The sequence below is a fragment of the Halalkalibacter kiskunsagensis genome (assembly GCF_037027555.1).
GTDB lineage: Bacteria > Bacillota > Bacilli > Bacillales > Bacillaceae_D > Halalkalibacter > Halalkalibacter kiskunsagensis.
This window is the reverse complement of the sequence record NZ_JAXBLX010000001.1, coordinates 57,672-114,525: the sequence shown is the minus strand read 5'-3', so window position 1 is coordinate 114,525 and position 56,854 is coordinate 57,672. Positions and strand designations below refer to the sequence as shown.

61 protein-coding genes (2 of these 61 only partly in view) are annotated in these 56,854 nt (G+C 39.0%); 38 read left to right on the top strand and 23 right to left on the bottom strand.

The annotated features are described in order from the left end of the window. The 4 genes in view from SLH51_RS00475 to SLH51_RS00460 are tightly spaced (at most 22 nt apart) and all read left to right on the top strand, a layout consistent with a single transcriptional unit that may run on beyond the window. Window positions 1–665, top strand: partial view of an ABC transporter ATP-binding protein gene (locus tag SLH51_RS00475; RefSeq protein ID WP_335958273.1) — the 3' portion only. It extends 328 nt beyond the left edge of the window; only the last 665 of its 993 coding nucleotides appear in the window; the start codon falls outside the window, past its left edge; the stop codon is at window positions 663–665. A 12-nt stretch (window positions 666–677) separates the two neighbouring features. Continuing rightward, complete coding sequence (locus SLH51_RS00470; RefSeq protein WP_335958272.1) at window positions 678–1,724, top strand: ABC transporter ATP-binding protein; 1,047 nt, start codon at window positions 678–680, stop codon at window positions 1,722–1,724. After that, on the top strand, window positions 1,724–2,401 hold the full coding sequence (locus SLH51_RS00465) for a hypothetical protein (RefSeq protein WP_335958270.1): 678 nt from the start codon (window positions 1,724–1,726) through the stop codon (window positions 2,399–2,401). The genes SLH51_RS00470 and SLH51_RS00465 overlap by 1 nt, the downstream gene beginning before the upstream one ends. Before the next feature lie 22 nt (window positions 2,402–2,423). Continuing rightward, window positions 2,424–3,920, top strand: coding sequence for a gamma-glutamyltransferase family protein (locus tag SLH51_RS00460; protein WP_335958268.1), 1,497 nt, complete (start codon window positions 2,424–2,426; stop codon window positions 3,918–3,920). A 186-nt stretch (window positions 3,921–4,106) separates the two neighbouring features. On the opposite strand, the gene SLH51_RS00455 is transcribed toward SLH51_RS00460, so the two are convergent. The 4 genes from SLH51_RS00455 to SLH51_RS00440 form a co-directional block, all read right to left on the bottom strand. Then, the gene (locus SLH51_RS00455; RefSeq protein ID WP_335958266.1) at window positions 4,107–4,904 is read right to left on the bottom strand and encodes a DUF817 domain-containing protein; all 798 of its coding nucleotides are present in this window, start codon (window positions 4,902–4,904) and stop codon (window positions 4,107–4,109) included. A 33-nt stretch (window positions 4,905–4,937) separates the two neighbouring features. Then, the gene (locus SLH51_RS00450; RefSeq protein ID WP_335958264.1) at window positions 4,938–5,159 is read right to left on the bottom strand and encodes a helix-turn-helix domain-containing protein; all 222 of its coding nucleotides are present in this window, start codon (window positions 5,157–5,159) and stop codon (window positions 4,938–4,940) included. A gap of 10 nt (window positions 5,160–5,169) precedes the next feature. Continuing rightward, window positions 5,170–5,661: a DUF2975 domain-containing protein gene (locus SLH51_RS00445; RefSeq protein WP_335958263.1), complete on the bottom strand. Its 492-nt coding sequence runs from the start codon at window positions 5,659–5,661 to the stop codon at window positions 5,170–5,172. 145 nt (window positions 5,662–5,806) lie between these two features. Next, window positions 5,807–6,712, bottom strand: a complete 906-nt coding sequence (locus SLH51_RS00440) for a DMT family transporter (RefSeq protein ID WP_335958262.1) — start codon at window positions 6,710–6,712, stop codon at window positions 5,807–5,809. A 149-nt stretch (window positions 6,713–6,861) separates the two neighbouring features. Between SLH51_RS00440 and SLH51_RS00435 the strand changes: the two genes are divergently transcribed. The 3 genes from SLH51_RS00435 (at window position 6,862) to SLH51_RS00425 (ending at window position 9,840) form a co-directional block, all read left to right on the top strand. Next, window positions 6,862–8,238 (top strand): aminotransferase-like domain-containing protein, encoded by a 1,377-nt coding sequence (locus SLH51_RS00435; protein WP_335958260.1) that lies wholly within the window; start codon window positions 6,862–6,864, stop codon window positions 8,236–8,238. A 295-nt stretch (window positions 8,239–8,533) separates the two neighbouring features. Further along, window positions 8,534–9,076: a sugar O-acetyltransferase gene (locus SLH51_RS00430; protein WP_335958259.1), complete on the top strand. Its 543-nt coding sequence runs from the start codon at window positions 8,534–8,536 to the stop codon at window positions 9,074–9,076. Between the two features lie 116 nt (window positions 9,077–9,192). Beyond that, window positions 9,193–9,840: a pentapeptide repeat-containing protein gene (locus SLH51_RS00425; RefSeq protein ID WP_335958257.1), complete on the top strand. Its 648-nt coding sequence runs from the start codon at window positions 9,193–9,195 to the stop codon at window positions 9,838–9,840. 210 nt (window positions 9,841–10,050) lie between these two features. On the opposite strand, the gene SLH51_RS00420 is transcribed toward SLH51_RS00425, so the two are convergent. Then, a complete protein-coding gene (locus tag SLH51_RS00420; RefSeq protein WP_335958256.1) occupies window positions 10,051–10,266 on the bottom strand; it encodes a hypothetical protein in 216 nt (71 codons plus the stop codon). An 80-nt stretch (window positions 10,267–10,346) separates the two neighbouring features. Further along, complete coding sequence (locus SLH51_RS00415; RefSeq protein WP_335958255.1) at window positions 10,347–10,541, bottom strand: hypothetical protein; 195 nt, start codon at window positions 10,539–10,541, stop codon at window positions 10,347–10,349. A gap of 299 nt (window positions 10,542–10,840) precedes the next feature. Between SLH51_RS00415 and SLH51_RS00410 the strand changes: the two genes are divergently transcribed. Genes SLH51_RS00410 through SLH51_RS00400 form a run of 3 tightly spaced genes read left to right on the top strand, consistent with a single transcriptional unit; the run spans window position 10,841 to window position 12,500 of the window. Further along, window positions 10,841–11,269 carry a VOC family protein gene (locus SLH51_RS00410; RefSeq protein WP_335958253.1) on the top strand — a complete coding sequence of 143 codons (429 nt, stop codon included), beginning with the start codon at window positions 10,841–10,843 and terminating at the stop codon, window positions 11,267–11,269. Then, complete coding sequence (locus tag SLH51_RS00405; protein WP_335958251.1) at window positions 11,250–11,843, top strand: DUF4256 domain-containing protein; 594 nt, start codon at window positions 11,250–11,252, stop codon at window positions 11,841–11,843. The genes SLH51_RS00410 and SLH51_RS00405 overlap by 20 nt, the downstream gene beginning before the upstream one ends. A 60-nt stretch (window positions 11,844–11,903) precedes the next feature. Next, window positions 11,904–12,500, top strand: coding sequence for a class I SAM-dependent methyltransferase (locus SLH51_RS00400; protein ID WP_335958250.1), 597 nt, complete (start codon window positions 11,904–11,906; stop codon window positions 12,498–12,500). Window positions 12,501–12,763: 263 nt separating this feature from the next. Here the strand turns inward: SLH51_RS00400 and chrA are convergent, their stop codons facing one another. From chrA to SLH51_RS00385, 3 genes are read right to left on the bottom strand one after another with little or no spacing between them, the layout of a single operon-like run. Next, the gene (gene chrA, locus SLH51_RS00395) at window positions 12,764–13,891 is read right to left on the bottom strand and encodes a chromate efflux transporter (RefSeq protein WP_335958248.1); all 1,128 of its coding nucleotides are present in this window, start codon (window positions 13,889–13,891) and stop codon (window positions 12,764–12,766) included. An 18-nt stretch (window positions 13,892–13,909) separates the two neighbouring features. Further along, window positions 13,910–14,329, bottom strand: a complete 420-nt coding sequence (locus SLH51_RS00390; RefSeq protein ID WP_335958247.1) for a chromate resistance protein ChrB domain-containing protein — start codon at window positions 14,327–14,329, stop codon at window positions 13,910–13,912. Continuing rightward, complete coding sequence (locus tag SLH51_RS00385) at window positions 14,326–14,757, bottom strand: Chromate resistance protein ChrB (RefSeq protein ID WP_335958245.1); 432 nt, start codon at window positions 14,755–14,757, stop codon at window positions 14,326–14,328. The genes SLH51_RS00390 and SLH51_RS00385 overlap by 4 nt, the downstream gene beginning before the upstream one ends. A gap of 267 nt (window positions 14,758–15,024) precedes the next feature. On the opposite strand from SLH51_RS00385, the gene SLH51_RS00380 reads away from it, so the two are divergent. The 3 genes from SLH51_RS00380 to SLH51_RS00370 all read left to right on the top strand — a co-directional run bounded on the left by SLH51_RS00380 (window position 15,025) and on the right by SLH51_RS00370 (window position 17,271). Further along, complete coding sequence (locus SLH51_RS00380; RefSeq protein WP_335958244.1) at window positions 15,025–15,219, top strand: DUF2933 domain-containing protein; 195 nt, start codon at window positions 15,025–15,027, stop codon at window positions 15,217–15,219. Next, window positions 15,216–15,746 carry a DUF2269 domain-containing protein gene (locus tag SLH51_RS00375; RefSeq protein WP_335958242.1) on the top strand — a complete coding sequence of 177 codons (531 nt, stop codon included), beginning with the start codon at window positions 15,216–15,218 and terminating at the stop codon, window positions 15,744–15,746. The genes SLH51_RS00380 and SLH51_RS00375 overlap by 4 nt, the downstream gene beginning before the upstream one ends. 307 nt (window positions 15,747–16,053) lie before the next feature. Beyond that, on the top strand, window positions 16,054–17,271 hold the full coding sequence (locus SLH51_RS00370; protein WP_335958241.1) for an IS256 family transposase: 1,218 nt from the start codon (window positions 16,054–16,056) through the stop codon (window positions 17,269–17,271). A 139-nt stretch (window positions 17,272–17,410) separates the two neighbouring features. Here SLH51_RS00370 and SLH51_RS00365 read toward each other — a convergent pair whose 3' ends face one another. Beyond that, complete coding sequence (locus SLH51_RS00365) at window positions 17,411–17,863, bottom strand: hypothetical protein (RefSeq protein WP_335958239.1); 453 nt, start codon at window positions 17,861–17,863, stop codon at window positions 17,411–17,413. A 376-nt stretch (window positions 17,864–18,239) separates the two neighbouring features. Here SLH51_RS00365 and SLH51_RS00360 point away from each other — a divergent pair, with 376 nt between their 5' ends. Continuing rightward, window positions 18,240–18,395: a YwzD family small protein gene (locus SLH51_RS00360; RefSeq protein ID WP_335958238.1), complete on the top strand. Its 156-nt coding sequence runs from the start codon at window positions 18,240–18,242 to the stop codon at window positions 18,393–18,395. A gap of 96 nt (window positions 18,396–18,491) precedes the next feature. Beyond that, window positions 18,492–19,454: a polysaccharide deacetylase family protein gene (locus SLH51_RS00355; RefSeq protein WP_335958237.1), complete on the top strand. Its 963-nt coding sequence runs from the start codon at window positions 18,492–18,494 to the stop codon at window positions 19,452–19,454. A 175-nt stretch (window positions 19,455–19,629) separates the two neighbouring features. On the opposite strand, the gene SLH51_RS00350 is transcribed toward SLH51_RS00355, so the two are convergent. From SLH51_RS00350 to SLH51_RS00335, 4 genes are all read right to left on the bottom strand, one after another. Beyond that, window positions 19,630–19,962, bottom strand: coding sequence for a hypothetical protein (locus SLH51_RS00350; RefSeq protein WP_335958235.1), 333 nt, complete (start codon window positions 19,960–19,962; stop codon window positions 19,630–19,632). A 154-nt stretch (window positions 19,963–20,116) separates the two neighbouring features. Then, a complete protein-coding gene (locus SLH51_RS00345; protein ID WP_335958233.1) occupies window positions 20,117–20,320 on the bottom strand; it encodes a hypothetical protein in 204 nt (67 codons plus the stop codon). A 419-nt stretch (window positions 20,321–20,739) separates the two neighbouring features. Continuing rightward, entirely contained in the window at window positions 20,740–21,684 is a 945-nt protein-coding gene (locus SLH51_RS00340; protein WP_335958231.1) for an LCP family glycopolymer transferase, read from the bottom strand. Window positions 21,685–21,692: 8 nt separating this feature from the next. Next, window positions 21,693–23,072, bottom strand: coding sequence for a glycosyltransferase family 2 protein (locus tag SLH51_RS00335; RefSeq protein ID WP_335958230.1), 1,380 nt, complete (start codon window positions 23,070–23,072; stop codon window positions 21,693–21,695). Window positions 23,073–23,857: 785 nt separating this feature from the next. On the opposite strand from SLH51_RS00335, the gene SLH51_RS00330 reads away from it, so the two are divergent. Next, window positions 23,858–24,091, top strand: a complete 234-nt coding sequence (locus SLH51_RS00330) for a hypothetical protein (protein WP_335958228.1) — start codon at window positions 23,858–23,860, stop codon at window positions 24,089–24,091. Window positions 24,092–24,295: 204 nt separating this feature from the next. On the opposite strand, the gene SLH51_RS00325 is transcribed toward SLH51_RS00330, so the two are convergent. After that, window positions 24,296–24,685 (bottom strand): SIS domain-containing protein, encoded by a 390-nt coding sequence (locus SLH51_RS00325; protein WP_335958226.1) that lies wholly within the window; start codon window positions 24,683–24,685, stop codon window positions 24,296–24,298. Between the two features lie 280 nt (window positions 24,686–24,965). Between SLH51_RS00325 and SLH51_RS00320 the strand changes: the two genes are divergently transcribed. The 9 genes from SLH51_RS00320 (at window position 24,966) to SLH51_RS00280 (ending at window position 32,453) form a co-directional block, all read left to right on the top strand. Continuing rightward, window positions 24,966–25,970 carry a LacI family DNA-binding transcriptional regulator gene (locus SLH51_RS00320; protein WP_335958224.1) on the top strand — a complete coding sequence of 335 codons (1,005 nt, stop codon included), beginning with the start codon at window positions 24,966–24,968 and terminating at the stop codon, window positions 25,968–25,970. An 18-nt stretch (window positions 25,971–25,988) separates the two neighbouring features. After that, window positions 25,989–26,939 carry a sugar kinase gene (locus tag SLH51_RS00315; RefSeq protein WP_390183746.1) on the top strand — a complete coding sequence of 317 codons (951 nt, stop codon included), beginning with the start codon at window positions 25,989–25,991 and terminating at the stop codon, window positions 26,937–26,939. 11 nt (window positions 26,940–26,950) lie between these two features. Then, on the top strand, window positions 26,951–27,577 hold the full coding sequence (gene hxlA, locus SLH51_RS00310) for a 3-hexulose-6-phosphate synthase (protein ID WP_335958221.1): 627 nt from the start codon (window positions 26,951–26,953) through the stop codon (window positions 27,575–27,577). Continuing rightward, a complete protein-coding gene (hxlB, locus tag SLH51_RS00305; RefSeq protein WP_335958219.1) occupies window positions 27,574–28,131 on the top strand; it encodes a 6-phospho-3-hexuloisomerase in 558 nt (185 codons plus the stop codon). Before hxlA ends, hxlB begins: the two co-directional genes overlap by 4 nt. A gap of 38 nt (window positions 28,132–28,169) precedes the next feature. Beyond that, window positions 28,170–29,192 (top strand): TRAP transporter substrate-binding protein, encoded by a 1,023-nt coding sequence (locus tag SLH51_RS00300; protein ID WP_335958217.1) that lies wholly within the window; start codon window positions 28,170–28,172, stop codon window positions 29,190–29,192. A gap of 81 nt (window positions 29,193–29,273) precedes the next feature. Beyond that, window positions 29,274–29,753 carry a TRAP transporter small permease gene (locus tag SLH51_RS00295; RefSeq protein ID WP_335958216.1) on the top strand — a complete coding sequence of 160 codons (480 nt, stop codon included), beginning with the start codon at window positions 29,274–29,276 and terminating at the stop codon, window positions 29,751–29,753. After that, window positions 29,753–31,039, top strand: a complete 1,287-nt coding sequence (locus SLH51_RS00290) for a TRAP transporter large permease (RefSeq protein ID WP_335958214.1) — start codon at window positions 29,753–29,755, stop codon at window positions 31,037–31,039. Before SLH51_RS00295 ends, SLH51_RS00290 begins: the two co-directional genes overlap by 1 nt. A gap of 46 nt (window positions 31,040–31,085) precedes the next feature. Continuing rightward, window positions 31,086–31,364: a cupin domain-containing protein gene (locus SLH51_RS00285; protein ID WP_335958213.1), complete on the top strand. Its 279-nt coding sequence runs from the start codon at window positions 31,086–31,088 to the stop codon at window positions 31,362–31,364. 330 nt (window positions 31,365–31,694) lie between these two features. Continuing rightward, complete coding sequence (locus SLH51_RS00280; RefSeq protein ID WP_335958211.1) at window positions 31,695–32,453, top strand: SDR family oxidoreductase; 759 nt, start codon at window positions 31,695–31,697, stop codon at window positions 32,451–32,453. A gap of 96 nt (window positions 32,454–32,549) precedes the next feature. Here the strand turns inward: SLH51_RS00280 and SLH51_RS00275 are convergent, their stop codons facing one another. From SLH51_RS00275 to SLH51_RS00265, 3 genes are all read right to left on the bottom strand, one after another. Then, a complete protein-coding gene (locus SLH51_RS00275) occupies window positions 32,550–34,559 on the bottom strand; it encodes a glycoside hydrolase (protein WP_335958210.1) in 2,010 nt (669 codons plus the stop codon). Between the two features lie 1,124 nt (window positions 34,560–35,683). Then, window positions 35,684–36,538 carry a S8 family peptidase gene (locus SLH51_RS00270; protein ID WP_335958209.1) on the bottom strand — a complete coding sequence of 285 codons (855 nt, stop codon included), beginning with the start codon at window positions 36,536–36,538 and terminating at the stop codon, window positions 35,684–35,686. A gap of 29 nt (window positions 36,539–36,567) precedes the next feature. Continuing rightward, on the bottom strand, window positions 36,568–37,254 hold the full coding sequence (locus SLH51_RS00265; protein ID WP_335958208.1) for a hypothetical protein: 687 nt from the start codon (window positions 37,252–37,254) through the stop codon (window positions 36,568–36,570). An 897-nt stretch (window positions 37,255–38,151) separates the two neighbouring features. Here SLH51_RS00265 and SLH51_RS00260 point away from each other — a divergent pair. The 11 genes from SLH51_RS00260 to SLH51_RS00210 all read left to right on the top strand — a co-directional run bounded on the left by SLH51_RS00260 (window position 38,152) and on the right by SLH51_RS00210 (window position 51,262). Next, the gene (locus tag SLH51_RS00260) at window positions 38,152–39,171 is read left to right on the top strand and encodes a Gfo/Idh/MocA family oxidoreductase (protein ID WP_335958207.1); all 1,020 of its coding nucleotides are present in this window, start codon (window positions 38,152–38,154) and stop codon (window positions 39,169–39,171) included. A 60-nt stretch (window positions 39,172–39,231) separates the two neighbouring features. Beyond that, on the top strand, window positions 39,232–40,236 hold the full coding sequence (locus SLH51_RS00255; RefSeq protein ID WP_335958206.1) for a LacI family DNA-binding transcriptional regulator: 1,005 nt from the start codon (window positions 39,232–39,234) through the stop codon (window positions 40,234–40,236). A 191-nt stretch (window positions 40,237–40,427) separates the two neighbouring features. Then, on the top strand, window positions 40,428–41,453 hold the full coding sequence (iolG, locus tag SLH51_RS00250; protein WP_335958205.1) for an inositol 2-dehydrogenase: 1,026 nt from the start codon (window positions 40,428–40,430) through the stop codon (window positions 41,451–41,453). 21 nt (window positions 41,454–41,474) lie between these two features. Next, the gene (gene iolC, locus SLH51_RS00245; protein ID WP_335958204.1) at window positions 41,475–42,479 is read left to right on the top strand and encodes a 5-dehydro-2-deoxygluconokinase; all 1,005 of its coding nucleotides are present in this window, start codon (window positions 41,475–41,477) and stop codon (window positions 42,477–42,479) included. A gap of 45 nt (window positions 42,480–42,524) precedes the next feature. Beyond that, on the top strand, window positions 42,525–43,988 hold the full coding sequence (locus SLH51_RS00240; RefSeq protein WP_335958203.1) for a CoA-acylating methylmalonate-semialdehyde dehydrogenase: 1,464 nt from the start codon (window positions 42,525–42,527) through the stop codon (window positions 43,986–43,988). A gap of 102 nt (window positions 43,989–44,090) precedes the next feature. Further along, on the top strand, window positions 44,091–46,010 hold the full coding sequence (gene iolD / locus SLH51_RS00235; protein WP_335958202.1) for a 3D-(3,5/4)-trihydroxycyclohexane-1,2-dione acylhydrolase (decyclizing): 1,920 nt from the start codon (window positions 44,091–44,093) through the stop codon (window positions 46,008–46,010). 14 nt (window positions 46,011–46,024) lie between these two features. Continuing rightward, window positions 46,025–46,921, top strand: a complete 897-nt coding sequence (gene iolE, locus SLH51_RS00230) for a myo-inosose-2 dehydratase (RefSeq protein ID WP_335958201.1) — start codon at window positions 46,025–46,027, stop codon at window positions 46,919–46,921. A gap of 300 nt (window positions 46,922–47,221) precedes the next feature. Further along, the gene (gene iolB / locus SLH51_RS00225) at window positions 47,222–48,037 is read left to right on the top strand and encodes a 5-deoxy-glucuronate isomerase (RefSeq protein WP_335958200.1); all 816 of its coding nucleotides are present in this window, start codon (window positions 47,222–47,224) and stop codon (window positions 48,035–48,037) included. Window positions 48,038–48,166: 129 nt separating this feature from the next. Further along, window positions 48,167–49,048 (top strand): class II fructose-1,6-bisphosphate aldolase, encoded by an 882-nt coding sequence (fba, locus tag SLH51_RS00220; RefSeq protein ID WP_335958199.1) that lies wholly within the window; start codon window positions 48,167–48,169, stop codon window positions 49,046–49,048. Window positions 49,049–49,076: 28 nt separating this feature from the next. Continuing rightward, window positions 49,077–50,810 carry a solute:sodium symporter family transporter gene (locus tag SLH51_RS00215; RefSeq protein WP_335958197.1) on the top strand — a complete coding sequence of 578 codons (1,734 nt, stop codon included), beginning with the start codon at window positions 49,077–49,079 and terminating at the stop codon, window positions 50,808–50,810. A 62-nt stretch (window positions 50,811–50,872) separates the two neighbouring features. After that, window positions 50,873–51,262 (top strand): tautomerase family protein, encoded by a 390-nt coding sequence (locus tag SLH51_RS00210; RefSeq protein WP_335958195.1) that lies wholly within the window; start codon window positions 50,873–50,875, stop codon window positions 51,260–51,262. An 82-nt stretch (window positions 51,263–51,344) separates the two neighbouring features. On the opposite strand, the gene SLH51_RS00205 is transcribed toward SLH51_RS00210, so the two are convergent. Then, a complete protein-coding gene (locus SLH51_RS00205; protein ID WP_335958193.1) occupies window positions 51,345–52,094 on the bottom strand; it encodes a DeoR/GlpR family DNA-binding transcription regulator in 750 nt (249 codons plus the stop codon). 220 nt (window positions 52,095–52,314) lie between these two features. Between SLH51_RS00205 and SLH51_RS00200 the strand changes: the two genes are divergently transcribed. Further along, the gene (locus SLH51_RS00200) at window positions 52,315–53,061 is read left to right on the top strand and encodes a sulfite exporter TauE/SafE family protein (RefSeq protein WP_335958192.1); all 747 of its coding nucleotides are present in this window, start codon (window positions 52,315–52,317) and stop codon (window positions 53,059–53,061) included. Between the two features lie 257 nt (window positions 53,062–53,318). On the opposite strand, the gene SLH51_RS00195 is transcribed toward SLH51_RS00200, so the two are convergent. The 4 genes from SLH51_RS00195 to SLH51_RS00180 are packed head-to-tail and all read right to left on the bottom strand — an operon-like array spanning window position 53,319 to window position 55,654. Beyond that, window positions 53,319–53,558: a DUF6429 family protein gene (locus SLH51_RS00195; protein WP_335958190.1), complete on the bottom strand. Its 240-nt coding sequence runs from the start codon at window positions 53,556–53,558 to the stop codon at window positions 53,319–53,321. A 26-nt stretch (window positions 53,559–53,584) separates the two neighbouring features. Next, window positions 53,585–53,755, bottom strand: coding sequence for a hypothetical protein (locus SLH51_RS00190; RefSeq protein ID WP_335958189.1), 171 nt, complete (start codon window positions 53,753–53,755; stop codon window positions 53,585–53,587). A gap of 34 nt (window positions 53,756–53,789) precedes the next feature. Then, entirely contained in the window at window positions 53,790–54,548 is a 759-nt protein-coding gene (locus SLH51_RS00185) for a YibE/F family protein (protein ID WP_335958188.1), read from the bottom strand. Beyond that, the gene (locus SLH51_RS00180) at window positions 54,545–55,654 is read right to left on the bottom strand and encodes a YibE/F family protein (protein WP_335958471.1); all 1,110 of its coding nucleotides are present in this window, start codon (window positions 55,652–55,654) and stop codon (window positions 54,545–54,547) included. Before SLH51_RS00180 ends, SLH51_RS00185 begins: the two co-directional genes overlap by 4 nt. A 942-nt stretch (window positions 55,655–56,596) precedes the next feature. Here SLH51_RS00180 and SLH51_RS24380 point away from each other — a divergent pair. Continuing rightward, window positions 56,597–56,854 carry the beginning of a CBO0543 family protein gene (locus SLH51_RS24380; protein ID WP_390183745.1) on the top strand. Its footprint extends 264 nt past the window's final position, so the window shows 258 of its 522 coding nt (coding positions 1–258); it begins with the start codon at window positions 56,597–56,599; its stop codon lies beyond the right edge, outside the window.

Below are 56,854 nucleotides of genomic sequence, written 5' to 3'. Positions count from 1 at the left end.
CGATTGGAAAGCAAATTACGGAAAGTATATTGATGCATCAAAAGATTGGGAAAGCGAAGGCGAAACAACAGACGATCGAATTATTAACCAAAGTGGGAATACCAAGGGCGGAAAATGTATTTTCTTCTTATCCACATCTATTAAGTGGTGGGATGCGTCAAAGAGTCATGATTGCGATGGCTCTTAGTTGTCAACCGAAGCTCCTTATTGCAGATGAACCTACGACAGCCCTCGATGTTACGATCCAAAAACAGATTTTAAATATAGTAAGAGAGTTATCCGAACGTGATGGGGTTGCTATTTTATTCATCACACATGATTTAGGTGTTGTAGCAGAAATAGCAGATCGAGTCATTGTGATGTATGCAGGTCAGGTAGTCGAACAGGGCGATGTATTTACCCTTTTTGACCGTGCGTTACACCCTTATACCAAAGCCTTATTAAACAGCACGCCGAAATTAGATTTTACCCAAGAGGAATTAATGCCAATTGAAGGGACTGTTCCCCCTCCAACAGCGATGCCAACGGGATGCAGATTTTTTGATCGATGCAAGTATGCAGCCGAAGATTGTAAGGAAGAACCAGAATTAGTAGAGGTATCACAAGGCCATCAGGTGAGGTGTTGGTTGATAAATAAAGAAAACGCTAAGACCGTTCACGTTTAGGAGGTTTATACTATGGAATTCAATCAAGATGTTTTGCTACAAGTGAAAGGATTAAAAAAGCATTTTGATGTTTCTGAGGGGAAGCTCCCCTTTAAAAAAAAATATTTGAAAGCTGTTGATGGTGTTGATTTTGATCTTCATAAAGGAGAAATCCTCGGGATTGTTGGGGAATCAGGGTGCGGAAAGTCAACGCTAGGACAATTAATTATACAATTGCTAAATCCGACAGAAGGTGAAATTTCTTTTGAGGGAATGGACCTATCACGGTTATCTGCAAAAAGATTACGTGAAAAACGTAAGGATATTCAGATGATTTTCCAGGATCCCTATTCTTCTTTGAATCCGAGGATGAACGTGTTTGATATTGTTGCTGAGCCACTGAGAACACACAAAATAGCATCAGGTGCAGAACTAAAGAAGCAAGTGTTTGACATGCTCGAAGTTGTCGGTCTAAACGCAGAAAGCGCGAGTAGATATCCACATGAATTTAGTGGAGGACAAAGGCAAAGAATTGGGATTGCTAGAGCTTTGGCATTAAGACCGAAGTTAATTGTATGTGATGAGCCTGTTTCCGCATTGGATGTCTCGATTCAGGCTCAAATTCTTAATCTTTTATTAAAGCTACAAAAGGAATTTGATTTGACTTTGCTATTTATAGCTCATGGAATACCGGCTGTTAAATATATCAGCAATCGAGTGGCGGTGATGTATTTAGGGAAAATAGTAGAAATAGCAGATAAAGAACAACTTCTTACGAATCCACAACACCCCTATACAGAAGCATTGTTAGCGTCTGTTCCCGTCAGCCATCCTAGTCTACGTGCGAATCAAGAACAACAGACAATGTATGGTGAAATGCCAAGTCCAGTAGATTTGCCTACGGGCTGTAGGTTCCATACTCGCTGTCCTTATGCAGATGAAGTGTGTAAAGAACAGGCGCCAGAGTTAACGGATGCAAATCAAAATGGGCATTCGGTCGCCTGTCATTATCCAGTTGGTTCTCAAATGACATCGGATGATTGCAAGAACATGGAGCCAACGAAAAGAAAGGAGGCTTAATGGTGATTTCAGAAGAGGAAATGTATTCGTGCTCTCGTTTTTTTGAGGAGCAATTTGCTTTGAATGACTATATAGGTCAAACAGGGGCCAGAATTCCTTTTGATGTTAAATGGGGATCTGTACCGATCTTACTCTCAGCTCCTCATGCGACGAAACTAGTTAGGAACAATCAAATAAAAGAACAAGATGATTATACTGGCACAATCGGACTCCTCCTACAACGTTATACAAATTGTCATTTAATCTATACAACCCGTTGCACGTCAGAAGATCCTAATTTTGTCATCGGCGGTGCGTATAAAGAACAGATAAAAAAGATAGCTACCCTTTTTGATATTCAGTATGTGATAGACCTCCATGGTGCCTCAAAGGGGAGAGCGTTCGATGTAGACCTTGGGACGCAGTACGGGGTAACGATCAATCAAAACGTAGTAGACCAATTAAGAGAAACGTTTAAAAAATATAATATCATGAATGCGTGTGAAAACTCCGCTTTCCCTGCAACACATCCGGGAACGGTTACATCCTATTGTTATCATGAACTCGGTTTGCAAAGTTTACAAATGGAATTCAATAAAAAATTTAGGGATCCTAAAGAAAATGTCGAGTTGTTCATTTCCATGGTGCAAGCTCTACAAGAATTTATTTGTATCTTACAAGAATATGAACTTTTGTGAGGAATAAGAAAGGAGGGCAGTTATGGGCCATGTTCAAAAGAAAAGAGCGGGAGTAAGCGCAGCGCATCCCCAGGCTGTGGACGTTGGATTAGATATTATGAAAAAAGGGGGGAATGCTGTTGACGCATCGATTGCAATTTCTTTTGCTCTAAGTGTTCTAGAGCCATATGGTTCAGGAATTGGTGGTGGTGGCGTAATGATGATTCATTCCACTGAGGAGAAAAAGCCGAGTTTTTATGATTATAGAGAGTGTGCACCATGGGAAGGGACGATTTCCAATCTGAAAATCGGCGTACCTGGATTTATAAAAGGGATGGAAAGAATTCATACCGATTTAGGTACATTAAAATGGAACAATTTGATAGAGCCGGCCATTCACCTAGCGGAAGATGGATACCCTGCTCATTCTGTTCTCATAAAGCAGCTCGATATTTCTGGGCATCTTAATCGAAGTGGCTTGTCGCAATTTTACGATGATGGAGTACCTAAAGCGCTTAAAACGAGCATCAAGCAACCTCAGCTAGCAGCTACATTAACAGAAATTGCGAAGCATGGTTCCGACGTTTTTTACAGCGGTGAAATTGGAAAGGCCATTTGTGAAACAATACCAGACCTACATCTTAATGATCTGCAACGCTACACAGTGAGGAAAAGCGAGGTGCTCCAAGGTTCATATGATGATTACATTATTTATAGCGCTCCAGCCCCTTTAGCCGGAAGTATGCTTATCCAACTACTTCAAATGTCTGAAATGATAAAACTTGAACAGTTCGACAGATATAGTGCTGATTTTATTGATCTACTGGCTCAAGTATTACGTACTTGCTATGCAGAACGCACTTTATTTAATGAGGATCCTGAATTCTCCGATATGGACCAACGTGACTTTATAAGTCAACAACACTGTGAAAGACTGTTAAATAAAACCTTTGTAAAAAATGAACTTTATAAAGAGCAATATTTCACTCAAACCTTTGATTACAACAATACGACAGCTTTTGTCGTAGTTGATGATAATGGAATGATGGTTTCTACTACGAATACATTAAGTGATTTATTTGGATCAGGAGTTTGTGTGAATGGATTTTTCTTAAATAATCAAATGCGTAATTTTAGTGAGCCGCCACTAGCTCGGAATAAAGTAGAACCTGGAAAGAAACCTCAAAGCTTTATCGCTCCATCCATCCTCATCAGCGAAAAAGAAACCATTGTTATTGGTTCTTCTGGTGGGAAGAGAATACCAAATATGCTGACAAAGATATTAATTCAATATATAAAGCAAGGATTACCATTACAAAAAGCGACAGATGCGTTTCGATATTTTATTGATGAGGACCACATTTTTATGGAAGAAAGATTACCAGAATCAGAAGAATGGATTCTTCTTAAAAAAGGTTATTCCTTGAAGTATTCTCCTAATTCCATTTTTTATGGAGGAGTGCATGCCCTCTCTTTGCTTTCTGACAACATAAAGGGAAGTGCAGACCCACGTCGTGGAGGGAACTGGAGGTGTGTTTAGAAGGGGACTTTGTAGGACAGTAGGGAACAGGAATTTTATTGTTATCGGTTATACAGAACTTGTGACCATATTGGCGGAAGACGATTGATGTCAGGGTTTTGTCTAGCAAAAGTTTCATCTCCTGCTAACTCAGCAACAAAGTAGCCATCTCCCGAAAGGAAATGGCTACTATACGTAAGACCCGACTTATCTATAAAAATGTCGAGTATCTTCTATCCTAGTGGGACTTTTCCCCTTAACTTGCTTCAATGTCGCGACGATAAGAAAGCTCACAATTACTAATAAGAGCCATGAACTCACTTTTCCTAGATGAACGAGACTCCATGCATCGGTTTGGTTTGGGTATTCCCAAGCGCCAAAAAACGTTGCGATATTTTCGGCTATCCATATAAAAAATCCAATGAGCACAAAAGAAAGGGCGATCGGCATACGGTAACGAGTTCCGCCAACCTCGTATGTGACCCAGGATTGCCAAAAGACGATCAGGACAAGGGCTGATAACCAAAAGCGGATGTCAATCCAAAAATGGTGGGTGAAAAAGTTTAAATAAATCGCAGCTGAAAGAGGCACAACGACCAAAAACGGTGGCCAGTTAACCAATTCAACCTTAAGCCTCCTCCACGCCTGGCAAAGATAACTCGCTACACTTGCGTACATGAATCCGCTATACAAAGGCACTCCCGATAGTTTGAAATACCCTTCCTCAGGATATGACCACGAGCCCATATGGACCTTGAAAAGTTCAAGAGCAAGACCAATCAGGTGAAACAATGTGATCACTTTTAGCTCATCCCGTGTTTCAAGACCAGAACGCACCATCCACCACTGCATGAGAAGACAGATGATAAGCAGCCAGTCATACCGCGGGAGGGAGGGAAGTGGGATGATTTGGGTAATTGCCAAAGAAGCAAAAATAACGACAGGAAACAAACAGGCGATGGCCTGCTGATAGCCAAAACGAATGAGTTGTTTGAGTGCTCTCATGATTTGTGCCTCCCAAGGTTTTTTCTTGCCATGCTACTCTTTTGCGTCTTCCTCACTGCGGTATTCTAAAAGATCTCCTGGCTGACAGTCTAACGCCTTACAAATTGCTTCTAACGTGGATAATCGAATTGCCTTTGCCTTTCCATTTTTCAAGATAGACAGATTAGCCATCGTGATTCCAACCCGCTCCGAAAGTTCTGTTACGCTCATTTTCCGTTTCGCTAGCATCACATCAATATTAATTATAATCGCCATTGTTTTCACCTCAGACCGTTAACTCATTTTCTGATTTTATATTTATCGCTTCTTGCAAAAGTCTTTGAAGAACAGCAGCAAAGACAGCAATCACCACGGGAGCAAAAATCAGGACCATTCCGATGAGGATCAGACCCGGTGCGTCATCTACCTCTGCTAAGATATAGACGAATGGCAAGGCGACCACATACAATCCACTGATGGTGAGGGCACAATATTTGATTTTCTTTAGAGCTTTTACAGAAATGTGAGAGAACGCTTGGTTCTTGTCAATATAGGTTAAAAGGGCAAAAGACTGGTACAAAGCAAAGTAAAATGGGACTGCCGACACATACATAACCAGTAAAATTCCATATACGACATAAGCCAAATCTGAACCTCTCTCTACTGCTTCACTGGCTTCATTCGCTATTTGTGGCAACAAAAATAGACACATAGCAAGAACCGGAATGCCAATAAATATAACCGCTACCTTTAAAAAAAGGGTTGAACTTCGTTTCATAAAAAGCACCTCATTTAATTATTATAAAATTGATTGTAGCATAAAATTTATTGTTTTACGATAAAACATTTTCGTATTGTAATATATTATTGTTGTTAATAGGAAAAAGAGAAAAGCACGGGAAGAACCGTCCCGTTGCTTCCAGCTATTCAGTTGTTCTCTGAGCGGGATTTTTTTTCGAGACGGGGGCATTTTTGCCAACGATTACAGAACAAACAACAATGACGGCAATGACAAGCGTAAAAAAGGTGATCGATTCATTAAGGAACACTGTGGCAAATAGGATCATTAAAAAAGGTTGTAAGTATTGAATCTGGCTAATTCTGGCGATTCCTCCTAGAGCCATTCCACGATACCAAGCAACATAGGCGAGAAATTGACTAACAACTGAAAGATACAACAAACTGACCCAAGCATGTATGGGGGCATCGAGCATGTCAGTTGTAAGATGTAACCCAACGGGAACAATGAAAAATGGGGCACCGATCACAATCGCCCAAGCAATGACTTGCCAGCTACCTAATTCTTTTGCTAATTTTCCACCTTCTGCGTAACTAAGTCCAAGGATAATCGCTGCTGCTAATAAAGCCAAATCGGCCATTTGCAATTGACCGAATCCTAGATGAAGGGCATACACAATTACAGCCAAAGAGGCGATGATACTTGAAATCCAGTATTTGAGAGAGGGGACTTCACCGGCCCTAACTAGGGCGAATCCAGCTGTCGCTAATGGCAACAGAGCTAACTCCACCGCTCCGTGAGAAACAGGCAGCGATTCCATTGCCCAAGAAGTAAGAAGAGGAAACCCTAAGACCGCACCGAGAGCAACAACAAGTAGACGTTTGAATTGGCTAGGCGAAGGGAGTGTTTCTTTACGAACAATCAATACAATCGCTACTAAAATAGCGGCAACAATCGTTCTTCCTAACCCTGCAATCGTTGTCCCGAAATATGTGACGGCAACGCTTGTAGCTGGGAGCGTTAAGCTAAAACAAATAACACCAACAAATCCGAACAGTAACCCCAATTTCTCTCTCGTTTCTCTTTGCATCGTATCCTACCCCTTTTTCTTCGAATGAGATCTGTACCATTTTCTTGTGAAACTTCTCTGCTATAATTACCATAATAATAGGTACACCTCATCAAAATAAATCATTATTAAACCAATCTGTACCTGTACAGGTGAAAGGGGATCGTTGGATGAGCTCAAAATATGTTGAGATTATGGAAGAAATGAAGCATCGGCTAGCAAGTGGAGCGCTTACGGCAGGCAGCAAACTTCCTTCTGTTCGTCAGTTAGCTGCAGAGTTTTCATGTAGCAAAAATACCGTCATTAAAGCATACGAAGAATTAGAAAAAGAGCATGTTATTTATGCTGTTCCTAAAAGTGGGTACTTTGTTGTCAATGAAGTGCAACATGCGCCAAGTGAAAATGACGTGATTGATTTCTTGTCAGCTGGTCCAGATAAAAAAGAGATGCCTTATGTTGATTTTCAACATTGTATGAATCAAGCCATTGAACAATACAAAGAAGAACTTTTTACCTACTCTGATCAGCAAGGGCTTTCCTCTTTACGGGCACAGGTAGCGAAATATTTGCAGAATCTACAAGTGTTCACTCGACCGGAAAGGATAGTTGTTGTTTCAGGCTCACAGCAAGCCCTTCATTTACTCGTTTCGATGCCGTTTCCAAATGGAAAAAGCAATATTCTCATAGAACAGCCTACGTATTTTGGCATCATTGAGTCGATCCATTTACAACAAGCTACGGCATTTGGAATTGAGCTATCGATGGAAGGCATTGATCTTGATCGTCTGGAATACATTTTTCGAAACAATGATATTAAATTTTTCTATATGATCCCGAGATTTCACAACCCGCTTGGCCATAGTTACTCAAATAGCGAAAAGAAAAAAATTGTTGAGTTAGCTGAAACATATGATGTCTATATAGTCGAAGATGATTTTTTAGGGGACCTTGATCCAAATGCCAAGGCAGATCCTTTGTTTTCGTTTGATCCTTCGGGGAGAGTGATTTATTTGAAAAGCTTTTCGAAAATTTTCCTCCCAGGGTTACGGGTGGCGACCGTTGTTTTGCCTACATTAATGATTGATCCATTTTTACGGTACAAATTTAGTGCAGATTTTACGAGTTCCGCCCTGTCGCAAGGGGCACTCGAAATCTATTTAAAAAGTGGTATGTTTCCTAGTCATCTCAAAAAAATAAAAGAAGTCTACCAAACCAAAATGCACATCCTCCAAGAAGCCTGTGACTTATTGCTACCGGCTCATATTCATTTTTCAAAACCGACATCTGGCTTCTATCTAACGATCCGATTGCCCGAGAATGTAATGGCAAAACAAGTCGTTCATAAGCTAAACGAGGAGCATATATTGGTGGATGACGCCTCACGGATGTTTTTGCCAGAATACAAAAAGGACAATCTTATCCGATTAAGCATCTCGCAAGTAAACGAGAATCAAATTAAACGAGGAATCGAGCGACTGGCTCACTGTATTGATTTTTTTAACAGGAGAAAAAATCATTTTCCTCCAAATTATAAGTTCCTCGGATAATAGGGGGAGTGTCAGTAGAGGAGAACAGGGGGGATTTGCAGAATCAATGAGTTGCTACTTAAGTAAATGAACACCGAAGACAATGAAAAAATAATTCAATCTAAGTAGGGAAATATACTTTCGCTTCATAAAATACATAGAATTGAATGAATTGGATTAGTTGGAACGCCGTATGCGGTGAAATTCGCACGTGCGGTGTGAACAGGGGGAAAGGAGGCGATAACTTCAAATCCTTACCTATCTGTACGAAGAAGAGGTATCATTGTATTAACTAAGAAGTAGGTGGTTTTATGATATGAACGGTAAAAGTAAAGAGGAAATCTATTATGAACGAGGCACAGAGGAATTAAAAAATAAGAACATTTACGCACACAAACTTATTCAAGAATTTAATAATGCTAATGTTGAAGATGATTTGAAAAAAGAAGAAATTATTAATAAATTGTTTGGTAGTGTGGGTGACAATCCTAGTATTGAACATAACTTTCATTGTGACTTGGGATATAACATCCATATAGGTAATAGCTTTTATGCTGGATATAATTGTACTATTTTAGATATGGCTGAAGTTAGAATTGGTAACAACTGTATGATAGGTCCGAATGTTGGAATTTATACTGCTGGTCATTCAATAGAACCTAAAGGTAGAAATAAAAGTGGATATGCGATACCAATAATAATTGGTAACGATGTATGGATTGGTGGAAGCTGTGTAATTTTGGCTGGTGTTACTATCGGTGATAATTCAGTTGTTGCTGCTGGTTCTGTTGTTACCAAAGATGTTCCTTCTAATGTGATAGTAGCTGGAAATCCGGCAAAGGTATTGAAAAATATTTAAACGTAAAGGTGGGAGCTGTCAACGATAGCTCCTTTGCTTATTACGCTAACTTTCATTAATTACCTTGTGAATTTGATTAAACGAAGAGCGTAAAAAAAAGATATAGAGGTGTTATAATGCCAAAAAAAAGAATGATTGAAAATCCAAAAATTTTAACAGATTTACAAAGTGCAAATTTTCATGATGCTTTTTATGAAGAAGAACTTGAAATAGTGAACTGCTCAGTTGAAAATTCTCAAGTTGAAAATGAGTCAATAGAAAGACTTATCTTATCAAAAGTTATTTTTAAAAATGTCAGCTTTGTTAATAGTAGTTTTATGAATATAGATATAACTGATGTAATTTTTGATAATTGTAATTTATCCAATGTACGTTTATGTGAAGGTATTATACATAGAGCGGAGTTTAAAAACTGTAAACTTTTGGGCTTAGATGTATCAGATGCTAATCTGGGGAACGTTCTTTTTAACAACTGTGATTTGAAATTAAGCAACTTTGCAGAAGCTCGTTTAAAACAGGTGAATTTAGAGCAATCGACTTTGAGAAGTGCAAATTTTTTTGACACCAAATTAAATAAAGTAAGTTTCAATAGATGCGATCTCAATGATATTGATTTTTCACATACAATACTTAAAGGAATTGATATAAGTACATGTACATTTGAGCAAATCAATGTGTCTCTTGAAAGTTTGGTTGGGTGCGAAGTTTCTTCGGAGCAAGCAATAGGGTTTTCAAAATTATTAGGTCTGAAAATTAAAGATTAAATACTATTAAGCAAAATATAATGTACTTGTTCGTACAACATTGTGAAGAATTCTACTTAGACTATTGGGCGTGCTTTCCTTTAATAAGCAACATGTTCAAACATTGGCGGTAGTTTAGAGGGGATTCTGTAATCGAACTTTCATCGAGACGGTATAAAAAACAGCCATCTCCAGTAGAGAAATGGCTGAATACCTTCTATATATAGATCATCATTGTTCCGCTGCCTTGTTTTCTTGAAGTGTTTGTATGAGCTCTTCAAAATTCTCATTAAATCTGCTTAATTCATATTCGTACATTCCATTGTGTGGATGATTCCTTGACGCCTCTCTTATAGCGTCAGAAATAATAGAAGCAGAAAATAAAAGACTAATACTTAAAATCACTAATGCCCCTGTTAACGATAATTTCCACTTTTTCTCCCCCAAACAGACTCCTCCTTATGTAGCGGTTGCTATAAAATGAATGTTCTAACTTTACACAACTTAAAACGTTGCTGCTTTGCTCGTTATTTTTTAGGATTGTTATTTATTTTGTTTAACAATGTGATTATTTCTTCGTTTTGTTTTAATTGTTCATTTGAGTTTCTTTTGATAACAAACAGCCACCTTAGTAAAACAATTGCTAAAATGAACGGTCCAAGCGTCGTTACGATTCCAATCACACTGAAAAATGGATACCAAAGAGAACCTGTTACCTCCATAATCATCACCCCTTTTTATGCGAACGTCTTTCCTTAGCTGTTCCATCTTACCATTCATCGTCTATATTTTGGTTAATAAATGGAAATTTCGTTTTCATAAAGGGATCATTAGAGTAAGGAGCCATCTCATACAGCACCATACAAAATCAAACAATTAAAAAAACATGTGCGAACACATACTTTCTAAGGGAAGCACGAGAACCGTCCCCGCGCTTCGGAAATATATGTTACTTTTTGATTATTATGGTTAAAATGAAAGAGGTACATTTATTAGAACTAATTTATAGGGAGTGAACGAAATGGCTGTTGATGCTTATTTAACGTTTAATGGAAATTGTCGTGAAGTTGTAGAGTTTTATGCTGAGGTTTTTGGGACGGAACAACCGCATATTATGACGTTTGGGGAGAATCCTCCAAATCCGGAATATCCACTCCCGGAAGAAGCCAAAAATTTGGTTATGCATACTCGTTTGAATATTGAAGGAAGCACTGTGATGTTTTCAGATACGTTTCCTGGCTCACCATTTACGGTTGGAAACAACATAAGCCTTGCTTATCATAGCTTTGACACTGACAAGCTTCAATCTGTTTATAACCGGCTGAAAGAAGGCGGAACTGTTGGTATGGAACTTCAAGAAACCTTTTGGGCAAAGCTTTATGGGCAAGTGACCGACAAATTCGGTATTATATGGCAGTTGAATTTGAATAATGAAGAAACAGCTTATTAAGAGGGGGACAGGTTCATTGGAAAAGAAGTTGCCACTAGAAAAACGTGAAGAATTATTCAAAGCATTGAAAGCGCGTTTTGAGAAAAACATGAACCGCCATCAAGATCTTGAATGGGCTAAAGTCCAAGAAAAGCTGGAAGCTAATACAGAAAAACTGTGGTCGCTTAATGAAATGGAATTAACGGGCGGCGAACCGGATGTGGTTGGGCATGATAAAGAGACCGACGAATACATTTTTTATGACTGTTCAGCGGAAAGTCCTAAAGGTCGCAGAAGTGTTTGTTACGACCGTAAAGCGCTCGAGTCAAGGAAAAAGCATAAACCAGAAAATAACGCGATTGATATGGCTGCTGATATAGGGATTGAGATATTAACGGAAGAACAATACCGAAAGTTGCAGAAACTCGGAAACTTCGATACGAAAACATCGAGCTGGGTGAGGACACCTGCTAATATTAGAGAACTCGGCGGGGCTATCTTTTGTGACCGGCGCTACGATACTGTCTTTGTGTACCACAATGGAGCAGAATCCTACTATGCAGCAAGGGGTTTCCGTGGCGAGTTAAGGGTTTAAGGAGACGGGTTCCTGAGGAACCTGTCCCTTCCGCTTCAGTATCATTGAAAGGAGTGGAATATGGAAAATAACGTTTTTGAACAAATGGCCAAAAGATATGATACAGAAGAAAGAATTGAATTAGCTAAAGTTATAGTTAAGGAAGTAAGGCCAGCATTACGTAATAGTAAATCAAAATCTTTAATAGACTATGGAAGTGGTACTGGTCTAATTAGTTTAGAATTATCAAGTTTAGTAGATTCTATTTTGTTGGTAGATTCATCAAAACAAATGTTGGATGTTGCGAAAGCTAAAATTTTGGACAAAGGAATTACCAACTCAAAAGTCCTTTATTCAGATTTTACTCAAGAAACTCCTGAACTTAAGGCAGACATTATTTTACTGTCACTAGTTCTTCTTCATATTTCGGATACGAAAAATATATTACAAGAATTGTTCAACATTTTAAATAATGGCGGCAAGCTAATTATTATTGATTTTGACAAAAACGATAAAATAAATCATCCGAAAGTTCATAATGGTTTTTCGCATGAAGAACTGAAAAAAGGATTATACGAAGTTGGATTTAATTCAATTGAAATTAAGACTTTCTATCATGGAAATCGTATTTTCATGAATCAAGATGCCTCAATGTTTATATCCAGTAGTACAAAGTAATGGTTACTGGCTTCAAGGAATTTTACATCTTGAGGAAGCATGGGGACGGTTCTCTTGCTTCCTACAGAGAACACAGTAGGAGGTCGGTCAAAGCGGGAGTGTTTTAAACTTAAAAACATAGACAACTGCCACCCTTACAGAATAGTTGCACTGAGGGGTATTAACAGCACTCTCCCTATCATTAGGAAGCACGAGAACCGTCCCGTTGCTTCCGCCGGAGAAGGAAGGGGACAGTTCTAACTACGGAACAGATTTCTTATTACTTATAAGAAGATAAGTAAAGTCCCTAAAGCTAATGCTAAAAGGAATACTTGCCAGATTTGCCATTTGAATTTAAACAATAGACCAAGCATTACGATAGCAATAACAACACTTCCCCAATCAATAAAGACTTCTAAAGATAGCCGTATTAGGAAACTAGCGATAAGACCAACAACAGCTGCACTAACTCCTGTTAGGTATAATTTTAGCTTCTCATTCTCTCTAATTTTATCGAAATAAGGAGCACCTAACAACACCACTAAAAAGGCAGGTAAAAAGATAAAAAAGGTTGCCAGTGTAGCTCCCCAAAAACCATATGCTGCAAAGCCAACGAATGCTGCAACCATTATTAATGGACCAGGTGTTAATTCATTAATAGCTAAACCATCAACATATTGCTCCGTCGTTAGCCATCCATAATTATCAACAGCTTCAAATTGTAACAATGCTAGAACCGTATATGCACCCCCGAAGCTAAGTGCACCAATTTTTAAAAATAATAGGGAAAGGTTAGCTGGTATCGAAGCGGTCCCTACTGAGGCGAATGCTAAAAATGGAAGACTGTTAAAGCTGAATGCTTTATTGTTAAATGAACGAACTAGTATCATATATACTAATCCCATTACCAATAGTAAAAGAATTAAGTCAATTTGAGTAATAAAAGTTAAAGTTAACATGAAGAGGGTGATAAATATTTTCTTTCCGTCTTGTAATACCCCAAACTTGTTTGCTATTCGATAAAGACTAAATAAAACAATGGCAACCATTGCTGGCTTAACCCCATATAATAAACCTTGAGCTATGTCAGAAGTTGCAGCATATTGAAAGTAAGCCCATGCCAAGACGGTAATCAAGATAAAGTTCGGTAACATAAATCCCAGACCAGCTAAAAATCCACCCAGATAACCACGTTGTCTATATCCAACATACATACAAAGTTCAGCTGCCTCTGGTCCTGGTAACATCCCACATACAGCAAAGGCATCTCGAAATCGTTCATTATCGATCCACTTTTTCTTTTCTACCGCGTGTTCATGTATGACTTGTATTTGTGCAGTAGGACCACCCCACCCCTGTAATCCAATAAGGATATAGGTCCAAAAAATATTCCATAAACTAGGTTTCTCCACTTTTTTCTCTCCCCCTGATCAATTATTATTTCTTTTTACCATTGCGTATAAAGCTTCATAAATAATAAACCCTTTTTCTAGAGCCTCATAATCATCTTTGCTATTTAGGCTAATTCCATCACAAATAAAATCAAGACCAGGTGCAACAGGCTCTAAAAAAACTTCTTGTACCGTATCTGCTTCATCTACAATGAGGGCCATTTTTTTTAGGACGGTATCTTCTAAGTTGTAATCTTCTATGAAAGAATAAAATGAACATCGTCCATTTCTGTGAGAAAACTCTGCTCCTGGAATATCAAATCCCCTTGTCCCATCAGGAATTTCTTGTTCGCCTTCAGGGATAAAAATAAACTCAGCTTCTTGATCAATATACTTTTTTATTAACCAACAACAAGCCATACGGTCCACTCCAATGTTTTCCCATGTAACCCACTTCATTTAAACTCACTCCTTCGTTGTATCATTTTTTCACGTACTTTTAATCCCAACGGGGTCTTGAAATAATCGATTCTTTTTATCCGTTGGTATTTTTTTGACAAAGAAACCAAATCAATGTTTTCTTCATCTAGTTGTTTTAGAAGTTCAATATAACTTTCATTGATTTGTTCAATAAATAACTGACTTATTTCTTTATCAGATAATCCAAAGTGAAGTTGTGATTCCCACATAGTTGCTTCTCCGCCTAAATCCTTAATCTCAACAGTTAACCATTGAAATTGTTCATATGTATAAGCATTTTTAGGTAAAAGCCATATAGCTTCATGTAAATGAAAAGATCCTAAACTTTTTAGCTTCCTCCAGACTTTCACCCTTGGAGAACTAGGCTTTCTAGGCATTTTATAAGTGAGGTGTAGCCAACTAATCAATATTTCACCTCCAATTAATGTAACCACGGTTACATTATACTTTAATTTTAACTACATTTATAGAGTGGATTTACATGTCTTCTTCAAGTAAAAGAGGCATTCCTTGAATAAGCGTTGAATGCACTTCTTCTTGTTGAAGTAACGAGCAGCAGTTTAGTTGACTAGATTGGTGAAATTCCTTTAAGTTGATAATATAATGAAGACAAATAAAAAAATCTCAAATGAGAAATTAATTATTACGAGTATAGGAAAAGGAGGAACATACTTATGGATAATCGTGAATCTCCCCCTAACATGCCACGCTGGGTAAAGGTCTTTGGAGTCATAGTTATCGTCTTGTTATTAGTATTTGTCATCATACATATTTTTGGTGGTGGTGAACACGGTCCAGGTCGTCACATATCATCTGATGATTTTGCTGGCTATATAGCACTTGTAGTACAAGGAGAACAACTTTCATGACGATGACACCCTTCATTCGAAAATTCATGCTCATCGTACATATTACTACCTCAGTAAGTTGGCTTGGGGCTGTTGCTTGCTTTCTAGCTCTTGCCATAGTTGGTCTTACAAATCAGGATACTCATATAGTGCGTGCAGTCTATCTGTCAATGGACTTAATCGTTTGGTACATTATAGTACCATTGAGCTTTGCTTCACTACTAAGTGGTCTGGTCCAATCATTTGGGACTCAGTGGGGATTATTTCGCCATTATTGGGTTTTGGTGAAGTTCCTGTTAACTATCCTTGCTACAATCGTATTATTACTTCAACTGGAACCAATTAGCTACATAGCTAATGTAGCAGCAGATACAACATTTTCTAATGACGATTTCCGCGAGGCAAGACTCTCATTAGTTGTCCACGCTGCTGGTGGACTATTTGTGCTACTCGTGATAATGACCATATCGGTCTACAAACCTCGTGGTGTAACCCGGTATGGTTGGCGTAAGCAACAAGAAGGGTTAAAGATTCAAAGTCGTAGATAAAACCAAAATTATTAAGTCAGTTACTACACTAACAGGTTTATTAACAAAAGATCGAGCTGCCAAACTAAATGACATCTTTCTTATTTAACAAGCGGTGAGACAAGTTGAATAAATGAAAAAACTAGCCTGGCAATGAATTTATCCAAGCTAGTTCTTTGGGGTTGCAATCATAACAAAGCAATTTACTGCTTGAAATTTTTTAAAGAAAATTCTTTTACAACCTTATAACCGTCTAATAAAATTAAAGTTGAGAGCGTAAGAAGTTTTGTGTAAATGGTTATACTTTCCAATAAGGAGATGATCATTTATGCAAGACTATGCAAACAAAACGATTAAAGAATTGGCAAGCGAATGTAAATCGGTTGAAGACGTTCATGAAATGATGAAAAACTTATTTAAGGACACGATTCAAGAAGTGTTTGAAGCTGAAATCGACACTCAACTAGGGTACAAAAAACATAGCTCTGAGGGTGACAATACTGGTAATAGTCGTAATGGCTACAGCCAAAAAACAATTAAAACGAAATTTGGCAACTCAGAGCTTAAAGTACCTAGAGATCGTAATGGTGAGTATGAGCCTCAAATTATTAAAAAGTACGAAACCACCGCCAATGGACTCGAAGACCAAATTATTGCGCTTTACGCCAAAGGCATGTCTACTAGAGATATTGAATCTCATATGAATGATATCTATGGCATAGATGTCTCTCCTACGATGGTCAGTAAGGTAACCGATAAGATTATGCCTTTGATTTCCGAGTGGCAATCCCGTCCGTTAGACCGGGTGTATCCTATTGTTTTGCTGGATGCGATCCACTTTAAAGTGCGTAAAGATAATCGAATTATCAATAAGGCAGCCTATAGTGTTTTGGGCATTTCCATGTCCGGTCAGAAGGAAATCCTAGGTATTTGGATTGGTGAGAATGAAAGTGCTAGTTTCTGGCTAGGAGTTTGTACAGACCTTAAAAATAGAGGGGTTGAAGATATCCTAATCGCTTGTAAGGACGGGCTTTCTGGCTTTTCTGAAGCCATCCAATCTATTTTTCCACAAACGGAAATTCAACTGTGTGTGATCCATCAAATCCGCAACTCTATGAAATATGTATCATACAAAGAACAGAAGCAAGTGATGGCTGATTTAAAGAAAGTCTATCAAGCTTTGACGATTGAAGAAGCAGAGTTAGCTTTTAACGACTTTAAGGAAAAATGGGGTAAAAAGCATCCAATCATTGTTCGTTCATGGGAAACAAACTGGATCGAACTAACAGCCTACTTCAGTTATCCTCCTGACATTAGAAGAATGATTTATACGACCAATATAATTGAAGGTTATCATAGACAGCTTAGAAAAGTAACGAAAACAAAAACAGCCTATCCAACGGATGAGGCTTTGAGAAAGATTATTTACTTAGCAACCATAGAGGCTTCAAAAAAATGGACTATGCCAGTGAGAGGTTGGAAAGAATGTATATCACAACTAGCCATTCATTTTGAAGACCGCCTAAAGCCCGAACTATCTGCCTAAGCGGTTGGTTGGTGCCGGCTTGACATGGAGCCTCTGCGGGCATGGATCACTGGCGATAAGACGATACTTTATGAAAATGTATCGCCCTGGCTGACGAGCCTATCATGCCCGCCTCTCCACGTAAAGCCTTTTTACTTTATTAAGAGCAATTCCCATTTACACAAAATAATTTATACTCCCTTAAAGTTCCATCAAAAGCATTTTCCGATACTTTATTTAAATCGGAAGTGTTCTTGATCTCATATTCAATATGAAAGGTTGCTTCCTTACCGACTTCGAAAAGACCTGAACTCCCTCCTCCACGAAATACCATTTTTTTATATTTCGATTGTTCTTCCATTTTCATCAATGATTCTAATTCCTTATTTGGGCGTATAACAATTTCGAACCCCATAGGATGATGTCCAGGATAATCAAACACACTCCTTATTTCTGTATCCCCTACATTTTTAAGCTTTATATCGTAACGTAATGTATTTTCAGCCTTTATTATTGTTGTTTCAATATCAGTTAAAATTATGTCGTCTTTATCATATCCAGATAAAATGATTATAGAAGTAACAAAAAGACATAAGAACAGTATTTTTTTCATTATTCAGCCCTCCTTTTATGTTTTATATTATTTGTGTTTCAAGGGCTATTAATGTATTACTATACAAATGTTTCTTGCTGCTTTGCTCGTTATTTTCTAGAATTGTTATTTATTTTGTTTAACAATGTGATTATTTCTTCGTTTTCATAAAGGGATCATTAGAGTAAGGAGCCATCTCTACCCATACAGCACCATACAAAATCAACCAAATAAATAAAGCCTGTGCGAACACATGCTTTCTAAGGGAAGCACGAGAACCGTCCCCGTGCTTTCTGCTTTCTATGATGTATAAGAATGTAAAAATTACGAGAATTAAGTTATCTTATTGAAAGGGGAAAAGAAGAAATGGTACGATTTTGTCGGGTGGTGAGAAATAGTGGATTCGGTGAAAGAAGTAGAAGTACTAACACGACAATATCTAGTGAAAATATTAAAAGATACATATAAAAAAGGAACGGAAAATCCTGATCTTAGTTCAAAACAAGTAGTCGAGGAAATTGCTCAATTCTTAAAACCATTTGTTAAGTCTTAATAAAGTAATAAGAAGATTGGCGTTCCCTTTATCTATTTGAACTTTATTTCATGTGTATCAACTATTTTCAAAAACTTATACAGGATAAGGTGAATCATGCTTAAAATAGCTACCATTTTCATGGCAATGATCTTAGTTTTTCTACCTATGTTTGTTAAATCTGTAAAGGCTGAGACTTACATCGTTCAATCCGGGGATACCCTTTCGAAAATTTCCACAAAGTATGGAACATCAGAAGATAAGATTGTGAACTTGAACAAATTGCTATCAACTGTACTTGAACCAGGTCAACACTTAGAAATTCCTAACACATATACAGTTAGTAAAGCAGACCCGCTTTATAAGATATTTATGAAACTTGGAGTCTCTATCCCTGAGTTATTAGGAGGCACCTCAACTGTTAAAAACCCTCATTGGCTTTATCCTGGACAAAGAATCAATGTTCCAATAAAAAATGAAATGATTTATATGGGGGATGCCAGTAAGAAAAGAATCGCGCTTACGTTTGACGACGGTCCAGAAGATACCTATACCCCGCAAATTTTAGAAATCTTAAAGGAGAAAGACGTGAAGGCTACCTTTTTTGTGATAGGAAAGATGGCCAAGGAGTATCCAGAACGACTAAAAGAAATTTACAGTGAGGGACATGCGATAGGCAACCATACTTGGGATCACCCGCATTTACCTGAGCTCACGGACCAACAATTCAACGAAACGATACAGTCGACTACCGCAGAAATTGAGAAAATTACAGGGGTCAAACCAGACTTATTCCGACCGCCATTTGGGGAAATTGAAGAGCGACAGGTAGAACTGCTTACTGAACAAGGATACCGTTCGATCATGTGGACAGCCGATACAAAGGACTGGAGTGGAGTGTCTGCAGAAGAAATTGTAACAAGAGTGAAGGAAGAGGCTCAACCTGGGGTTATCGTGCTTCAACATAACTACCATGTAGAGGGAGAATTTGAAACGGTTGAGGCTTTGCCTGAAATCATTGACGAATTACACGCACAGGGCTATGAGTTTGTTACCGTTCCAACACTGTTAGATAAGTAGAAAAAGGTATACAAATGTGAAATCCATGTCTGATCCCCAGTATATATGGATAAAAAAACAGGAGCCGCATTTTGGTGCGGAACTCCTGTTTCTTATTGTTGTATGACGCCTGCGGTTTTAGGGAATCTCCTTGTTGTTAAAAAAAGAATGCGTCGATAACTACCAATGGATATGTTTAACTGATTGAATCAGTTATCCGATTGGCTGCATCCTTGATGGCAACAACGATGTCATTCATTCCTTCTTTGATCGAATCCATCACTTGAGTTTGTTCCTCGATGGCAACCGTTTGTTCCTGGAGAGATTGATTGACATTGGCTACTTCATCGGTTAATCCAGATAAAGCGAAGAACAACACACCGATCCCAATGGCAGCTACAAATAACCAAACCAAACCTTTATTGTACCAAGGTCTTTTGAAGCGTTTGTTACTAGGTTGTCTTTCATATCTATTGTTTTCTGAGTAGTGGTTATCTACTTGATTCGGTTCATTTCTATTATTGTCCATACCAATCCTTCCCTTCGTTGAATTGATTAGGAGCATGTAATCTATTGACACTGATTATAAATTTATATAAACACCTCTGTATAGAGTAATAGGAACACCCCATAGAGAAGTGGGTATATGGAATGATCATTCTAGTCATGACGAATGTTGTATCTTATAATCCGCCTTCAGCAGATACGTCTGAATCTAACTCTAACTCAACTGAATTGTCCTCTGAATCCATTTCACCTGTGTCCATTTCCATTTCAGTGTCGGTGCCTCCATTTAACGTTGGATCCTCGCCCTCATCTCCACAAGCTGCAAGAACACCTAATGTAAGGATAGCTGAAGCTGCCGTTAAAAATAATTTCTTTTTCATAAAGCATACCTCCAAAAATCATTTTGTGAGTTTTTCACTTGCCACTACAGTGTATACGATTATTGAAAGAAGTATATAGAATCCACGACTTCTACATTGTTCTTGTGGTTTTTTACAACTTTCGCGATAGCTCTTATAAAGTTTCTGAGATTGTTACTTTTTTGTTACTTATCGGGCGGTTCATTCTGGTTCTTATCCTTCAATGCGGTTGTGCGTTAAAGTGAAATGAAAAAGAGAAAAATTGCTATGAAATTTGTAGAAAGAGAACATTGATACTGATACATGGGGCAAGATTACTAGCTTGAAAGAGTACTTGAATATATAGTAAAAGACGACTTTGCTAGGGCATCAAACGCCTAACAAAGTCGTCTATATAATCGCTTTAATCTTAAATGAACTTACTAGATGTCAAATGAAACTTACTTGTCAGTGCTCTCATTATTTATCTCCAAATGCTCCTTCAACACTTTGGAAAGTTCCTGTACTTTCTCTTCATCTGGTAAATAATAATACACTTCGTCCATCTCTCCGTCTTCACCTGCGACTACATGTTCTTCAATCGCATGAAGGGCATCTCTGTAATTGGATTGAATTGACCAGATATCTCCCAGGCCCAAATTCGTTCGAATATTTTCCTCCACCACAGTTAATATCTCTTCAATTCTTGTAACAGAGGAGAAGCTCGCACCTTTATCGATCAGTATTTGAAGAATTTCCCGCTGCCGTTCTTGACGACCGAAGTCTCCGCGCGGGTCTTGTGCCCGCATACGCGCATAGCTCAAAGCATCTGCCCCATTCAATTGAAGCGTTCCTTCCTCAAAGTGGGTACCTCTATATTTGAAATCGAAATCATTCTCTACTTCGATACCGCCTAGTGCATCGACCATGTCTTCGAAACCTTCCATATTCACCCGTACAAAGTAATCAATCGGGATATCGAGGAAATTTTCGACGGTACGTATCGTCATTTCCGTTCCACCGAATGCATACGAATGGTTAATTTTATCCTTTTCACCTAATCCTACAATTTCGGTGTATGTATCACGGGGAATACTCACCATTTGGGTGGACTTCGTACTAGGGTTTACCGTTACGACAACGAGTGCATCGGAACGGCGGTAAGGGTCACCTTCATCTTCATCAGGTTCATCAATTCCCATTAATAACAGAGAAAATGGATCCCCTTCGTCAAAGTTAATCGATGCGAGGCGCTTTTCCGATTCCTTCCGGTCGATATTTTCCTGGATATTCGTAAATGTTGACGTGACCAGATTCCACCCGTAGCTTCCTGCAACTACAATCATGACACCTATCATGGTAACTGTGACGAGCAATATTTTTTTCCACTTTATTTTTTTTATCATAATCTCACCTAAACTTCTCGTTTATACGCCGGTATCTGAGAAACTGGATCCATCTCATATTTTCTACCGGTCCGTGATACTTTCTGCCAATCTCTGTTAAAGAAGTAAGCAATAGTTCCGAACATTACGATATACATCGTTACAAAGCGATGGATAAACACATCATAAAGGACTGTAAGAAATAGACGAAACCAGTCGCCTTTTTCAAACGAAAACCCTTGACGCTTCACCTGTCTGAGTGCCAATAAATTATAAATAAAATTAAATAAATAAATATAGGATAAATAAACAATAATAAATTGGACATAGACAAAATCCACGTTCAAGAAAGCATTTGTAATAAAAAAGCCTACTGTAAAATATGCTGCCAGAATCCCAACAAAGAAGGATTCAATAATATAGAAAAATGAAACAGCTTTCGTTACGACTGTTTTTACGAAGAAGTATCGGAAATGAACAAGGCAATCCACATAGGACTTTTGCCAGCGTATTCGCTGCTTGAACAAATCCTTCCACGTTTCAGGTAACTCGGTATAACTGATTGCATCCGTAATTAATAGGATTTTCTTTTTCTTTTGTTTGGCTATGTACCTTTGGATCTTTAGGGTAATATCAATGTCTTCCCCAACAGATGACCGATAGCCTCCGACATCAATCAGCGCTTTTTTTGTGAAAATGCCAAATGCACCTGATATGATGGCTAGTGCCTGAAAACGTGCCAGTGATAATTTCGTCACATAAAATGCCTTCAGAAAATCAAGCATTTGTACACGGATAAGCATATTTGTCCCGGCCAATGACAACTTCTTTAACGGATTGGATGTCTTTGTCTGCAACACGTGAATCATTCCGCCCGCAGCAATAACATCCGGATCAGCAAATTTTTCATTTACAACTGTTAAAGATGGAGCTGTCAAGATCGTATCAGCATCCAATGTGACGACTAATTCTTTCACCGCATATTCAATGCCTGCATTTAACGCATCCGCTTTTCCCCCATTCACTTTATTGACCACATAGATATTCGGATAAAGAGCGGATTGATAAACTTTCTCCACATCCTTGTGTGACAATTCACCAAGCGGTGCCCTCCAACATTGCTTCAGATTTAAATGATGGTGTAAAAGTGAAAACGTCTCGTCCGTTGACCCATCATTGATATAGATCACTTCAAAATTTGTATAAGCCAAGGACCTCATACTATGAACGGATGTTTCAATAATTCCCGCTTCGTTATAGCAAGGGACCAATATACTGATTCCTTTTTCTGACTTCGGATTTCGTTTGACACGCTCGTCCTCTTCACGAAACCAAGGCAAGCAATGAATCAAATGAAGCAAAGGGAAAAATAGACATAAACAGAAAAAGATTAGTAGAAACAGTTCCAATTTTTAAGACTCCTCTCTTAAAAAGCTTCGTCTAACATAATTCATCATTTATCGAGCTTTTACAAGGATCTTTACAAGAAACGATGCGGATTACCTAGAAAACGTAATATAGTTAATTCATAGTTTTTCATAAAGTAATTCATCCTTCCTATAATGGACTTAAGCAATTTTGCTACCGATACCCCAGTACGGTGTTGTGGTAAAGTGAGACGGAAAAATAGGAGAAACAGTGGTAAATAAAGGGAAGGTTGATAGAGTTCATTTACTTTATTTGTTAGCTTTCTAGTCGGAAATTCGTATAGATGGGTGACAAACAGTGAAGTGTCATTTGAGAGATTGTTGCACTTCTGCTAGAGAAACAAAGGTTTCAGCAATATATTGTGAGTGTGGATAAATAGAAATATTTAAACGTATATATTAAATACATGTTTTTCTGTCATATTACCTAACATAATTCGATACAGCTCCTTGTTTGGTTGATATGATTAAGACAACAAAAAGAGATCAATCACATTAGGAGGTTATCCAAATGAAAAATACAAGACTTAAAAACCCAGGGATCCTTACGCTAATCGCGCTTACGTTTATGGTGTTTTTTCAATAAATATAAATACGTAGTAGACTGAGTACCTGATTATAGGTTCTCAGTCTTTTTGTTTTGTTAATGGCTGAAAATTGCTGAGTTTTTGGGGGATTTGTCGTATCATGTATTTCCCGTGAAATAATAACTGATGATAGCAAAGTAAAGAAGAAACGATCGATGGAAGTGATGTCCAGGCACAACGGTGAAAACGATATCGCCACACGATACAGGAAGCTTACTAGACGATACAGATCAAGAGCTAATGTACCAATGGAAAGAAAGCGAAGAAGGATCCAGTGAAGCAGAGTTTTTTGCGATATCCGATACAGCTGACACTCTACTAAGACAGGGACTGCACGGTTCTTTTTTATGTGTCATATCGCCAGGCGATATGACTTCAAATCAAATAATATCGGAGGTCCGATATGCAATATGAAACCCTATCAACAACCTAATTGGTAGGGGAGGTGGCATCGAAGCGCTCATAGCGTTACGTGATACGGACAAGTCCCTAGAAGTTTCAGAGCAAGACCTTATGTATCAACAAGTTGAAAGATTAGTAGGATTAAATGTAATATCGCTACCCGATACAGATCAAAAATCACCACTCGATTCCAACTCTTAGAGGCTGTCTCAAAAGTCATAAAAAGAGTGGCAAGTGCTCCGCACGCTGCGTACCTTTTATGAGAAACCCACTAATAAAAAACTTAAAAGAAGGCATCGGCACAATATCATCTTCTTCCACCATCCCAAGATCACCATGCAACCCTTCTGCCGGATGGAGAAAGATGGAGGATGTTCCTGTACTCGCTAACGTTGCACATATTTTTCGAGCGAAAATTCCTGACTTCCCGATCCCGGTTATCACGACCTTGCCCTTACAATTTAAAATTAAGTTGATAGCTTCGTTTATCGACTCGTTAATATAGTGAGCTTGGTTTAAAACAGCATTGCCTTCTATTTCTAATATTTGCTTCACGATTGGAAAGTAGTCTTCATTTTGAATATGTTCTTGGTCATTTGGGATCATTTGTATACCCGGGCTTTTTGTTTGTGAGGATTTCCTCTCGCTGATAAGTCTTAAGCACGTTTCTTCCTCGTTTATGATCGAAATTGCGTATTTGTTTTTTAGGTTTTCTAGAATTTATTTAATTATTCGAGTTCCTATTTACCAGTAAGAGGAGCAGTGTTCAAATTTTTTTTTAAAAAACATTGTAAAACGCTTACATATGATTTATACTTTCTCTAAACCGGTTTAGTAAAACGATTTAGTAAATCGGTTTAGAATACGAAACTTGGAGTTTTTAACCATGACAAAAGTGACGATAACTGATGTGGCGAAACATGCCAACGTATCTAAGAGTACCGTTTCTCAATATTTAAACAAACGATTTGATTATATGGGACAAAAAACAAAAGAGCGAGTTGAGCTCGCCATTAAAGAATTAGGGTATCAGCCGAATATTGTGGCTCGAAGCTTAAAGCAAAAATCGACCTCAACGATAGGCGTCATTGTCGCCAATATTTTGCATACGTTTTCGACACAAGTGATTCGAGCGATTGAGGATTACTGCCATGAGTCCGATTTTCATATTATTGTCTGCAATGCGGATGATAATCCGGAAAAAGAAAAGAAATACATTGAAATGCTGCTTGCTAAGCAAGTGGATGGGATTATTATTTTTCCAACTGGCAGCAATAAGGACTTGTATCAGAAAATGCTTGATGATAACTACCCACTCGTATTTGTCGATAGAACGGTAAGTGATATCAAGATTCCTTCTATCATGTTAGACAATGAAAAAGCATCCGATCTTGCGGTAGCACATTTTGTGGAAAAGGGCTATGAGCGAATTGGCATTATGACGACTTCCATCAGTCGAAGTATCGCATCAAGAGTAGAGCGAATCAATGGTTTCAAAAAATCACTAGCCGAACATCATCTACCAATTGTTGACGACTATATGAAAAGTATAGAAGTGGAGCATCTCCAGCAAGCCCTTCATGACATGCTTGCGTTAAAGGAGCCGCCACAAGCGATACTCGCTGGGAATGATCTTTCTTTGATGGAAATATTGAAATATGTGAAAGCGAATGCACTTTCGATTCCAAACGATTTAGCTGTAATTGGGATTGATGAAGTATCATTTGCGAGCCTTTACAACCCAGGATTGACGGTCATTTCACAACCTGTGTTTGAAATGGGGAAACAGGCGGCGGCATTAGTGCTACAACAAATACAAACGAAAGCGAAAAGTGAGCAGCAGCACATATATCGATTTGAACCAATGTTGGTCAAACGAGAATCTTGTTAAAGGAAAGGAGAAATGAAGATGGATGTTATTACAATCGGGGATGCGATGGTCTCGTTAAATCCGCATTCAAAAGGGCCACTACGATTTGTGTCAAACTTTGAACGTAAAGTAGGAGGGGCCGAGTTAAACGTGGCAATTGGTTGTTCAAGATTGGGACTAAAGACAAAATGGGTTAGTCGTTTAGGGAATGATGAATTCGGACGATACATTCATAACTTTGTTCGCGGCGAAGGCATTGATGTTTCGGATGTGAAGCTAGTGGAAGGCTATCCAACATCCGTCCACTTTAAAGAAATTTTGGAGGATGGCAGTGGGCGAACGTTCTATTACCGATCGAATTCACCGACCACAACGTTAACAGAGGAAGAGATTAACGAGTCGTTATTTACAGGAGGCAAGCTTCTTCATATTACCGGAGTGTTTCCAGCGGTTGATAAAGAGAAAAATGTAGGCGTTATCAAAAAGGCGATTGCCTTAGCAAAACAACAGAACATGCTTGTTTCGTTTGATCCGAATATTCGTTTGAAGCTCTGGAGTCGTGCGGAAGCAAAAGCAGCACTTACTGAATTTCTGCCATATGTCGATGTGCTCTTAACAGGGTTGGATGAAGCTGAGCTCTTATTCGGCACAGATGATCCGCAAAAAGTAATCGAAGAAAGTAAGAAAATAGGCATTTCCTATGTGGCGATTAAACAAGGCGAGAAAGGGTCAATTGGCTATCATCAAGGTAAGTACATTGAATCCCCTCCAGTTCCGCCGAAGAAGGTTGTTGATACCGTTGGAGCTGGAGATGGCTATGATGCCGGGTTTATTTACGGGGTATTGCAGCAATGGTCATTAGAGAAAACATTACACTTTGCTAATACGATCGGGTCAATGGTCGTCAGTGTATCGGGTGATAATGAAGGATTGCCTTACTTAGATGACATCCTAGTGCAATTGGGTGAGAAGGAATTCGTGGAAAGGTAGGAGTGGAGCAGATGAATATACAGCTAGCGCTTGATCGCTTAAGTCGAGAAGAGTGTTTTAGATTATTAAAGGAAACCGAGGATTATATCGACTGGATTGAAGTTGGAACCGGTGTTATTAAAGAGTACGGCATGCAGATCGTACGCGATATTAAAAAGACTTATCCGGAAAAAGTGCTCGTAGCGGATATGAAAACCTGTGATGCTGGGAAATTTGAAGCGGCGCAAGCGTTTGAAGCAGGTGCAGATATAACGACGGTTATGGCGTTTTCCGCTGATAAAACGATTACCGATACGCTAGAAGTTGCCAGGTTACACGGCAAACGCATTATGATTGATTTACTTGGCGTGACGGCACGGGCGCGCATTGCGGAGTTAGAGCGCTTAGGTGTTGATTTAGTAAGCTTGCACTACGGCAAGGATATGCAGACAGAAGGCGATATGCATGCCGATATGTTCTCCTTGCTTGAAGGCCACTCAAATTTTGAAGTCACTGTCGCTGGTGGAATCAATTTGGATTCCTTGCCAGAGATGATCGAAAAAGCGCCCGATACAGTCATTGTTGGCAGCGCAATTACGAAAGCACAAAATAGCAAAGACGTGGCAGAGAAGATGAAAGGAATGATGAAATCAAAATGAAGTCAATTATCGATACAGTTGCGAGTGAAATGACTACCGTGTTAACGAGCGTCAATGAAGAGGAAGCGCTACATTTTAGTCAAAAGCTAAACGCAGCTAAGAGAATTTTTGTAACAGGAGAAGGGCGCTCTGGTCTAATGGGCAAGGCGTTTGCAATGCGTCTCATGCACGGAGGCTACCATGTGTATGTTCTTGGGGAGACGATTACGCCAAGCATTGAAGAGGGGGACTTGTTGGTTGCGATCTCTGGATCAGGGTCAACCGGTGCTATTTATCAATTTGCCTCAAAAGCAAAAGAAGCAGGTGCTCAGGTGCTACTCGTTACGACAAATAAACAGTCGAAAATCGCGGACGTTAGCGACGGAACATTAGTGATTCCGGCTGCAACGAAGTACCGTCGTCCTGAAGAGCCAAGTACGATTCAACCACTTGGCAATCAGTTTGATCAAGCCGTTCATCTAGTCTTAGATGCGATTATTATCGGGACACTGCAAGCGTCAAAAGAACAAACAAGTTATGAAGAAATGACAAAGAAACATGCAAATCTAGAATAGTAAAAAAATAACAGTTGAAAATTAGGGGGAAAAACACCATGAAAAAGTTTCTATTATCTGTATTAACAGTATCAACGATTTTAGTAGGCTGCGGTGGCGGTCAAGAAACGGGGACTGGTCAAGGCGGGAGTGCAGATAGCCTGAAAATTATCGCAGCCCACAACCAAACATCACCAGATAACCCTTATCATGATGGTCTTCTGAAGTTTGAAGAAGTTGCAGAAAGCAATTCAGACGGTGCGATTGAAGTCGAAGTTCATGCGGGAACATTAGGAACGGAAGAATCAGAGCTAGTCGAGAAATTGAAGTTAGGTGCAGCAGATGTTGTCCTTGTTTCTCCAGGGTTCATGTCTGCAACAGGTATTAAAGAAGTTGATTTGTTTGCGCTTCCATATTTATTTGAAAGCTATGAGCACTGGGAAACGGTTGTTGATGGCGAAGTAGGGGATGAATTAGCAACAATTATTAACGAAAAATCAAATAATGACTTTAAAGTTCTAGGCTACTGGACAGCGGGTGTACGTCATTACTATGGCAAGAAGCCTCTAGAGTCGATTGACGATTTAAAAGGAATGACGATTCGCACGCAAACATCTGGTGTCGTAGCGGATTATTGGAAACAAGCAGGTGCAATTCCAACATCCGTTGCATGGGGTGAGTTGTATCAAGCCTTGCAACAAAATGTCGTTGACTCAGCAGAAAATGCGTATCCGTACTACATCCAACAAAATCATCACAAAACAAAGAACGGGATATATACAACAGAAACAGCTCACGACTATACAACAAGACTTTTACTCGTAAACGGCAAGAAGTTTGATTCATTATCAGATGAGCAAAAAGAAGTTCTTCTAGCAGCTGCTGAAGCCTCTGTCGAAGCAGAACGCCAATCTTTATATGAGCAAGAAGAAGAATACAAGCAACAAGCTATTGAAGATGGGGCACAAATTAATGAAATTGACCGCACACCATTTATCGACATTGCTACTCCATTAAATGAAAAAGCTGCACAGAATATGGGAATTGAAGACTTGTTACAGAAAATTAATGAACTAAAGTAAGGGTTGAAAAATCAATGAGGGGAGGGGCACGGACACGATAGTGTTCTTCCCCTTTACTTTCTAACATAAGAAGGTGAAAGCATGTTTATTAAACAACTTGAAAAAATTCAATTATCATTAGGAATCATCTTTTTAAGTATCTTTTTTATCGCTGTTTTGGTTCAAGTTGTGACGAGATACCTTGGGATCTCTGTCATTTGGACAGAAGAGGTAGCCAACTATTCGTTTATATGGGCTGTCTTTATGGGGGCAGCAGTTATGGTCAATCGCAAAGACCATTTTAACTTCGATTATTTATCAAAAAAATTAAAAGGGAAAGCAAAACAGTCCCTAAGCATTGTAACTGATTCAATTTTGTTGGTGTTCTGTTCAGGGTTGTTTATCTATAGCTTAACTGCGTTAACAAGTTTCTGGAACTACAACTGGGTGTCACTCCCAATGATAAAAATGGGTTATGTCTGGCTATCACTTCCGGTTATGTCGATTACGATGGTCATTTACTTATTCGCACATATTGTGACGAGCGTGAAAAAGATTGCAGCAGGGGAGGGGAATGAATAATGGGAATCATTTTAATTGCACTATTTCTGATCTTAATGTTTATCGGGGTTCCGATTGCCTTTGTTATTGGAATTGTCGCCTTGCTCGGAATTATCAACGTACCGTATATTCCAGAAGTAACGGTTCCGGTCAAAATGTTAAATGGTCTTGATTCATTTGTGTTGTTAGCGGTTCCATTGTTCATTCTCGCTGCCAATCTCATGAACTCAGGTCAAATCTCGCAAAAGTTAATTAACTTTTCGCTCTCGATTGTTGGTCACATCCGCGGTGGATTGGCTCATGCAAATATCCTCGTATCGATGATTTTTGCAGGGGTATCGGGTGCATCGCAAGCCGATACAGCGGGAGTTGGGAAGATCTTAATTCCGAACATGAAAAAGCAAGGATATGATACCGAAACAGCGGTGAGTGTTACAGCTGCTTCTTCCACGATTGGGGTTATTATTCCACCTAGTATACCAATGATTATTTTTGCTGGGTTAACAAATGCCTCAGTCGGAGCGTTATTTTTAGCAGGAATTATTCCAGGGATTTTAGTCGGGCTTGGAATGATGATCTTAATTTACGTGTATTCGATTAAACGTGGCTATCCGAAATATGAACGAACATCATTAAAGAAATTTTCGAAGTTGTTTCTGGATACATTACCTGCGTTGTTTACACCGATCATACTAATTGGTGGAATCATTTCAGGGATCTTTACCGCAACGGAAGCAGCAGCATTCGCTTCTCTGTACACGCTCTTAGTCAGTATGTTCTACTACAAGACGTTGAAGCTAAAAGATATCCCGAAAATACTAGTCGATACGTTGACGCTAAGTTCATTGTCGTTATTTGCCTTAGCGGCAGCCAGTGCGTTAGGTGAACTATTAAGCTATTATCAGCTAGCTACATGGGCACAAGAATTTTTCACAAACAACATCGACAGCAGATGGGTATTCATCTTAATTATTATCGCTTTCTTCTTATTTGTTGGAACATTTATGGATGCCATTCCTGCAATGATCTTGTTCATCCCGGTTGTCTTACCAGTTGCGCTTATGTATGAAGTAAGCCCTGTGTTACTAGGGTTAATCACAATTATGACATTAGCGATTGGTCTGATTACCCCACCTTATGGTCTGTGCTTATTGCTAGCAGCCAAAATTGGAGATCTATCGATTGAGAAATCGTTCAAAGCGGTTCTTCCGTTTATTGCCGTAATTATCGCAGTATTATTGTTTGTCGCCTTCTTCCCAGATGTTGCATTTTACATTCCGAAGTTATTGAGTCCGGGTTTGTTTTAGCAGGTAGGGAATAAATTTTCGTGAAAAGAAAGGAACGTGAATCATCATGGTAAACAGAAGAGTCTTAACAGACCAAGGCTCGATCATGGTCGTAGAAGTAGAATTAGCAGAAGGGTTTCACGGAGACGTCGATCAACATGTTCATGAACAAGTGAGCTATATTAAGAAAGGATCTTGTGAATTTGAAGTTGGTGGAGTGAAACGAATTTTACAAGTAGGCGATGTTCAATATATACCTTCGAATGTCGTGCATCGGGTGAAGGTGATTGAGGATTGTGTGATTTTGGATGTATTTACGCCGATTAGGGAGGATTTGGTTGAGTAAAAGGGGCAGTGGGGACAGGTTCCTTGTCCTAAAGCAGAGTGAAATGATAATGAAGAGAAAAAAGCTTGGAGAATCAGTGCCAGCCAGATACTACCTATGGGTTTATGTGTAAGTTTAGTTGGTAAGTCTATTCCTATTTTAATAATGGGCTTTTTTAGATCTACATTTGCTATTAAAAGTGAATATATTTTGCTCTGGTTACCTGCCACCACGAAGTTTCATCTAATTCGTTAAGTAAAATAGGACGAGGAACCTGTCCCTATGTCCCACTATGTCCCAAAAACGATGTCAAATAAGGATTGAACTTTTTAAACAAGAGGTGAATACATAATGGAAAAACTATTTTCGTTAGAAGGAAAGGTTGCAGCGATAACGGGAGCAACGAGAGGAATTGGCGAGGCAATGGCCTTAGGATTGGCAGAGGGAGGAGCTGACATTGCTTTGTTGCAGAGGAATCCATCTCAATTGCATGTAGCCAAACAAATAGAGGCGTTAGGTAGAAGGTGTGAAGTGATTGAGTGTGATCTAGCAAATACGGAACAAGTAAAAGACGCAATCCCAAGCGTGCTTGAACAGTTTGGCAAACTGAATATTTTAGTAAACTGTGGTGGAATTCAGCGCCGTTCACCAGCAGTAGAGTTCTCAGAAGAAGACTGGGATGACGTTTTGAATGTGAACCTCAAAGCAGTGTGGCTTTTATCTCAACAGGCAGGCAAACATATGGTGTCAGAACGGTATGGAAAGATTATTAATGTTGCCTCTCTTAACTCTTTTCAAGGTGGAATCACGATTCCAGCCTACGCTTCAGCAAAAGGAGGCATAGCGCAGCTTACAAAAGCTCTTTCCAATGAGTGGGCGCAGCACAATGTTAATGTCAACGCCATTGTTCCAGGCTATATTGCTACGGATATGAATGAAGCTTTAATCAACGACGAAACTCGAAGCAGACAGATTATGGAGAGAATTCCAGCAGGGCGGTGGGGAACGCCTGAAGACTTTAAAGGAACAATAGTTTATTTAGCTTCAGATGCTTCTAGATTCGTACATGGTCACTTATTAGCTGTTGATGGTGGTTGGTTAGGGAGATAGTTTTAGGATGATGTTCCTGTCCCCCAGTACGGTGATGTTTTAAAGTGGTGAGGGGGCAGGAACTTATTTCATTTAAAAAGGGACAGGAAACCTATCCTACATGTCCCCATCGCTAAACTCAAAATAATCAACATTAAACATACGAATGTTTTTGCTGTTATCATTTTTGAAAACAAGATAAACATCATGGAACCCGTATGCTCCGTCTTCTTGATTTGTATCGAGCATCGTTGAAACTTTAAACCATGTATCCGGGGCATTTCCTTTTGGAACGTCCATCGTTCCGACCACTTTTCCTGTGTCAGGGTTGCCTAACCTAACTTCAATGGTGCCACCTTCCATGGAAGATACACGAGCGTTCATACTTAGTATCCCGCGGTAGTCTGCTTGTCCATTTGCAGTCCCATCTGCGAAATTTACATTATCGTATTTCACATACGAGTTGTTGCGAATGTTTGTAAGCATTGTTGTGCCATCTGAGCTTTCTTTTACTTGCAAACCAGGTGTCTGTCCATCATTTTCCTCAGCTAAGTACGTAGAAAAAACATCTTTCATGTCAGGCAATGCAGGCAATTCAAATTGCTTCGGAATGAAACTTGTAACACTTGTCCCTCGTAGTTCCATTGTGAAAGTACCGTCAGTCACTTGAATATCATCAAGCTTTTTCAAGTTTTCACTACCTGATGTACGATAGGGAACGACTGCTTTCGTCCCTGTAGGGAAGTCTTTCAAATCAAACGTGATCGTTTGATCCTCTTCACTGTTATTCACAGTTACAACGGTAAAGTTATCTGTATCAGGCTCCTTATAAGCTGTCACCATGACATCGTCAGTTGGATGCTTATCTGCTCCAATCATGACATAGCCCGGTTGGATGAAGCGGCTATAGTTTCCAAAGGAATAGTAGCGTTTAAACACACGGAACAAGCCATTTTCCGTAGCAGCAACCCCTTGATTCGAGCCGTCATTGACGAGGCGAATTAAATCGGAACCATCAGCACCGTTGTTAGCTACTGGCCACCACCAGAAATACGCGCTCACTCCTGTTACATCGAACATATTCCCGATTAAATTTGCATAACGCATTCCATCTGTAATCGTATTATGCTGATACGTTTGTCTACTCGTTCCTTGGTTCATATACTCTGTTTGCCAAATGGTTTTACCTAATTGATTTGATTTTTCAAAGGCATCCGCTTTAGGCATTGTCCCATCAGCTTGAAGATCTAAATAGGCATGAGCTGCAACAACATCAACATAATCGACCGTTATTGGGTCTTTCAAAGCGTCAAGTGCAAAATATTCAGTGAAGCCCATCCCTTCACCTAAAACAATTTGCGCCGGTACATTTCTTTCTTCAAAAGTTGGTCCTAGATAGTCACGAACAAAGGTGTTTAACTCTCCTGGTGTCCAAAGACTACTAGAATAACCTCCTGTATGATCCGGTTCATTCGTAGGTGAGATATAGTTAATATCAATATCAAAGTGTTCTTTGTAGCCAAGCACATATTCAGCTAAATAATCGGCAAACTCTTGGTACATATCTTTTCTAAGTTTATTAGCTGGCCCACCCGAACCACTACTAATAACGCTTTCATTTTCTTTCATCCATGCTGGAGGACTCCAGACGCTGCTCATGAATGTCGTTACACCACGCTCTTTTGCTTCATTCATAAGCCAAATTTGGTATTTATCGAACCCATGTTTTTTTGTTTCCCACTCAGGATCGTCCCAAACAAAGACACCTGGTTCTGGCATGATTGTTTCAGCAGGTCCATCATAGAACGTATTTCCCCATGTTCCACCATCACCAACCGTATTACGAACAATACTCATCCCAATTCCATTCTCTTGATTAAAAATCATATCAAGCAATTGCGAACGAACAGGCTCCTCTAATCTCATAACCGAGCCAGCTTTATGGAATGCGAACGAACCACCAAACCCATCAACATTCTGAAGTTCTTCATTCCAGTTCACCACACTCGTCGGTACATCTGCTGCTTTGCTTTTAGGAGCAGCTAAGCCAGTCATAGCAAATCCATTAAAAACCAAAGCAAAACACAAACACATAAAGATGATCTGCTTACGTTTCAAATTAAGCATCTCGTCAATCCTCTCCCTTATTTCATAAATTTGTCTACTAGTCTAAGACCACTTCATCGTAGGACAACTGTGTAAACGTTGTCTTTGTACAAAACGAGACTATCTTGTAAAATTTGGGTTATTTGTAAAAAACGAATAATATGGCGCAGTTAGATTGAACTAGATCGGGGACAGGTTCCTTGTCCCACCTGACCTTAGATGAAAGAATTATTGTGAACGACTCTCGGTTGATCGTTTGCTGAGGTGGTTGTTTTGTTGCAAATACTAGATTATTGAAATTCTCTCAAACTCATAAGTTTCCAAGTATATCAAATCAAGTAGCTGGTCATAATGTTGGTACAAGCTACTTGGAGGGGAAAACAATGAGTGATGGGATGAAAACAATTGTAGGTGCGGCAGTGTGTATTTGCTTTTTAATAGGAGTTCTTATATTTAATGTAGTTCAGTTTTGAGCGCTAAGGACAGTGGGGACAGGTTCCTTGTCCCAGAGCAGAGCGAAATGATAATGAAGAGAAAAAAGCTTGGAGAATCAGTGCCAGCCAGTTACTACCTATGGATTTATCTGCAAGTTTAGTTGGTGAGTCAATTCCTATTTAACAATGGTTTTTTAAAAGATCTACATTTGCTATTAATAGTGAATATACTTTGACTCTGGATCCCTGCCACCACGAAGGTTCATCTAATTCGTTAAGTGAAATGGGACGAGGAACCTTCAGGCACTGAAACGGTTCAAGATGCACATGCAACACGTTTCTGATGAACTATGTTTAGAAGATGATAAGGTCATAGTAAGAATTTCTGATAGCGAAATCAAGCAATATCTGAATAAACTAGGAATTCCAAGCGGTAGCGCTTTGCAGCAATTGGATAAAGAAAATCGGAATGATATACTGCGGAAACTTAAAAAGCTAGAAGGGGTACATCCGACAATTGTCGAGAATAACCGGAGTCTCCAATAGTGTGATCCAACGTCTACAGTAAAAGGGGTTGTCCCAAAAGGTCTGTTTTTTAACCTTTTGGGACAACCCCGAAGCAATGAGCGGAGTTGGTTTCTTCTCTCAAGGCGAGTAGCGAACCGAGCCATTGCCACCTCTTTTTTGGCTTATGAGACAGCCTCGATCCACTCAGCCTAAAAAGAAATCACGATAATCAGTTTTATTATCATTAATGTCATTTAAAATTTCTTTAATTTCTTCAATACTAATAGTTGGGTCTTTTTCTTTCATTAAAGCAACATAGCCAGCTATAATAGCGGAAGATTGAGAAGTACCAGTTGATAAAAACTCTTCATTTCCAACCCCGGAAACAGTCACATCAACACCAGGAGCATTAATATCGACTTGATCCTTAGCATTAGTTTCTGTCCATATCTCCCCTTGGTTGTTTATGGCACCTACTGAAATGACCTTATCCATATTTGCAGGAAATAACATTTCAGTAGTCCCGTAATCACCTGACGAAGCTATGATAACAATATTCTCTTTAATAGCTCGATCCAAACTATATTTTACTACATCATTTTCAAAATAAGAGCCTAGACTAAGACTAATAACACTCACGTTTTGATCAATAGCTTGTTCAATAGCTTCAGAAATAACGTTAGGTTTAATTGATTCGTCAGTATTCATTACTTTAATTGATAAAATTTCACACATTGGACAAATACCAACAGCACTCTTACTACCCTTTATTAAACTAAACATCATTGTTCCGTGACCATTAACGTCGTATGGTTCTTCACCATCAATCAAATTAATATTCTTGTCAAGATTACCAATTTGATATTCCGAAATACCACTGTCTATTATTGCTATTTTTTGATTTTCACCATTTACAACACTATGAATTTGTTCATAACCAATAAACTCATTTTCCCATGTTTCTTGAACAGAACCATAGGAAAATAAGTAGTTTATTAGTATGATAGTCGCAATTAGTAAAAAAATTATTGTTGAAATGCGTAACCATTTTTTTTTCATCTACAATTATTAACCTTTCATATCAAAAATCACTGTGTTCTCATACTATATACTAAAGCCCAAGTAACATCTGCAATTATACCTCTATTAGAAAGTCCATTATAATAATCAATACTATTCGTGAAGGCAAAATAGTATGAAGATGCAACAGCACCTATAACAAACCCTGTGCCCATTGAAAAGAACGCTACAGCACCTCCTGCAACTACATGCCCAAGTGCTAATTGTTTACCACCGTATGACCATTTAGCAGCTGCCGCAGTGCTTCTATAATGTCTTTTTCCCCACCAGTAACCTGTAGTATAGGTTGATCCACCTTGAAGGTAAAAATTTTCGTCATTATTTTCAATTAAAGTACCATCACTTAAAGCTTTTAATTCACCATTTTGTATTTGTTTATTTGTTTCCTTAATTCCTTTTGTAATCTCATCAATAAATGACTTTTTAGTATAAACTACGTCTAAACCTTGTTCTTTTGCTAACTGATTAATCGCTTCAATATCCTCTTTTTTAATGCTTTTACGAATATTTATTTCATTTAAACTTATACCATCACTTTTAACGTTGACATTCTTTTCTATGTTAGTAATAACTGTTTCTAATTGCTGGTTTAATTGCTCGCCTGTTTTGTTACCATCTTTTGTAAAAGCCGTTGTACTAAATCCTGAAAAAATTAAAGCTACTACCAAAATCATAGAAATAAATTTCGTTTTCATAGAAACACCTCTCCATATTATGTAAGTTATTTTGAACTTTTTAATAATAACCTAATAATCTGGAAATAAAAACCCTAAATTACAAGTTTTTAGTAAATTTAATAGTTTTTATATAATTGTGATTTGTGATATAGTGGGAAAAGATGGCAACAGTGTTGTTCCCTTTCTAGAAATAATAAAATAAAACATAACTAGAACAATTTTATATTGAGGAGGTACAGAACATGAGTAACAGATTATCAGTTTTTTTTGTTATATTATTAGTTTTTGGAATGGTAATAGTAAGTAGTTTAGATTTCTCTTATACTGTCCAAAAAATATATTACTTCATTGAGATGCTTTTGCTATTTGCTGTAGTTTGTGAGTTTCTGTATAGAAACAGACGAAAAGAAAACAAAACAACTTGATTTTTGGGGACAGGTTCCTTGTCCCTCCTCCCTTAAACATTAATACAATTAACAAGCAGGTTATTATTTTTGATGATCTGTGAGAACTGAAGGCCTACTGAGCTGGAGTGTAGATTGCTATGCTGAAGCTTGGTGGTTTTTTTGTTGTTGAGAGAGAGTTGGGAATCAGAAGATGGAGCGAGTGACCATCTCCTAAGTGTGATCTAACTTCTACATTAAAAAAGGTGATGTCTCAAAAAGTGAAGTGACCCCAAAAAGAGCGGCAATTGCTCCGCACGCTGCGCGCCTTTTTTGAGAAATCCACTCATAAAAGGCTTAAAAGAAGGCAGCGGCTCAGCTAATCGCTTGGAGGTAGTCTCAAAAAAAAGATTGAACAATCTAAATTGATAAGATACAATTCAACTGAAGGTAAGCGCTTTACCAAAAGGCTGGAGGTTGGGTCATCACCATTGGTCATTAGAAGATAAATGGATTGAGAGGAGCAAAGAACATGTCAAAAAAAGTACGTACAGCAGTATTTGGTTTAGGTAGATTAGGGTATTGGCATGCGGTAAATGTTGCGAAAAGCCGTAATGCTGAACTGGTTGCTTTGTGTGATGTAAATCTTGAGGCGGCAGAAAAGATTGCAGCGGAACTAGACGTTCCCAGCTTTACCAATAACCCCGAAGAAATTTTTCAGGATGATCAAATTGAAGCAGTGGTTGTTGCGTCCCCGACTAATACTCACTTTGACTTACTAAGCAAAGCATCTGCCACTGGCAAGGCGATTTTTGTTGAAAAGCCACTCACGATTGATTTACAGGAAGCATTTGAGATTAAAAAAATTCTCGAGAGTAACAATACGATTTGCCAGGTCGGCTTTATGCGCCGGTTTGATCCGGCATATGATGCGGCAAAGAAACGAATTGATGCAGGCGATATAGGGAAACCGATTTATTTCCGTGGGATTTCTCGTGATCCAGTTGCTCCACACGAATCGTTTATCGAGCATAGTGGTGGGTTGTTTATCGATGTTGCGATTCATGACTTTGATATTGCACGTTATTTAATGAATTCGGAAGTGTCATCTGTCAGCTCACATGGCCGTGTCTTAAAATATCCCTTCATGGAAAAGTACGGTGATGTCGACCAATCCCTCACCTATATGGAGTTTGCCACTGGAGCTGCAGGAGATGCTGAGGCAAGCCGTAATGCCTATTACGGGTATGACATTCGGGCGGAAGTGATTGGTACAGAAGGGTCGATCTTCATTGGAAATCTTCGTCAACATGATATCCAAGTATTAACAAAAGCAGGGAACACGCATGATATTCTGCCAGACTTCCCGACTCGTTTTACAGATGCTTATTCATTGGAGCTAGAGGACTTCTTTAGAGTCGTTATCGAAAAAGCCGTTCCACGCGTAACAGTAGAAGATGGTGTAAAAGCACTTGAAATTGCTTACGCTGCAACAGAAGCCTTTAAAACAGGACAAAAAGTAGACCTGTCAAAAGCAATGAGTCGATTGTGAAATAAAAGTCCTTCATGGTAAAATGGATGGATGACTGAAAATTAAGGAGTATGATGAACAATGAAGCCCACGATTTATGATGTTGCCAAAAAAGCAGGGGTTTCGATTGCAACTGTTTCCAAAGTGATCAATAATACAGGTCGGATCAGTGAAGAAAGAAGAAAAATGGTCATGAAAGTGATGGAGGAACTCGACTATCAGCCAAGTAGCGTTGCGGCTGCCTTGACGGGGAAAAAGACGTACACAATCGGCGTTTTGATTCCAGACATAGCCAACCCCTTTATTGCTGAAGTAGCGCGGGCACTGGAGAATGAAGCTCGTGAAACGGGTTATACGATCATTTTATGCAGTACGGATTATCAATTAGAGCGTGAACATGACTATTTAGAACTTCTATTAAAAAAGCAAGTAGATGGGATTATTATTGCAACGGAACCAAAAGATATCGAAGTATATGAGAAGTTAAACAAAAGGAAAATTCCTCATTTGTTTTTTTCTGTTGAACCACCTTCCTTTCTCTCAAATGTTGTAACAGTTGATGATGTTCGCGGGGGATACTTAGTGGGACAATATTTGCTAGCAAAAGGCCACCTGGATGTCGCCTTGATTGCTGAACCAAACAGATCTAGTGGACGTTTGCGTGTGGAAGGGTTTATGCAATCCCTGAAGGAAGCGGGGGTTACGTTTAATGAGAAGTGGCTTATTCATTCCAAGTCAAAAGTGGATGAAGCAAGAATTGCCGCTCAGGAAGTTTTAAACTTAAAGAAGAGACCAACCGCTCTTTTTGCTGGAACGGACTTAATTGCGACAATCTTTGTGAATGAAGCGAGAAAAACGGGGGTTCGCATTCCTGAGGATATTTCTGTGATTGGCTTTGATAATACGGTGCATGCAGAGCTTGCAGATCCAGGGTTAACGACCATTGCCCAACCGATTAGTGAGTTAGCTTACTACGCGATTCATAATCTATTAAAGTCGATTGAAAACCCGAATACACCTGGACATCGGGTCATACTGATGCCGGAGTTAATTGAACGGCAGTCAGTAAAGAGGATAGATTCTTAAAGAGCGGTAAGTACAGAGCGAGTATTTGCTGTTTTCTTTCCCTCTTTGGTTAAGCGCTTAATTAATTTTTAAATAAGTAACGATTTTATCTTGTAAAATGAGTTAATGACGATATATAATGGACTTAAGAAAACGCTTAATTAACTACAAAGTTTGGTTAAGCGCTTAATCCTATCGGTGGGAGGTAACAAATGAAAAAACTAACTTTAGGAATTATCGGAGCAGGACGAATTGGAAGATTACATGTTGATAATTTGCAACTTGTTCCGGAAATTCATGTAAAAAGTGTTTCAGATGTTGTGATTGATCATCTTAAATCTTGGGCTTGTGAAAAACAAATTGACGTTTTAACAACGGATTATAAAGAACTATTACATGACTCTGAAATTGATGCGGTGTTTATTTGTTCGCCAACAACAACACACGCAAACCTCATAAAAGAAGCGGCAGCGGCGGGGAAACATATTTTTTGTGAAAAACCAGTCAGTTTCTCTGTAGAAGAAACAGAAGAAGCTCTTGCTGAAGTTAAAAAGGCTGGCGTTAAAATTCAAGTTGGGTTTAATCGTCGTTTCGATCCGAATTTTCGAAAGATTCGCTCGCTTGTTCAGGAAGGGACAGTTGGAACGCCACATATTCTGAAAATTACGTCGCGTGATCCTGAGCCGCCAAATGCTGACTATGTAAAATCTTCTGGTGGGCTATTTATGGATATGACCATTCACGATTTTGATATGGCGCGTTATGTCATGGACAGTGAAGTCGTAGAGGTGTCTGCTTATGGTACCGTCTTAGTTGATCCGGCCATTGGTGAAGCAGGAGACATTGATACAGCTATTATCACATTGAAGTTTGCAAATGGAGCACTAGGTGTCATTGATAATAGTCGCCAAGCTGTTTATGGGTATGATCAACGTGTTGAAATCTTTGGTGACAAAGGGACAGCCCAAGCTGAAAACAATCGTGCAACGACTGTTGAAGTGTCAACGGCTGAGCATGTAACAAAAGATAAGCCATTGTACTTCTTCCTTGAGCGTTACACACAAGCATATATAGATGAAGTAACTGAATTTGCAAAAGCGTGCCTAGAAGACACTGACGTTACGTGTACGGGTTTCGATGGGCTTCAAGCAGAGCGTATTGCCAAAGCTGCAAAGCTATCCCTTCAAAAAGGGCAACCAGTTCAATTGTCTAGCATCGCTCAGATCGTAACAAACTAGTAATGGAAAGGATGGGATAATATGAATCCGCTTACGTTTAAACAAGACCGCCCTTTAGATCTTATTGCAATTGGACGCCTTTGCATCGACTTAAATGCGAACGAAACGAATCGTCCAATGGAAGAAACGAATACCTTTACAAAATATGTTGGTGGGTCACCAGCGAACATCGCGATTGGTTCTGCTAGATTAGGTCAAAAAACAGGTTTCATCGGAAAAGTGTCAGATGACCAAATGGGCCGCTTTATCACAAATTACTTAGAAAAAAATAAGATTGATACACAGGGAGTTACGGTTGATCAAACAGGTGCGGTGACAGGTCTCGCTTTTACAGAGATTAAAAGTCCAAGTGATTGCAGTATTTTAATGTACCGTGATAATGTAGCCGACTTGAAACTACATCCTTCTGAGGTAAGTGAGGATTATATTAAACAAGCAAAAGTGCTTTTAGTTTCAGGAACGGCGCTTGCACAAAGTCCTTCTCGTGAAGCGGTGTTTGTAGCACTAGAATATGCAAATAAACATAACGTTACGGTTTTCTTTGATCTTGATTACCGTCCATATACGTGGACAGACGAAGCAGAAACGGCTGTTTACTACAACTTAGCGGCTGAAAAATGTGATGTTATTATTGGAACTCGTGAAGAATTCGACATGATGGAAAAGCTGCTTAATATCAACGAGTCAGACGATCATTATACGGCATCCCGTTGGTTCTCCTATCGTGCTGAACTCGTTGTCATTAAACATGGTGGAGAAGGTTCAATTGCCTATACAAAAGATGGAGACTCACATCGAAGTGGAATCTTCCCGGCGAAAGTTCTCAAAACATTTGGAGCTGGTGATTCTTATGCATCCGCCTTCATCTACGGTTTGATGAATCAGAAAACGGTATCAGAAGCGATGAAGATGGGAAGTGCTTCAGCATCGATTGTTATCTCTCGTCATAGTTGTTCAGATGCAATGCCAACAATTGAAGAATTGCAAAATTATATCGATACAGCTGAATATGAACCAGTAGTCTAATAGCATTCTAAAAAACAATCATTTGCTAGAAAGGGAGTATGAAAAATGACACAAACAGCAGTACAAACGTTAAAGAACTATATTGGCGGCGAATGGGTGGAGTCTACTTCTGACAAAACAGAAGTGGTTTACAATCCAGCAACAGGGGAAGAATTGGCGATTGTTCCAATTTCAACAAAAGAAGAAGTAGACAAGGCGGTTCAAGTTGCCAATGAAGCGTTTAAAACGTGGTCTCAAGTAGCGGTGCCAAAGCGCGCGCGGATCCTTTTTAAGTATCAACAGCTATTAGTTGATAACTGGGGTGAGCTTGCAAAGCTCGTCACACTTGAGAACGGAAAAAGTTTAACCGAAGCAGAAGGCGAAGTTCTTCGCGGGATTGAATGTGTTGAATTTGCAGCAGGAATTCCAACATTAATGATGGGCAAGCAGCTTCCAGATATCGCAAGTGGTCTTGAGTCTGGGATGTACCGTTATCCGATTGGAGTAATTGGCGGAATTACCCCGTTTAATTTCCCGATGATGGTTCCATGCTGGATGTTCCCACTCGCGATTGCTTGCGGAAATACGTTTGTATTAAAGCCATCAGAGCGTACGCCGCTGCTTGCACAGCGTCTCGCTGAATTGTTTGAAGAAGCTGGTCTTCCAAAAGGTGTGTTGAACATTGTGAACGGTGCTCATGATGTTGTAAACGGTTTACTAGAGCACAGATTGGTAAAAGGAATTTCATTTGTTGGATCGCAGCCAGTAGCAGAATATGTTTATAAGACGGGAGCGGCAAACTTAAAGCGTGTTCAGGCTCTTGCAGGTGCGAAAAACCACTCGATCGTCTTACAGGATGCCAACCTTGACAATACCGTATCACAAATTATCGGGGCAGCATTCGGTTCAGCTGGAGAACGTTGTATGGCAGCGGCGGTTGTAGCGGTAGAAGAGTCGATTGCAGATGAACTTGTTGCAAGATTAAAGCAAGCGGCAGACGAGATTGTCATCGGAAATGGACTTGATAAAGGGGTATTCCTCGGACCGGTCATTCGCCAAAGCCATAAAGAACGTACACTTGGCTATATTGAAGCAGGTGTAGAGCAAGGGGCAACGGTTGTTCGTGACGGTCGTGACGATGCAGCAACATCTGAAGAAGGATACTTCGTTGGACCAACGATTTTCGATCACGTGACGCAAGAAATGAAAATTTGGCAGGATGAAATTTTTGCGCCTGTTCTATCGATTGTCCGAGTGAAGGATTTGACAGAAGCGATTGATGTCGCAAATAATTCAAGTTTTGCTAACGGAGCTTGCCTTTATACAGATAGTGCAGTTGCCGTTCGTCAATTCCGTGAAACGATCGAGTCGGGGATGCTTGGTGTGAATATTGGTGTTCCTGCACCAATGGCATTCTTCCCATTTTCTGGCTATAAGGAATCATTCTACGGAGACCTTCATGCAAATGGAACAGACGGCGTTGAATTTTATACAAGAAAGAAAATGTTAACTGCTCGTTATATGAAGTAATCCAATGAATACGGGGAAGTGGTGGGATGAAACTTATTCGTGCCACTTCCCTTTTCGCTATTTGAGAATGACTACTTTGTTTTTTAGAGAGGAGCTTACATCGTGAAAACGATTCGTTTAACAACAGCACAAGCGCTTGTGAAGTTTTTAAATGCGCAATATGTAGAATTTGACGGGAAACAAGAACGGTTTATCAAAGGAATATTTACAATTTTTGGGCACGGGAATGTGTGTGGGATTGGTCAAGCACTTGAAGAAAACGTTGGAGAATTAGAAGTATACCAAGGACGTAACGAGCAAGGGATGGCCAATGCTGCCATGGCTTATGCCAAACAAAAGCATCGCAAACAAATACTCGCTTGCACGTCGTCTGTAGGACCAGGAGCGGCAAACATGGTGACAAGTGCGGCGACAGCAACGGCTAATAATATCCCGCTTCTTTTATTACCAGGGGATGTATTTGCCACTCGTCAACCAGATCCGGTTTTACAACAAATTGAACAAACGCATGACTTATCGATTTCAACAAATGACGCGTTTCGTGCGGTCAGTAAATATTGGGATCGCGTCAATCGTCCGGAACAACTGATGTCTGCGATGTTGAATGCGATGCGGGTACTCACAAATGCTGCTGATACAGGGGCAGTCACAGTTGCATTGCCACAGGATGTGCAAGGTGAGGCATGGGACTTCCCGGAAAGCTTTTTTGAAAAACGAGTATACCGGATTGAGCGCCGCATGCCTTTTGTAGAAAGTGTCCAAGACGCGGTTAGCCTGATTCAATCAAAGAAAAAGCCATTCTTGATCTTCGGTGGCGGGGTACGCTACTCGGAGGCGGCTGATACGTTTGTGCAATTTGCGGAAACGTTCAACATTCCATTTGGAGAAACACAAGCAGGGAAAAGCGGGATCGAAAGCAATCATCCATTGAACTTAGGTGGAGTTGGCGTAACAGGGAATCTGGCAGCGAACACGATGGCAAAAGATGCGGATTTAATTATTGGTGTAGGGACGCGCTTTACCGATTTTACAACAGGGTCAAAGCATCTCTTTGCAAACGCTGACGTTCTGACGATTAACATATCTGAATTTCACGCTGCAAAACTTGACGCTATCAAAGTGGTAGCGGATGTAAAAGCAGGGTTGGAAGCGATTGCGGCTGAACTTGGAGACTATCGTTCTTCCTATGAAAATGAAATTGTGGAAGCGAAACAAGCTTGGGACGCTGAACTAAACCGTTTATGTGACATTACTTATGGTGAGAACTTCAAGCCAGAAATTGAAGGGCACTTAGATGATAAGCTGCCTGAATATAAAGAGGCATTAGGGTCGGACTTAACGCAAACAAATGTCATCGGAGTAGTCAATGATCTAATCGAGGACGATGCCATTATTGTCGGGGCATCAGGTAGTCTGCCTGGTGACCTTCAAAGAATGTGGGTGTCCAAATCACGAAACACCTATCATATGGAATATGGCTATTCTTGTATGGGGTACGAAATTGCCGGGGCTCTTGGAGCAAAGCTTGCCGAGCCAGAACGTGAAGTGTATGCGATGTCGGGGGATGGCAGCTATTTAATGCTTCATACCGAACTTGTGACCTCGCTTCAAGAAGGAAAGAAGATCAATGTTGTTCTCTTTGATAACTCTGGTTTTGGCTGCATTAATAACTTACAAATGGAAAATGGCATGGGTAGCTTTGGAACCGAGTTTCGAAAACGCAACCCTGAAACAGGGAAAATGGATGGTCAACTGATGACGATTGATTTCGCTAAGGTAGCAGAAGGGTACGGAGTGAAAACCTATTCTGTTCGAACGGTGGAAGAACTAAAAGCGGCACTCGGGGATGCGAAGAACCAATCGGTTAGTACGTTGATTGACATTAAAGTCCTACCGAAGACGATGACGCATGGCTATGATTCATGGTGGCATGTAGGGGTAGCAGAAGTATCTGAAAACAACAGCACCAAGACTACTTTTGAAAACAAAGAAACCAACTTACAAAAAGCACGCGCATACTAACGGGGGGAAGCGACATGTTTAAGGAGAACCAAGTCAAATTAGCGATTGCACCAATTGGCTGGACGAATGACGATATGCCGGATCTCGGTGGCGACGTCACATTTGAGCAATGCATAAGTGAAATGGCACTCGCTGGTTTTACAGGCAGTGAGGTTGGCAATAAATACCCGCGTGATACAGCAGTTTTAAAGAAAGCATTACACTTGCGCGGACTTGAAATTGCGAGTGCGTGGTTCAGTGCTTTTCTCACATCTAAACCTTTTGAGGAGACAGCAGAAGCCTTTATGAGACACCGAGACTTTTTACATGAAATGGGTGCAAAGGTGATCGTTGTTTCAGAACAAGGAAACAGCATTCAAGGTCAAATGAGCACCCCGTTATTTGAGGAAAAACCTGTTTTCACAGAAGAGGAATGGTCGTTATTTCTTGATGGGCTCGAGCGCTTAGGTGATCTAGCAGCGGAAAAAGGGATGAAGGTTGTGTACCATCATCATATGGGGACCGGTGTGCAAACAACAGAAGAAATTGCGAAGTTGATGGAAGGGACAGATCCTGCGAAAGTGTCCCTCCTTTATGATACCGGTCATCTTGTGTTTTCAGGGGAAGACCATTTAGAGGTTTTAACGAAATATATGGACCGTATTCATCATGTACACTTAAAAGATGTCCGTGCGGATGTTGCCGAAAAGGTTAAGGAAAACAAGATGAGTTTCTTATCTGGGGTGAAAGAAGGAGTATTTACGGTACCAGGAGATGGACAAATTGACTTCAAACCTGTTTTCGAATTGTTAAGTGAGGCAGGGTACGAAGGCTGGTTTGTGGTGGAAGCAGAGCAAGATCCTGCCGTCGCAAATCCTTTTGAGTATGCAGGGAAAGCTCGCCAGTATATTCGTGAAATGAGCGGACTTTAAGAAGTTTCCTAGATCCTGCGTACGTAAACATGTACGCGGGATTTTTATGAAAGTGAAAGTTGAAAAGAAAGATGAAAAAAGGATTGACTGAAAGAGCTTTCAATATTATGATAGGTTTATAAAGTTACTCAATAGTTACTCAGTAATGCATCATAATATATCAATTATATGGATAAGTATTTGTTAAATTTGGTTCTTTAAACGAAATATGACTCAAGAAAACCTAATATACTCTCATTCAATATTCTAAAAATAGGTAAGAGAATACAAAACTTATTAAATAAGTAAGGGGGAAGTGCATTGAGTAAATTATTACGCAAGCCTAATAAAGCAGAGCAAGATGTTACCGTTGTCCATGATATTCAAACAGAAAATTCTTCTTTGGAATATGTTGAATTCAAAATGATTGACCTAAAGCCAGGAGGAACATACTCCGAACAGTTAGGGAAGAAAGAATGTTGTATTGTTGCCGTAACAGGCAAAATTAATGTGACCGATCATGACCAAACATTTGAGAACATTGGAACGCGCGAAACGGTTTTTGAACAAATCCCAACGGATAGTGTTTATGTATCAAATGATCGTGGCTTTGAAATTGAGGCAGTAAGCCAAGCTCGTGTCGCTCTATGCTACTCACCATCAGAAAATCAACTGCCTACGAAACTGATTAAAGCATCTGAAAATGGGATTGAACTTAGAGGAGTCGAAAACAATAAACGGTTAGTTCATAATATTTTACCAGATTCAGATCCATCCGCTAATCGTTTATTAGTAGTTGAGGTTTTCACGGAAAGTGGAAATTGGTCTAGTTATCCTCCACATAAGCATGACCAAGATAATCTTCCGAATGAGTCTTTCTTAGAGGAAACGTATTATCACGAAATGAACCCAAATCAAGGATTTGTCTTCCAACGAGTTTATACAGATGACCGTTCCATTGATGAAACAATGACAGTTGACCACGGAGATGTCGTCATTGTACCAGCAGGTTACCATCCGGTTGGCGTTCCTGATGGCTACACTTCTTATTATTTAAACGTCATGGCAGGGCCAAAACGCATTTGGAAATTCCATAACGATCCAGATCATGAATGGATCTTAAAAAGCCGTCAGTAATTGTAAGGTGGATATCCAACATAGTATGTAACTACTTAAAACTAGAAGCGTTATTATTAATAGAAGAGAAAGAAATGAAACATCACGATGTGTAAGCAAGTGGAAGTCTAAAAAAGAGGGGGATGGCAAATGGCATTAGTTCCTATGAATGACATGCTAATCCAAGCAAAAGCGGAAGGGTATGCGGTTGGACAATATAATATTAATAGTTTTCAATGGACAGAAGCCATTTTAGAAGCTGCCCAAGAAGAAGAGGGGCCAGTCATCCTAGCTTCATCTGATCGTCTCGTTGATTACTTAGGTGGTTTTACCATGATTGCGACAATGGTGAAGTCCTTAGTCAAGGTAAAGGGAATTACCGTTCCAGTTGCGCTGCATTTAGATCATGGGATGAGTATTGAGCGCTGCAAACAAGCGATTGATGCTGGATATACCTCCGTTATGATTGATGGTTCTCATTATTCGATTGCAGAAAACATTGCGATGACAAAGCAAGTCGTTGGATATGCAAAGGCTCATGGAGTATCCGTTGAAGCTGAGGTTGGTACGATTGGTGGAAATGAAGACGGATTAATCGGTGGGATTACATACGCAGACCCTGATGAATGTTTCCGGCTTGTTCAGGAAACAGAAGTCGATGCTTTGGCAGCTGCTCTAGGTTCTGTCCACGGGCCTTACCAAGGTGAACCGAAATTAGGTTTTGATGAGATGAAGCAAATTTCCGAGTTAACCGGGATTCCCCTTGTCTTACACGGAGGTTCAGGAATTCCTACATATCAAATTCAAAAAGCCATTGAACTTGGCCACGCAAAAATTAATGTAAATACCGAGTGCTTGCAGGCTTGGACGAAGGCAGTTCGTGACGTATTAACGAGTGATTCTGCTCTTTATGACCCTCGTTTCATCCTGACTCCAGGGAAGCAAGCGGTTAAAGAAACAGTAAAAGAAAAAATGAGAGAGTTTCATACGAGTCATAAAGCGCATCTTGCATCAAGTTTTAATGAAAAGTAGCGGAACTTTTATAAAAGGGGGACTACCAATGGTATGGATAATCTTTGCTAGTTTCGCAATTTACACGATCTTTGTCATGTGGTTTTCATGGTACAAAACAAAGGGAACAGATATGACGACGACCGATGGTTACTTTCTAGGGGGTAGAAGTTTAACAGGGATTGTAATCGCTTTCTCACTAATTTTAACGAATTTGTCTACTGAACAAATTGTTGGACTGAATGGACAGGCATATGGTGAGTCGATGGCAGTTATGGCATGGGAAGTAACATCTCCGCTTGCATTAATTGTGATGGCCCTCATCCTATTACCAAAGTATTTAAAGGCTGGACTTTCAACGATTCCAGATTTTCTTGAACGACGTTATGATTTACGAACAAGACAAATCGCGTCGATCTTGTTCTTAATAAGTTACGCTGTTGCGTATTTACCGGTCGTCCTTTATTCTGGAGCATTGGTACTTGATAGTATCTTCTCGTTGACATCAATCACCAATTTGAGTCCATTTACGCTCGTCTTAGTCATCTCGGCAACGATAGGGGTGATTAGCTTAGGGTATGTAATCCTTGGAGGACTGAAAGCGGCAGCAATGAGTGATACGATTAATGGAATCGGGTTAATTATTGGTGGTCTTCTTATTCCAATTTTAGCTTTAGTAGCTCTTGGAAAAGGAAATTTGGCTGGGGGCGTGCATGAGTTATTGAACGCAAACCCAACAAAACTAAACTCTTTTGGCGGTATGGAGTCATCTGTTCCGTGGCCGGTGTTAATTACCGGGATGCTGTTTAATAACATTTTCTATTGGGCGATGAATCAATCGATCATCCAACGAACATTTGGTGCAAAAAACCTTGCTGAAGGACAAAAAGGGGTATTATTTGCTGGTCTATTTAAAGTATTTGGCATGAGTTTCTTAGTCTTACCAGGAATTATTGCCTACTTGCTATATGGAAACACATTAAGCAATAATGATGCCGCTTATCCAACACTTGTTATTGATGTTCTTCCAGTGGCTTTATCTGGGTTTTTGGCAGCTGTCTTGTTCGGCGCCATCTTAAGTTCATTTAATAATACGTTGAATAGTGCGATTACATTGTTCTCTTTAGATATTTATAAGCCTATTTTCAAACCGCAAGCAGCAGAGAAAGAACTTGTTAAAGTTGGTCGAATCTTTGCCTTTGGTTTGGCTATTGCGTCGGTTATCGTTGCTCCATTTATTATGTATGCGCCTTCAGGTTTGTATGCTTATTTACAAGAAATGAATGGATTTTATAACTTGCCGATTATTGCGATGATCCTTGTTGGATTTTTTAGTAAAAGAGTTCCTTCCTATGCAGGGAAAGTGGTCATTGTCGTTCATATTGTCTTGTATTCCTTATCGAAAATATTCTTGGCTGATGTGAACTTCCTTTATGTCCTATCAATTCTTTTAGCAGTTGATATTTTCGTGATGCTTGTGTTAGGAAGAATGAATCCTCGTGAAACACCGTTTGTATTAAATGATTCGAAAAAGGTTGATTTAACACCGTGGAAGCATGCAAAGGCGTTTTCAGCATTTCTAGTTGTCATTATGATTGGAGCGTATGCCTTCTTCTCGCCAATTGGTGTTGCAGAAGCGATGCCAAATGCTTACTCGCCATCACAGGTTGTCTTCTTAGTTGTCAATTTATCCATTGTCGGGTTAGTCGGCTGGTTCTGGTACAGCTCAAATAAGAAATTAGAAGCAGCGGCTGATAATGAGAACGAAAGTAAAGTGAGTTAACTATACGGTTAAAAGAAAGCGATTTCCTGTAGTAGAAAAATAAACGAGGTGGAGGGAGTTACATGCCATTAATTCGATTTGATTTAATAGAAGGTAGAGATGAACAAGCCGTAAGAAAATTAGTAGATGCTGCCCATCAAGCGATGGTACAAGCTTTCGGAGTACCAGAGAGAGATCGTTATCAAATTGTTAACCAGCATCCGGCGCATGAAATGTTCATTGAAGACACAGGTTTAGGTTTTGAGCGTAGCAAGGACGTGGTTGTAATCAGTGTGACGAGCAAAGAACGAACAGAGGAGCAAAAACAGCAATTCTATCGGCTAATGGTAAGTGAATTAGGGAAACAGTGTGGGATAGAGCCAAATGATATCATGATTTCAATCGTGACGAATGGAAATGCGGATTGGAGCTTCGGCTACGGTGAGGCTCAGTTTATAACGGGGAAATTGTAAAATAGCAAAAAGAGTGGATCCTCTAAGCGAGGATCCACTCTTTTTACCCGGGTTACACGATTATCTTTCAAGTAAGCACTACCTAAAAGATAAGTTTAATATTGTTTTTCTTTACAAACTCTTGATACTCGTCGTTTGGAAGCTTATCTGTTACTAGATAGTGGATTTCTTCTAGGTCACAGTATGTAGTTAGCGCATATTTATCGAATTTTTGATGATCGACTAATAAAAACACTTCGGGACATTTTTTCACGGCTGAACTTTTAATTTCACTCTCAAGTGGAGAAGAATTTGTGACACCGTTTGTAATAGATATACCTGTTGAAGCCATAAAGGCCTTGTTAATATTATAGGTTTTGAAAAGATCTAATCCTTTATAACTAATGAATGACTTCGTTTTTCGTTCAATCATCCCACCTGTAGAGAAGATGTTTACGTTGTCATAAGGCATTGCTTCTACGATGAAATCTACGTTATTTGTCACAACTGTAATCTTTTTCCCTTTTATAAACTCCAGCATTTCGAAAGTCGTTGTCCCTGAGTCTACGAAAATAATATCGTCATCTTCTACATACTCGGAAGCAAGTTTAGCGATGATTCGTTTCTCACCCTGGTTCCGAACTTTTCGGTCATTGAACGAGACGAGAGTAGAATGGTTAACGGCAACCCCTCCGTACACTTTTTTAAAGTCCCCTTGTTCTACTAACACTTTGATGTCTCTTCTAATGGTGTTTTTGGAGACACCAAATACTTCTACAAGTTCATCTAATGATACGGTCTCATGTTTGGAAACATACTCTTTAATCTCGTCTAGTCTTTTTGTTTTTAACATATTGATGCCCCTTTTAATCACGAAACTTTGTACCTTAAATTATATCATAATTGACAGTAGGGGACAGGTTCCTTGTCTGAATTCGTATGAGGTGTGGGCAGAGTATATTGTTGAGTATTTGTCTAATCATAAAAGGAACTAGTAAGGGGGAGGCAATGCTATAATAGGAATAGAGATATCCTTTTAGTAAGGTACGTTAATTAGAAAGGTTCGCTGTTGTATGTTATTAGAATTGACCATTATATTTTTGGTGTTGCTTTTTGGGAGTTTCATTCAAGGGGTTAGTGGGTTTGGCTTTGGACTGATCGCGATGAGCTTTTTGCCCTTATTGTTTACGGTAAAAGAAAGTACACTTCTTGTTGTGTCATTGGCACTTGTCTTGTCGGTGAGTATTGCTTTGCAATTATTTAAGCATATTCAATGGCGTACAATCATCGTCATTTTGTCTGCTGCGCTGATTGGGCGTGTAGGTGGATTTTTTATTTTGCATTATTATGGGGAACAAGACATTTTGAAGGTATTCCTTGGGGTGTTTTTGCTTGCGGTTGTTATTTATTTATTCCGAAGCAAACCTCCGAAGCCAGATTCGAAGGTTAATAGGACTTGGCTTCCTGTTATCCTAGGACTCGGTGGGGGTCTTGTAGGTGGAATGTTTGCTGTTGGTGGACCATTTTTTGTTTTTTATTTCCTTTTGCTCTATCATGACAACAAATATGCATACAGTGCCAATCTTCAGGTGACATTTGTTCTTACCGCGCTCATAACCGTGACGTTGCACGGAGTAAATGGTGATTTTTCCTTGGGCTTTCTGGGGTATTTCCTAGTGGGACTAGTTAGTGTCCTTATCGGGTCTCGTATTGGGGTTCGGTTTTTCGCAAAGCTTTCTCAAGCAAACATCAAGAAACTCGCAGCCATTGTTGTTGCGATTGCAGCAACCAACCTGATGGTGACGGCTCTTTTGCTGTAATAGAGACGGTGGGGACCTGTCCCTACATGTCCTGTTAACTAGTTTTGTATATATTTATCTTTTGTTTGATTATGTAAAAAATGATTGAGTTGAACAGCGTTTAATTTGTTATTTTAAGGATGAGCCCTTAGGAATGGTTCGTTTTAAACTAAAAAATCCTCGACCATAGTAAAATAAATTTCTATGGTCGAGGATTAAATTCACTTCGTGGTAACACTTTAGTTTGTTAATAACTCATTTTTGTGTTAAGGGGACCGTTATTGTTCTTTGATATTATATTTCTTCATCAGCTCTTTAGCGTGTTCAATCCCTTTTTCTGTTAGATATACTGATTTTGATCGCTTACTGTCACGAATGAAGTCATTCTCTGATAATTCGTTAAGCGACTCAAAAGGATAACCTTTCCAACTCCTTTGAGCTTCACCTAAACCATAATCCTCTTTAAAAGACGTTAAATGCAATAATAATAATGTTAATTCATCAATCTGATCATTCATTTGTGTGGAGTCCTTTCACTTTTATTTCAATTAATAAAAATATCTGCGATAGAATATAAAACTGCGCGACCACTAATTTTTACACGGTCACCATTATTTTTACAATATATCGTTCCACCTCGTTGCGACACCTGACGAGCAACCATTTCAGTTTTTTCCAAGCGTTCTGTCCAAAATGGAACTAGACTACATTGCATTGCCCCGGTAACAGGGTATTCCTATTGAGGTGTCTCAATTTTTCCCCTTCACTAAAAACCATGCAGTAATCCAGGAAGTAATAGGAATAACGAGAGTAACACCAATTCCAGCACAAAGTATAGTTATCATTTCAGCACTAAATATTTTCGAATTTACAATTTCCCCCACTGAATATGATAAATCTTTAAACCAGATTAGCAATGCAAGGTAGCCTCCAAAGAAGGCGAAAAAGAGCGTATTCGTACTTGTTCCTAAGATATCTCTCCCAATATTTAATCCAGATGTAAATAAATCTTTTCTACTAATTTGTGGATTGTGATAATGTATTTCACGCATGGGAGATGAAACAGCAATGGCGGTATCAGTGATGGCACCTATTGTACTCATAATGATCACAGAAGCGCCAATTTTAACAAAGTCTACCCCGATATAAAGGGAAAATATACTAAGTTCCTCTATTTCTTCTTCACCAAAACCCTGAATCATTGCCTTATCAGTTATGAAAAAAATAAAAAAGAGTAAAATAATGGTTGAGATGATAGAAGAAGTGAATGCTGTTTTTGTTTTGCTGTTCACTTCATTAATATAAAAGAGATTGATACAGCTAATTGCTACACATGCGATTAAGGTTAAGGTAATCGGATTAATGTTTGGGGCATTCATGAACATAATGGTAATAATGATCACACCAAAGTTGAAAAATAAAGCCAAAAAAGACCTTACTCCTTTTCTTCCTCCAATAAGGGTCATTAAGATAAATAAAATGGATGCTAGCACCACGAGTACATTCATAATCTGGCCCTCTTTCTATTAACGAAAAAAATAGCCGTATACAGACCTATTGGAATGGTTAACACAATTCCAATACCACCAGCTAACGCTCGAGCCAATTCCAATGAAAGGTTCATGGAAAGGGTAAAACCAAATGGAGAAGCATTCTTAAAATAGAGAATAAGAATTGGAATAGAACCACTTATATAGACAAAAAACAAAATATTTGTCATGGTTCCCATAATATCTTTTCCAATTTCCATTCCTGATTTTATCAGTGCTTTTATTGGTATGTTGTTATTCTTTTCATACAACCCAAAGATAGAAGAGGACATTGTAATGGCTACGTCCATAACGGCACCTAGAGATCCAAGGAATAATCCTGCCAGAAACACCATTTGATATGGTCGAGTAATAAATTGCAGTTCTTCATACCGTAGACCTTTTTCTGAGGTTAACCATAAAACCAGGTAGGTAATGAATAGTGAAATGAAAGTTCCGATTAAGGTTGCAATAATGGCTGCATATGTTTTTTCATTTAATCCGTTAACGAGTAATAAGGAAATCACAGTAAATAAAATAACACTTATACTGCATATCAACAGTAGGCTTATGTTTGAATTATTCAGATAAACATCCAATGCATATGATAACAGTAGTGCATTGATTACCAAACTTATAATAGAGTACAACCCTTGTTTTTTTCCTACAAAAAGTAACGTAAAGATAAAAATCCATGCAACAATCAGAAGATATTTATCACGTTTTACGTCTTGTATAGTTCCAGTTAAATCTCCATTATTTTCTATATTCGCATCAATTGTAACAAATAGTTGATTTCCAACATGAAATTCATGATCATAAGCTTTCGATGATGAATAGTCATTAACTAAATGAATAAGCTTCCCTTTTTCTTCTCCATTTTTTACTTCTGCAATTATATTCTGTGTGAAGAGATAATCTTCATTATTTAATAAATCAATCATTTCGGTTTTGTCTATCAGATTCGTCTTTATGACTTCAGCTATTGGACGTTCATAGAAAGAATAATTATTATTAACAAAAACAACACTGGCTGTAAAACAAAGTACAACTATTATGTAAAAAAGTATTTGTTTGTAAGTCATTTTTTTAAATGAGTTTATTATAAAATCCAAAAGAAACCTCCAACTTGGCATCCAATATATTGAGTACCGATTCGAATTATTATAAATGATTATTCAAAAAGTGCACCCTTTTGTAAAGTAGGATATGGGGCATTATCTAGCATGGACAATGGACTTAGAATATCAGTAATGTTTTAAAGCCGTCAAGAAAGAAACGCACCTTTTGTTCGTAAAAACTATGGAAAGAGATGTTTTGGTTAAGAACATGTAACATCAGCCTCAATAAAGTCAGCTAGTCAATTTCACAGCGCATTGACTTTTTCGGTTGCAATAAAGATATTGAGTTCAACTATTTCCTTATTGATAAGTACTAAAAGACCTAGAAAAAATATATTTTTATAAGAGAAAAAATGGAAGGTGAAAAGTGTAATTAATGGAATTATTAAAGCGGTAGTATCAATACGACCTTCCGTGGAGAGGAGTTCTATTAACAAAATTTCTCAAAACTTATTTAATATATTAGGAGGAAATAAGATGGTTAGTTTGCTAAGAAAGTCATTATTTCTCGTATTGATCATTGCTTTATGAGGTTCTTTTTCGGTAAAAGATGGCAAGGTTAGAACATCTCAGGGAAGCGTGTCATACTTCCATGGGAAACGCAGTATGATCTGCTTACTTTTCAAATTAAGCATCTCGTCACTCCTCTCTCTTATTTCTGAATTTGTCTACTAGTCTAAGATCACTTCATGGTAGGACAATCATGTAAGCGTTGTATTTGTACAAAACGAGACTTTCTTGTAATATTTGGGTTATTTGTAAAAAACAAATACTATGGCGTAAGTTAGAATGGCCTAGGTTAGGTAGGTCAGAGGGACAGGTTATCAATAAGGCATTAAATTAAATTCATTTCACATACTATAGTTAATAACGAATTAATTTTTAAAAAGAAGGAAATGGTACCATATGCATATCGTCTATAACCTGATTTACTTTTTAGCTGCCTGGCGTTGGGGGGATTGGAGAAACTGGAAAGAATATTATCCAACCATACTCTTTTTTATTCTATGTGACCTACTACATAATTTTTTAGCATATAATCATGATTTATGGATATACGAGGAAATATTTTTTGCTGAACTACTCCCCAATCATACAACGATCTCATTATTGTATATGGTGGTTATATATCCTGCGACGATTTTGATTTATTTGAACTATTTC

What these genes read in the sequence shown, in the direction of transcription:
- SLH51_RS00320 (WP_335958224.1), top strand. Translation starts at nt 24,966, where the DNA reads ATGACAAAAGTGACGATAACTGATGTGGCGAAACATGCCAACGTATCT.
- SLH51_RS00430 (WP_335958259.1), top strand. Translation starts at nt 8,534, where the DNA reads ATGAACGGTAAAAGTAAAGAGGAAATCTATTATGAACGAGGCACAGAG.
- SLH51_RS00435 (WP_335958260.1), top strand. Translation starts at nt 6,862, where the DNA reads ATGAGCTCAAAATATGTTGAGATTATGGAAGAAATGAAGCATCGGCTA.
- SLH51_RS00285 (WP_335958213.1), top strand. Translation starts at nt 31,086, where the DNA reads ATGGTAAACAGAAGAGTCTTAACAGACCAAGGCTCGATCATGGTCGTA.
- SLH51_RS00240 (WP_335958203.1), top strand. Translation starts at nt 42,525, where the DNA reads ATGACACAAACAGCAGTACAAACGTTAAAGAACTATATTGGCGGCGAA.
- SLH51_RS00410 (WP_335958253.1), top strand. Translation starts at nt 10,841, where the DNA reads ATGGCTGTTGATGCTTATTTAACGTTTAATGGAAATTGTCGTGAAGTT.
- SLH51_RS00350 (WP_335958235.1), bottom strand. Translation starts at nt 19,962, where the DNA reads ATGGACAATAATAGAAATGAACCGAATCAAGTAGATAACCACTACTCA.
- SLH51_RS00280 (WP_335958211.1), top strand. Translation starts at nt 31,695, where the DNA reads ATGGAAAAACTATTTTCGTTAGAAGGAAAGGTTGCAGCGATAACGGGA.
- SLH51_RS00185 (WP_335958188.1), bottom strand. Translation starts at nt 54,548, where the DNA reads ATGAATGTACTCGTGGTGCTAGCATCCATTTTATTTATCTTAATGACC.
- SLH51_RS00390 (WP_335958247.1), bottom strand. Translation starts at nt 14,329, where the DNA reads ATGAAGTGGGTTACATGGGAAAACATTGGAGTGGACCGTATGGCTTGT.
- hxlA (WP_335958221.1), top strand. Translation starts at nt 26,951, where the DNA reads ATGAATATACAGCTAGCGCTTGATCGCTTAAGTCGAGAAGAGTGTTTT.
- iolG (WP_335958205.1), top strand. Translation starts at nt 40,428, where the DNA reads ATGAAAAAACTAACTTTAGGAATTATCGGAGCAGGACGAATTGGAAGA.
- SLH51_RS00400 (WP_335958250.1), top strand. Translation starts at nt 11,904, where the DNA reads ATGGAAAATAACGTTTTTGAACAAATGGCCAAAAGATATGATACAGAA.
- SLH51_RS00470 (WP_335958272.1), top strand. Translation starts at nt 678, where the DNA reads ATGGAATTCAATCAAGATGTTTTGCTACAAGTGAAAGGATTAAAAAAG.
- SLH51_RS00260 (WP_335958207.1), top strand. Translation starts at nt 38,152, where the DNA reads ATGTCAAAAAAAGTACGTACAGCAGTATTTGGTTTAGGTAGATTAGGG.
- SLH51_RS00315 (WP_390183746.1), top strand. Translation starts at nt 25,989, where the DNA reads ATGGATGTTATTACAATCGGGGATGCGATGGTCTCGTTAAATCCGCAT.
- SLH51_RS00190 (WP_335958189.1), bottom strand. Translation starts at nt 53,755, where the DNA reads ATGCAATGTAGTCTAGTTCCATTTTGGACAGAACGCTTGGAAAAAACT.
- SLH51_RS00295 (WP_335958216.1), top strand. Translation starts at nt 29,274, where the DNA reads ATGTTTATTAAACAACTTGAAAAAATTCAATTATCATTAGGAATCATC.
- SLH51_RS00300 (WP_335958217.1), top strand. Translation starts at nt 28,170, where the DNA reads ATGAAAAAGTTTCTATTATCTGTATTAACAGTATCAACGATTTTAGTA.
- iolC (WP_335958204.1), top strand. Translation starts at nt 41,475, where the DNA reads ATGAATCCGCTTACGTTTAAACAAGACCGCCCTTTAGATCTTATTGCA.
- SLH51_RS00375 (WP_335958242.1), top strand. Translation starts at nt 15,216, where the DNA reads ATGACGATGACACCCTTCATTCGAAAATTCATGCTCATCGTACATATT.
- SLH51_RS00270 (WP_335958209.1), bottom strand. Translation starts at nt 36,538, where the DNA reads ATGAAAAAAAAATGGTTACGCATTTCAACAATAATTTTTTTACTAATT.
- SLH51_RS00355 (WP_335958237.1), top strand. Translation starts at nt 18,492, where the DNA reads ATGCTTAAAATAGCTACCATTTTCATGGCAATGATCTTAGTTTTTCTA.
- fba (WP_335958199.1), top strand. Translation starts at nt 48,167, where the DNA reads ATGGCATTAGTTCCTATGAATGACATGCTAATCCAAGCAAAAGCGGAA.
- SLH51_RS00455 (WP_335958266.1), bottom strand. Translation starts at nt 4,904, where the DNA reads ATGAGAGCACTCAAACAACTCATTCGTTTTGGCTATCAGCAGGCCATC.
- SLH51_RS00255 (WP_335958206.1), top strand. Translation starts at nt 39,232, where the DNA reads ATGAAGCCCACGATTTATGATGTTGCCAAAAAAGCAGGGGTTTCGATT.
- SLH51_RS00465 (WP_335958270.1), top strand. Translation starts at nt 1,724, where the DNA reads ATGGTGATTTCAGAAGAGGAAATGTATTCGTGCTCTCGTTTTTTTGAG.
- SLH51_RS00440 (WP_335958262.1), bottom strand. Translation starts at nt 6,712, where the DNA reads ATGCAAAGAGAAACGAGAGAGAAATTGGGGTTACTGTTCGGATTTGTT.
- SLH51_RS00215 (WP_335958197.1), top strand. Translation starts at nt 49,077, where the DNA reads ATGGTATGGATAATCTTTGCTAGTTTCGCAATTTACACGATCTTTGTC.
- SLH51_RS00265 (WP_335958208.1), bottom strand. Translation starts at nt 37,254, where the DNA reads ATGAAAACGAAATTTATTTCTATGATTTTGGTAGTAGCTTTAATTTTT.
- SLH51_RS00325 (WP_335958226.1), bottom strand. Translation starts at nt 24,685, where the DNA reads ATGATCCCAAATGACCAAGAACATATTCAAAATGAAGACTACTTTCCA.
- SLH51_RS00205 (WP_335958193.1), bottom strand. Translation starts at nt 52,094, where the DNA reads ATGTTAAAAACAAAAAGACTAGACGAGATTAAAGAGTATGTTTCCAAA.
- SLH51_RS00200 (WP_335958192.1), top strand. Translation starts at nt 52,315, where the DNA reads ATGTTATTAGAATTGACCATTATATTTTTGGTGTTGCTTTTTGGGAGT.
- SLH51_RS00460 (WP_335958268.1), top strand. Translation starts at nt 2,424, where the DNA reads ATGGGCCATGTTCAAAAGAAAAGAGCGGGAGTAAGCGCAGCGCATCCC.
- SLH51_RS00180 (WP_335958471.1), bottom strand. Translation starts at nt 55,654, where the DNA reads ATGACTTACAAACAAATACTTTTTTACATAATAGTTGTACTTTGTTTT.
- SLH51_RS00210 (WP_335958195.1), top strand. Translation starts at nt 50,873, where the DNA reads ATGCCATTAATTCGATTTGATTTAATAGAAGGTAGAGATGAACAAGCC.
- SLH51_RS00405 (WP_335958251.1), top strand. Translation starts at nt 11,250, where the DNA reads ATGAAGAAACAGCTTATTAAGAGGGGGACAGGTTCATTGGAAAAGAAG.
- SLH51_RS00275 (WP_335958210.1), bottom strand. Translation starts at nt 34,559, where the DNA reads ATGCTTAATTTGAAACGTAAGCAGATCATCTTTATGTGTTTGTGTTTT.
- SLH51_RS00195 (WP_335958190.1), bottom strand. Translation starts at nt 53,558, where the DNA reads ATGAATGATCAGATTGATGAATTAACATTATTATTATTGCATTTAACG.
- SLH51_RS00370 (WP_335958241.1), top strand. Translation starts at nt 16,054, where the DNA reads ATGCAAGACTATGCAAACAAAACGATTAAAGAATTGGCAAGCGAATGT.
- SLH51_RS00340 (WP_335958231.1), bottom strand. Translation starts at nt 21,684, where the DNA reads ATGATAAAAAAAATAAAGTGGAAAAAAATATTGCTCGTCACAGTTACC.
- SLH51_RS00415 (WP_335958255.1), bottom strand. Translation starts at nt 10,541, where the DNA reads ATGGAGGTAACAGGTTCTCTTTGGTATCCATTTTTCAGTGTGATTGGA.
- hxlB (WP_335958219.1), top strand. Translation starts at nt 27,574, where the DNA reads ATGAAGTCAATTATCGATACAGTTGCGAGTGAAATGACTACCGTGTTA.
- SLH51_RS00290 (WP_335958214.1), top strand. Translation starts at nt 29,753, where the DNA reads ATGGGAATCATTTTAATTGCACTATTTCTGATCTTAATGTTTATCGGG.
- SLH51_RS00365 (WP_335958239.1), bottom strand. Translation starts at nt 17,863, where the DNA reads ATGAAAAAAATACTGTTCTTATGTCTTTTTGTTACTTCTATAATCATT.
- SLH51_RS00425 (WP_335958257.1), top strand. Translation starts at nt 9,193, where the DNA reads ATGCCAAAAAAAAGAATGATTGAAAATCCAAAAATTTTAACAGATTTA.
- iolE (WP_335958201.1), top strand. Translation starts at nt 46,025, where the DNA reads ATGTTTAAGGAGAACCAAGTCAAATTAGCGATTGCACCAATTGGCTGG.
- SLH51_RS00445 (WP_335958263.1), bottom strand. Translation starts at nt 5,661, where the DNA reads ATGAAACGAAGTTCAACCCTTTTTTTAAAGGTAGCGGTTATATTTATT.
- SLH51_RS00380 (WP_335958244.1), top strand. Translation starts at nt 15,025, where the DNA reads ATGGATAATCGTGAATCTCCCCCTAACATGCCACGCTGGGTAAAGGTC.
- SLH51_RS00450 (WP_335958264.1), bottom strand. Translation starts at nt 5,159, where the DNA reads ATGGCGATTATAATTAATATTGATGTGATGCTAGCGAAACGGAAAATG.
- SLH51_RS00345 (WP_335958233.1), bottom strand. Translation starts at nt 20,320, where the DNA reads ATGAAAAAGAAATTATTTTTAACGGCAGCTTCAGCTATCCTTACATTA.